56 protein-coding genes and 1 tRNA gene (2 of these 57 only partly in view) are annotated in these 55937 nt (G+C 64.1%); 20 read left to right on the forward strand and 37 right to left on the reverse strand.

Annotation, left to right across the window (positions count from 1 at the left end):
* On the reverse strand, positions 1-680 hold the 5' end (the start) of the coding sequence (locus tag RAD16_RS28955) for an LVIVD repeat-containing protein (RefSeq protein WP_458161238.1). 766 nt of this gene lie to the left of the window's left edge; 680 of the gene's 1446 nt are visible here — the first part of the coding sequence; its start codon is at positions 678-680; the stop codon falls past the left edge of the window.
* Positions 681-797: 117 nt separating this feature from the next.
* Between RAD16_RS28955 and RAD16_RS28960 the strand changes: the two genes are divergently transcribed.
* Genes RAD16_RS28960 through RAD16_RS28970 form a run of 3 tightly spaced genes read left to right on the forward strand, consistent with a single transcriptional unit; the run spans position 798 to position 2084 of the window.
* Positions 798-1112 (forward strand): ArsR/SmtB family transcription factor, encoded by a 315-nt coding sequence (locus RAD16_RS28960; RefSeq protein ID WP_458161324.1) that lies wholly within the window; start codon positions 798-800, stop codon positions 1110-1112.
* Positions 1105-1575, forward strand: coding sequence for an SRPBCC family protein (locus tag RAD16_RS28965; protein WP_458161239.1), 471 nt, complete (start codon positions 1105-1107; stop codon positions 1573-1575). The genes RAD16_RS28960 and RAD16_RS28965 overlap by 8 nt, the downstream gene beginning before the upstream one ends.
* On the forward strand, positions 1572-2084 hold the full coding sequence (locus RAD16_RS28970; RefSeq protein WP_458161240.1) for an SRPBCC family protein: 513 nt from the start codon (positions 1572-1574) through the stop codon (positions 2082-2084). Before RAD16_RS28965 ends, RAD16_RS28970 begins: the two co-directional genes overlap by 4 nt.
* Before the next feature lie 121 nt (positions 2085-2205).
* On the opposite strand, the gene RAD16_RS28975 is transcribed toward RAD16_RS28970, so the two are convergent.
* Positions 2206-2982, reverse strand: a complete 777-nt coding sequence (locus tag RAD16_RS28975) for a DUF2189 domain-containing protein (RefSeq protein WP_458161241.1) — start codon at positions 2980-2982, stop codon at positions 2206-2208.
* Between the two features lie 243 nt (positions 2983-3225).
* Here RAD16_RS28975 and RAD16_RS28980 point away from each other — a divergent pair, with 243 nt between their 5' ends.
* Positions 3226-5454, forward strand: a complete 2229-nt coding sequence (locus RAD16_RS28980) for an ATP-binding protein (RefSeq protein ID WP_458161242.1) — start codon at positions 3226-3228, stop codon at positions 5452-5454.
* 2 nt (positions 5455-5456) lie between these two features.
* Here the strand turns inward: RAD16_RS28980 and RAD16_RS28985 are convergent, their stop codons facing one another.
* The 7 genes from RAD16_RS28985 to RAD16_RS29015 form a co-directional block, all read right to left on the reverse strand.
* Positions 5457-5900, reverse strand: coding sequence for a hypothetical protein (locus tag RAD16_RS28985; RefSeq protein WP_458161243.1), 444 nt, complete (start codon positions 5898-5900; stop codon positions 5457-5459).
* Between the two features lie 2 nt (positions 5901-5902).
* Positions 5903-6271 carry a hypothetical protein gene (locus tag RAD16_RS28990; RefSeq protein WP_458161244.1) on the reverse strand — a complete coding sequence of 123 codons (369 nt, stop codon included), beginning with the start codon at positions 6269-6271 and terminating at the stop codon, positions 5903-5905.
* An 81-nt stretch (positions 6272-6352) separates the two neighbouring features.
* Positions 6353-6820, reverse strand: coding sequence for a MarR family winged helix-turn-helix transcriptional regulator (locus RAD16_RS28995; RefSeq protein WP_458161245.1), 468 nt, complete (start codon positions 6818-6820; stop codon positions 6353-6355).
* Positions 6821-6829: 9 nt separating this feature from the next.
* Complete coding sequence (locus tag RAD16_RS29000; protein WP_458161246.1) at positions 6830-8440, reverse strand: acyl-CoA synthetase; 1611 nt, start codon at positions 8438-8440, stop codon at positions 6830-6832.
* A gap of 124 nt (positions 8441-8564) precedes the next feature.
* Complete coding sequence (locus RAD16_RS29005; RefSeq protein ID WP_458161247.1) at positions 8565-9704, reverse strand: epoxide hydrolase family protein; 1140 nt, start codon at positions 9702-9704, stop codon at positions 8565-8567.
* 127 nt (positions 9705-9831) lie between these two features.
* Positions 9832-10287, reverse strand: coding sequence for a GatB/YqeY domain-containing protein (locus RAD16_RS29010; protein ID WP_458161248.1), 456 nt, complete (start codon positions 10285-10287; stop codon positions 9832-9834).
* A gap of 33 nt (positions 10288-10320) precedes the next feature.
* On the reverse strand, positions 10321-11049 hold the full coding sequence (locus RAD16_RS29015; protein ID WP_458161249.1) for an alpha/beta fold hydrolase: 729 nt from the start codon (positions 11047-11049) through the stop codon (positions 10321-10323).
* 146 nt (positions 11050-11195) lie between these two features.
* Between RAD16_RS29015 and carA the strand changes: the two genes are divergently transcribed.
* On the forward strand, positions 11196-12386 hold the full coding sequence (gene carA, locus RAD16_RS29020) for a glutamine-hydrolyzing carbamoyl-phosphate synthase small subunit (protein ID WP_458161250.1): 1191 nt from the start codon (positions 11196-11198) through the stop codon (positions 12384-12386).
* Positions 12387-12428: 42 nt separating this feature from the next.
* On the opposite strand, the gene RAD16_RS29025 is transcribed toward carA, so the two are convergent.
* Positions 12429-12644 (reverse strand): hypothetical protein, encoded by a 216-nt coding sequence (locus RAD16_RS29025; protein WP_011090107.1) that lies wholly within the window; start codon positions 12642-12644, stop codon positions 12429-12431.
* 150 nt (positions 12645-12794) lie between these two features.
* On the opposite strand from RAD16_RS29025, the gene RAD16_RS29030 reads away from it, so the two are divergent.
* Entirely contained in the window at positions 12795-13316 is a 522-nt protein-coding gene (locus RAD16_RS29030) for a hypothetical protein (RefSeq protein ID WP_458161251.1), read from the forward strand.
* Between the two features lie 115 nt (positions 13317-13431).
* On the opposite strand, the gene RAD16_RS29035 is transcribed toward RAD16_RS29030, so the two are convergent.
* On the reverse strand, positions 13432-13956 hold the full coding sequence (locus tag RAD16_RS29035) for a Dps family protein (RefSeq protein WP_458161252.1): 525 nt from the start codon (positions 13954-13956) through the stop codon (positions 13432-13434).
* 104 nt (positions 13957-14060) lie between these two features.
* Between RAD16_RS29035 and RAD16_RS29040 the strand changes: the two genes are divergently transcribed.
* A complete protein-coding gene (locus tag RAD16_RS29040) occupies positions 14061-14762 on the forward strand; it encodes a class I SAM-dependent methyltransferase (RefSeq protein WP_458161253.1) in 702 nt (233 codons plus the stop codon).
* Positions 14763-15022: 260 nt separating this feature from the next.
* Here RAD16_RS29040 and RAD16_RS29045 read toward each other — a convergent pair whose 3' ends face one another.
* Positions 15023-15394, reverse strand: a complete 372-nt coding sequence (locus RAD16_RS29045; RefSeq protein ID WP_458161254.1) for an ArsR/SmtB family transcription factor — start codon at positions 15392-15394, stop codon at positions 15023-15025.
* 113 nt (positions 15395-15507) lie between these two features.
* Here RAD16_RS29045 and RAD16_RS29050 point away from each other — a divergent pair, with 113 nt between their 5' ends.
* The 3 genes from RAD16_RS29050 to greA all read left to right on the forward strand — a co-directional run bounded on the left by RAD16_RS29050 (position 15508) and on the right by greA (position 20962).
* Complete coding sequence (locus RAD16_RS29050) at positions 15508-16677, forward strand: MFS transporter (RefSeq protein ID WP_458161255.1); 1170 nt, start codon at positions 15508-15510, stop codon at positions 16675-16677.
* 141 nt (positions 16678-16818) lie between these two features.
* Positions 16819-20283, forward strand: coding sequence for a carbamoyl-phosphate synthase large subunit (gene carB / locus RAD16_RS29055; RefSeq protein ID WP_458161256.1), 3465 nt, complete (start codon positions 16819-16821; stop codon positions 20281-20283).
* 205 nt (positions 20284-20488) lie between these two features.
* The gene (greA, locus tag RAD16_RS29060) at positions 20489-20962 is read left to right on the forward strand and encodes a transcription elongation factor GreA (protein WP_018643807.1); all 474 of its coding nucleotides are present in this window, start codon (positions 20489-20491) and stop codon (positions 20960-20962) included.
* Positions 20963-21387: 425 nt separating this feature from the next.
* On the opposite strand, the gene RAD16_RS29065 is transcribed toward greA, so the two are convergent.
* A complete protein-coding gene (locus tag RAD16_RS29065; RefSeq protein ID WP_027547667.1) occupies positions 21388-21867 on the reverse strand; it encodes an Lrp/AsnC family transcriptional regulator in 480 nt (159 codons plus the stop codon).
* Between the two features lie 267 nt (positions 21868-22134).
* Here RAD16_RS29065 and trxB point away from each other — a divergent pair, with 267 nt between their 5' ends.
* The 6 genes from trxB (at position 22135) to RAD16_RS29095 (ending at position 26445) form a co-directional block, all read left to right on the forward strand.
* Entirely contained in the window at positions 22135-23100 is a 966-nt protein-coding gene (trxB, locus tag RAD16_RS29070; RefSeq protein ID WP_458161257.1) for a thioredoxin-disulfide reductase, read from the forward strand.
* 4 nt (positions 23101-23104) lie between these two features.
* Complete coding sequence (locus RAD16_RS29075) at positions 23105-24028, forward strand: LysR family transcriptional regulator (protein WP_084809887.1); 924 nt, start codon at positions 23105-23107, stop codon at positions 24026-24028.
* Positions 24029-24471: 443 nt separating this feature from the next.
* Complete coding sequence (gene dapA, locus RAD16_RS29080) at positions 24472-25380, forward strand: 4-hydroxy-tetrahydrodipicolinate synthase (RefSeq protein ID WP_458161258.1); 909 nt, start codon at positions 24472-24474, stop codon at positions 25378-25380.
* 249 nt (positions 25381-25629) lie between these two features.
* On the forward strand, positions 25630-25824 hold the full coding sequence (locus tag RAD16_RS29085; RefSeq protein ID WP_458161259.1) for a hypothetical protein: 195 nt from the start codon (positions 25630-25632) through the stop codon (positions 25822-25824).
* A 178-nt stretch (positions 25825-26002) separates the two neighbouring features.
* Positions 26003-26149, forward strand: coding sequence for a hypothetical protein (locus RAD16_RS29090; RefSeq protein WP_458161260.1), 147 nt, complete (start codon positions 26003-26005; stop codon positions 26147-26149).
* Positions 26150-26247: 98 nt separating this feature from the next.
* On the forward strand, positions 26248-26445 hold the full coding sequence (locus RAD16_RS29095) for a hypothetical protein (protein WP_458161261.1): 198 nt from the start codon (positions 26248-26250) through the stop codon (positions 26443-26445).
* A 75-nt stretch (positions 26446-26520) separates the two neighbouring features.
* Here the strand turns inward: RAD16_RS29095 and RAD16_RS29100 are convergent, their stop codons facing one another.
* Both RAD16_RS29100 and RAD16_RS29105 read right to left on the reverse strand, forming a co-directional pair.
* Positions 26521-27198, reverse strand: a complete 678-nt coding sequence (locus RAD16_RS29100) for a ParA family protein (RefSeq protein WP_028150667.1) — start codon at positions 27196-27198, stop codon at positions 26521-26523.
* 524 nt (positions 27199-27722) lie between these two features.
* Positions 27723-28085 (reverse strand): hypothetical protein, encoded by a 363-nt coding sequence (locus RAD16_RS29105; protein ID WP_458161262.1) that lies wholly within the window; start codon positions 28083-28085, stop codon positions 27723-27725.
* Between the two features lie 330 nt (positions 28086-28415).
* Here RAD16_RS29105 and RAD16_RS29110 point away from each other — a divergent pair, with 330 nt between their 5' ends.
* Entirely contained in the window at positions 28416-28622 is a 207-nt protein-coding gene (locus RAD16_RS29110) for an AEC family transporter (protein ID WP_458161263.1), read from the forward strand.
* On the forward strand, positions 28607-29359 hold the full coding sequence (locus RAD16_RS29115; protein WP_458161264.1) for an AEC family transporter: 753 nt from the start codon (positions 28607-28609) through the stop codon (positions 29357-29359). Before RAD16_RS29110 ends, RAD16_RS29115 begins: the two co-directional genes overlap by 16 nt.
* 24 nt (positions 29360-29383) lie before the next feature.
* Here the strand turns inward: RAD16_RS29115 and tenA are convergent, their stop codons facing one another.
* The 4 genes from tenA to RAD16_RS29135 form a co-directional block, all read right to left on the reverse strand.
* On the reverse strand, positions 29384-30058 hold the full coding sequence (tenA, locus tag RAD16_RS29120) for a thiaminase II (RefSeq protein ID WP_458161265.1): 675 nt from the start codon (positions 30056-30058) through the stop codon (positions 29384-29386).
* A 245-nt stretch (positions 30059-30303) separates the two neighbouring features.
* Positions 30304-32313 (reverse strand): acyltransferase family protein, encoded by a 2010-nt coding sequence (locus RAD16_RS29125; protein WP_458161266.1) that lies wholly within the window; start codon positions 32311-32313, stop codon positions 30304-30306.
* A gap of 541 nt (positions 32314-32854) precedes the next feature.
* A tRNA-His gene (locus tag RAD16_RS29130) sits at positions 32855-32931 on the reverse strand.
* A 195-nt stretch (positions 32932-33126) separates the two neighbouring features.
* The gene (locus RAD16_RS29135) at positions 33127-33561 is read right to left on the reverse strand and encodes a phasin (RefSeq protein ID WP_458161267.1); all 435 of its coding nucleotides are present in this window, start codon (positions 33559-33561) and stop codon (positions 33127-33129) included.
* 586 nt (positions 33562-34147) lie between these two features.
* Between RAD16_RS29135 and RAD16_RS29140 the strand changes: the two genes are divergently transcribed.
* On the forward strand, positions 34148-37606 hold the full coding sequence (locus tag RAD16_RS29140) for a PAS domain S-box protein (protein ID WP_458161268.1): 3459 nt from the start codon (positions 34148-34150) through the stop codon (positions 37604-37606).
* Positions 37607-37639: 33 nt separating this feature from the next.
* Here the strand turns inward: RAD16_RS29140 and RAD16_RS29145 are convergent, their stop codons facing one another.
* The 13 genes from RAD16_RS29145 to RAD16_RS29205 all read right to left on the reverse strand — a co-directional run bounded on the left by RAD16_RS29145 (position 37640) and on the right by RAD16_RS29205 (position 50017).
* The gene (locus RAD16_RS29145) at positions 37640-37882 is read right to left on the reverse strand and encodes a DUF1127 domain-containing protein (protein ID WP_458161269.1); all 243 of its coding nucleotides are present in this window, start codon (positions 37880-37882) and stop codon (positions 37640-37642) included.
* 219 nt (positions 37883-38101) lie between these two features.
* Positions 38102-39274 carry a thiolase family protein gene (locus tag RAD16_RS29150; RefSeq protein ID WP_458161270.1) on the reverse strand — a complete coding sequence of 391 codons (1173 nt, stop codon included), beginning with the start codon at positions 39272-39274 and terminating at the stop codon, positions 38102-38104.
* Positions 39275-39470: 196 nt separating this feature from the next.
* Positions 39471-41060: a phosphoglycerate dehydrogenase gene (gene serA, locus RAD16_RS29155; RefSeq protein WP_458161271.1), complete on the reverse strand. Its 1590-nt coding sequence runs from the start codon at positions 41058-41060 to the stop codon at positions 39471-39473.
* A gap of 16 nt (positions 41061-41076) precedes the next feature.
* The gene (locus RAD16_RS29160; protein ID WP_458161272.1) at positions 41077-41853 is read right to left on the reverse strand and encodes an enhanced serine sensitivity protein SseB C-terminal domain-containing protein; all 777 of its coding nucleotides are present in this window, start codon (positions 41851-41853) and stop codon (positions 41077-41079) included.
* Between the two features lie 61 nt (positions 41854-41914).
* Entirely contained in the window at positions 41915-43087 is a 1173-nt protein-coding gene (locus tag RAD16_RS29165) for a phosphoserine transaminase (protein WP_458161273.1), read from the reverse strand.
* Positions 43088-43166: 79 nt separating this feature from the next.
* On the reverse strand, positions 43167-43373 hold the full coding sequence (locus RAD16_RS29170; protein WP_458161274.1) for a hypothetical protein: 207 nt from the start codon (positions 43371-43373) through the stop codon (positions 43167-43169).
* 158 nt (positions 43374-43531) lie between these two features.
* On the reverse strand, positions 43532-43996 hold the full coding sequence (locus RAD16_RS29175) for an N-acetyltransferase family protein (protein ID WP_458161275.1): 465 nt from the start codon (positions 43994-43996) through the stop codon (positions 43532-43534).
* Positions 43997-44014: 18 nt separating this feature from the next.
* Positions 44015-44605: a glutathione S-transferase family protein gene (locus tag RAD16_RS29180; protein WP_458161276.1), complete on the reverse strand. Its 591-nt coding sequence runs from the start codon at positions 44603-44605 to the stop codon at positions 44015-44017.
* Positions 44606-44677: 72 nt separating this feature from the next.
* On the reverse strand, positions 44678-45499 hold the full coding sequence (locus RAD16_RS29185) for an outer membrane protein (RefSeq protein WP_458161325.1): 822 nt from the start codon (positions 45497-45499) through the stop codon (positions 44678-44680).
* Between the two features lie 168 nt (positions 45500-45667).
* A complete protein-coding gene (locus tag RAD16_RS29190) occupies positions 45668-46510 on the reverse strand; it encodes an outer membrane protein (RefSeq protein ID WP_458161277.1) in 843 nt (280 codons plus the stop codon).
* 258 nt (positions 46511-46768) lie between these two features.
* Positions 46769-48016, reverse strand: coding sequence for an MFS transporter (locus tag RAD16_RS29195; protein ID WP_458161278.1), 1248 nt, complete (start codon positions 48014-48016; stop codon positions 46769-46771).
* Positions 48017-48275: 259 nt separating this feature from the next.
* Positions 48276-49622, reverse strand: a complete 1347-nt coding sequence (glmM, locus tag RAD16_RS29200; RefSeq protein WP_458161279.1) for a phosphoglucosamine mutase — start codon at positions 49620-49622, stop codon at positions 48276-48278.
* 221 nt (positions 49623-49843) lie between these two features.
* Complete coding sequence (locus RAD16_RS29205; protein ID WP_458161280.1) at positions 49844-50017, reverse strand: hypothetical protein; 174 nt, start codon at positions 50015-50017, stop codon at positions 49844-49846.
* A 104-nt stretch (positions 50018-50121) separates the two neighbouring features.
* Between RAD16_RS29205 and RAD16_RS29210 the strand changes: the two genes are divergently transcribed.
* On the forward strand, positions 50122-51264 hold the full coding sequence (locus RAD16_RS29210) for an alpha-hydroxy acid oxidase (protein ID WP_458161281.1): 1143 nt from the start codon (positions 50122-50124) through the stop codon (positions 51262-51264).
* A gap of 258 nt (positions 51265-51522) precedes the next feature.
* Here RAD16_RS29210 and RAD16_RS29215 read toward each other — a convergent pair whose 3' ends face one another.
* The 5 genes from RAD16_RS29215 to RAD16_RS29235 all read right to left on the reverse strand — a co-directional run.
* Complete coding sequence (locus tag RAD16_RS29215) at positions 51523-52149, reverse strand: hypothetical protein (protein WP_458161326.1); 627 nt, start codon at positions 52147-52149, stop codon at positions 51523-51525.
* 92 nt (positions 52150-52241) lie between these two features.
* Positions 52242-52868, reverse strand: a complete 627-nt coding sequence (locus RAD16_RS29220; RefSeq protein WP_458161282.1) for a hypothetical protein — start codon at positions 52866-52868, stop codon at positions 52242-52244.
* 57 nt (positions 52869-52925) lie between these two features.
* Complete coding sequence (locus tag RAD16_RS29225) at positions 52926-53765, reverse strand: shikimate dehydrogenase (protein WP_458161283.1); 840 nt, start codon at positions 53763-53765, stop codon at positions 52926-52928.
* A 54-nt stretch (positions 53766-53819) separates the two neighbouring features.
* Positions 53820-54464, reverse strand: coding sequence for a YoaK family protein (locus RAD16_RS29230; RefSeq protein ID WP_458161284.1), 645 nt, complete (start codon positions 54462-54464; stop codon positions 53820-53822).
* Between the two features lie 259 nt (positions 54465-54723).
* On the reverse strand, positions 54724-55937 hold the 3' portion of the coding sequence (locus RAD16_RS29235; RefSeq protein ID WP_458161285.1) for an elongation factor G. Its footprint extends 835 nt past the window's final position; 1214 of the gene's 2049 nt are visible here — the last part of the coding sequence; its start codon lies off the right edge, out of view; the stop codon is at positions 54724-54726.

A 55937-nucleotide genomic window follows, 5' to 3' on the forward strand; every position in this document is an offset into this window, starting at 1 on the left:
CCGGTCGAACCGGGCTCCTGGCCCGGCAGGCCGAAGTCGCGGATCTTCTGCGGATGCGCAGGATCGGAGAGATCATAAACCTGCGTCATCCGCCGCGTGCGCCAGTCCGGCGCGCCCGAGACGAGGAAGGCAATGCCGGTATCGCATTCCCACCAGCTCTTGTGCGTGTCCTTCAAGCCGGCAATGCGGGTGATCAGCGCGGGATTGGCGGGATCGGCGACGTTCCAAATCTCATGCGCCTCGCTGCCGAAGGTGCGCAGCATGTAGACCGCGTTGGGATCGCCCTTCGGCAACAACTTGCCGTCGCAGACCCGCACCATCTGCGCGCCGCCGCCTTCATACGTGCCTTCCTGCCCCGGCAGGTGCCGCAGATATTTCGGATGCGCGGGATCGGTGACGTCGACGATCGAGGTTCCGTTCGGTTCGGCTTGCCCCGTCATCAGATTGACCGGATTGGGCACGTCGTCGGTGCCGCCGTGATGGCCGATATAGGCGATCCAGCGGTCGCCCTGGTGATGGATGGTCGGCTGATAGGCGCTGCGCGCCTGCAGATCGTCGGTGCCCACCAGCTTCATGTTGGACGCTTCCGGCGGCGCGCCGATCGTCTGCTTCTGGGCGTGAACGAGCGTGCTGCAGGCGAAAAGGACGAGGCTTGCAGCAGTCAGGACGCAACGGAACATCAATGTCCTCCCCGGAACCAATCTGCGTTGGCTGAGATGAAAGGCTAACACGGTCATTTGCCCGGGCCAAAGACACCATCTTGACATGCAACCTTTTGGTTGCCTATTATCGTCGTCATGGATGAGGTCTTCAAAGCGCTCGCCGACGCGTCACGACGCTCGCTTTTGGACAGGCTTCACGCCAGGAACGGCCAGACGCTGAACGATCTTTGCGAGGGCCTCGCGATGACGCGGCAAGCCGTCACAAAGCACCTTGTCATTCTCGAAGAGGCCAATCTGGTCACGACCATCAGGCATGGCCGCGAAAAGCTGCATTACCTCAACCCGGTGCCGATCCATCAGATCGGGGAACGCTGGATCAGGAAGTTCGAGCGCGACAAGCTCGTCGCACTCAGCGAGTTGAAACGTCAGTTGGAGAAGCGCGATGAGTAAGCCGCAATTCGTCTACGTCACCTACATCGAGACCACGCCGGAGAAACTGTGGGACGCACTGACATCGAGCACGTTCACCAGGCAATACTGGTTCGGGGCCGAGGTCCGATCGGACTGGAAGGTCGGCTCGCCCTTTGCGCTCACGCTCGACGGCGAGGTCACCGACTCCGGTGAAATCCTCGAAGCCGATCCGCCGCGGCGTTTGTCCTACAGCTTCAAGCACCAGAAATTCGAGGAACTGCGCGGCGAGCCGATCTCGCGCGTCGTCTTCACGCTCGAACCATTCGGCTCGCTCGTGCGTTTGACCGTGTTGCATGACGGCTTCGTCGAGGGCGGCAAATATCTCGGCGCCGTCTCCAATGGCTGGCCCGCGATCCTGTCCCAGCTCAAGAGCCTGCTCGAAACCGGCAAGCTGCTCGGCATCCCCCGCGCAGCCCTGAACAAGGGATTCGACGCAAAATGAACCTCGATCAATTCAAGCCGCTGACGGTCTACACCATCTACATCGCGTCCACGCCGGAGAAAGTGTGGGAAGCGCTGACCTCGGCCGAGTTCAGCAAGCAGTATTTCTTCGGCAACATCGTGGAGGTCGAGCCACGCCTTGGCGGCGCCTTCATCGTGCGCACGCCCGATGGCGCGCTGCACATCAGCGGCGAGGTACTCGCTTACGACCCGCCGCGAAAACTCTCTGTCACCTTCAACGTCAACTGGCCGGAACTGATCGAAAAGCTCGGCCCGACGCTGGTGACTTACGAGATCGAACGGGTCGGCGATGCGGTTCGTCTCACCATGAGCGAAGGTCATGACCGGCCGCTGAGCGACGACATCCTTGCCGGCGGACGGCAGGGCTGGCCCGCGATCCTCTCCAGCCTGAAGAGCGTGCTCGAGACCGGCAAGCCGCTGGTCGTGAAGATGGGCCCGCCGCAGCGGATGCTGGACGCGCTGAAGGCGATGGGGATCAAGACGCCGTAGCTTTCTGTCGTCCCGGGGCGCGCGAAGCGCGAGCCCGGGACGACAGAGTTGGTGGATGAATGGATTCTCAGATGCGCAATTGCGCATCGTAGCTCGCCCTTCGGGCGCCCCGGAATGACGCCTAGGCGGGCACCGGCACCACGAGCCGCCGGTAAAGATGCCACGTCGCGTGCCCCAACACCGGCAGCGTCACGACCAGCCCGAGAAAATACGGCAGCGCCGACACGATCAGCAGCATCACGATCACCGCCGCCCAGCCGATCATCGGCAGCGGGCTGGTCACTACCGCGCGCACGCTCGTCACCATCGCGGTGACGAAATCGACCTCGCGGTCGAGCAGCAACGGAAACGACACCACGGTCAGCGAAAACAAAATCAGCGACAGCACCGCGCCGACCGCGTTGCCGATCGCGAGGAACAGCAGGCCCTCATTGGTCGTCAGCACCACGGTCATGAATTCCTGCAGGCTCGAGAACGAGGCGTGCAGGCCGAGCAGCAGCGCGATCAGCAGCCGCACCTGGTACATCCAGATCACGAACACGAACAGCGTAACGAAGGCCATCCAGCCGATCTCGCTGCGCGAGCGGATCGCCGACCAGATCGCGCCGAAGGAAACGGGCTCGCCGCGCTCGCGGCGGCGGCTGACTTCGTACAGACCGATCGCCACGAACGGCCCGATCAGCGCGAAACCGGCGGCCAGGGGATAGACCAGATAGACCATGCCGAAGGCGGTGAGGCAGAGCATGATGACGATGCCGCCGGCCGCGTAAAGCGCGCCGAAGCAGAGCCCGTAGAGCGGCAGCGCCTGGAAATCGCGCAGACCCTCGACCAGCGCCTCGGCGATGTCAGTCGCCGCCACGGGACGCACCACCGGATCGACCTTGCCCGAGATGGACATCAGCTTCCTCCGCACATCGGCACGATCTTTCGTCGCGCTCGGACCACGATATTAGCGCCGCTGCTCGCACGCGCAACTTGATGCCGGACGACGGGTCGATTGTGCCGGCATCGCAACGCACGCATTGCGAAATCTTTAGCCTTCGGTGCGATTTTCCAGCCGATGCCTATGGACTGGGCGGACGATCGTGCCGCAAATTGTACCTTCGAACAAATACGCGCGAAGAGCGGACCCGCCCGACAGATGAGCTTGCGTACCCGGCTACTGATCCTCGTCATCGCGGCCATGCTGGTGCCGGCGGGCCTCATTGGCCTGCGCTTCATGCAGAACCGGACCAGCGAGATCAACGCGGCCCTGGCCAATCTGACGGCGTCCGCCGACGACATTGCGAGCGATCTCGGGGAGAAGATCCAGGGCACCGCCCAGCTTCACTATGGCCTCGCCCGTGCCCGCGACCTCGACACGCGCGACAAGGCGGCATGCTCGGCGTTCCTGTCGGATGTGCGCGAGGAATACCCGCAATTCACGGGTATCCTGACCATCGATCCCGACGGCAGCCTGTTTTGCGATTCGCTGCGGACCAACCGCACGCTCGATCTGAATGACCGCGGCTATTTCAAGCAGGTCAAGGGTCTGCAAGGCGTCGTCGCGGTGGAGCCGGTGTTCGGCCGCCTGACCGGACTATCGGTGCTCCAGATCGCCTATCCGGTGCGATCGGATGCGGGTGCGCTGAAATTCGTGCTGCTCGCCTCGTTCAACCTGAACAAATTCGCGGAGTTTCACGACAAGCGGCTGCTCGCCGAGAAGGACATCCTGCTTGTCGACAGCAAGGGGACGGTACTGGTCGCGCCCAAGAGCGGCTGGAGCCAGCCCGTCGGCGCGTCGATCGCGGGCTCCGATCTGCTCCGCTTCGCGGCAGCGCCCGAAGGCGAGGCGTCGCGCGAGGTCACTGATCGTGAGGGCCGCACGCAGGTCTGGGCCGTTTCCCGCTCGCCCTCGATCCGCAAGGCCGGCCTCTATATCCTGGTCGGACGGTCCAAGGATGGCCTCGTCGCGGCAGCGAACCGCCGGCTTTACGAGGACGTGGCGATCCTTGCCGTGGCCTCGCTGCTGCTGCTCGCCGGCGTCTGGATCCTTGCGACCGTCGGCGTCGGACGACAGGTCGGGCGGCTGGCCGCGATGGCCAAGAGGCTCGGGCTCGGCGATCTCAGCGCGCGCATTCCGCCGCCTCATCCGCGCGGCGAGCTCGGCGGGCTGATGACGCTGCTCAACGACACCGCCGAATCCCTCCAGCAGCAGCGCGCGGCCATCGCGGACCTCAACCAGAAGCTCAGCCAATCGCAGAAGATGGAAGCCATGGGCCAGCTCACCGGCGGCGTGGCGCATGATTTCAACAATCTCCTGACCGTCATTCTCGGCAATTCGGAGCATCTCGCCGACCGGCTGGCGGGCAACAAGGAATTGCACCGGATCGCCGGCGACATCGCGACCGCCGCGGAGCGCGGCTCCGACCTGACCCGGAGCCTGCTCGCCTTCGCGCGCAAGCAGCCGCTGCGACCGCGCGACATCGACGTCGCCGGCAAGCTGCTCGAATTGGAGCCGTTGCTGCGCAGGTCGCTGGGCGAGCACATCGAATGCACCTTCGCGCTCGATGCCGATTTGTGGATGACCAGCGTCGATCCCGGCCAGCTCGCGACGGCGCTGCTCAACCTCGTGCTCAACGCGCGCGACGCCCTGCCCGAGGGCGGCAAGCTGACGGTTGAAGCGCGCAACATTGCGCTCGGTGAATCCGACCTGGACGTCAACGGCGAACCGCGGCCCGGTGACTACGTCATGGTGGCCGTGACCGACACCGGCACCGGCATGACCGCCGAGGTCGCGAGCCGCGCCTTCGAGCCGTTTTTCACCACCAAGGAGGTCGGCAAGGGGACCGGGCTCGGCCTCAGCATGGTCTACGGCTTCGTGCGGCAGTCCGGCGGCCTGGTGCAGATGCAGTCCGCGCCGGGCCGCGGCAGCGTCGTCAAACTGTTCTTTCCCCGACTTGCAGAGCCGCCCGCCGAAGAGCCGCTACCAGCGGAGCGGACCACGGCCGCCGACGGCAGCGAGACCATTCTCGTCGTCGAGGACGACGACATGGTGCGGGCCTATGTCGAAAGCGAGCTGAAGGCGCTCGGCTACAACGTCATCACGCGGTCGAACGGCCCCGCGGCGCTGGAGTTGCTGCGCCAGCCCGGACATATCGACCTGCTGTTCACCGACGTCGTGATGCCCGGCGGCATGTTCGGGCCGGAGCTTGCGAGGCAGGCAATTGCGCTTCGGCCTGGGCTGAAGGTCCTCTTCACTTCCGGCTACAGCCAAAATCCCGTCAAGACGCCCGACGGTGTCGGCGATGCCCGTGTCCTGACAAAGCCGTTCAAGCGGAAGGATCTTGCCGCGCTGCTGCGGTCCGCGCTGTCGGCGCCGCCCGGCTGACGTCAGGACGACAGCGTAAGCCGAAGCGCCACGCCGAGATTGGCCGCGAACAGGGCCGCGTCGATGACGAAGATCCGGAGCATCGGGCCGTTCAACACCGGCCAATAGGCGACGCCGACGCGTCCACCGCGCATCAGAATGGGAACGTTGTAGACAAACTGGCTGAAATGGCAGGCGGAGAAGAACAGGAACAGCGCAAGCTGCGCCTCGACCGGCTGGAAGAACAGCGGGCGTGCAGCCAGAAGATAAAACGACAACAAGCCGATCGGCAGGTTCATCCCGCCCAGGAACGCCACGCTGGCCGCAAGCGTCGGCGCGATCGGATTGCCGCGCTCTTCCCGCGGCAGCAAAATCTTCAGCGTGTTGCGCTGGGCGATGCTGAACTGGATGAAGGCGCCCACGAACCAGAGCGAATTGAGAAGCAGAACGATATCCGAAAGGCGCATGGTCATTTTCCGTAAAAGGCTTCGCTGCGCACCACGCGGCCCGCAGCGTCGAAATCCATGAACTCGCTGGCTCTGACATCGCCGAGCTGCCACCACACCGTCAGCCGCGCGATCACCTCGTCCCAGCTCCAGCTCAGGATCTTCAGATCGGCGCTTTCGATATGGCCATAGGCCTCCCGCCAATAGGCGCGGATGTTCTCGGCGCCGGTGACGACAGGCGAACCGGTGAGCGACAACGCCAGAGGACTGCGCATCTGCGCGCTGTCGGCAAAATGCGCGACGACGGCGTCGATGTCGACCTTGCACCAGTTGGCGCACCATGCCGCGACAAAGCGTTCGGCCGCGGCACGATCCATTTTCTGTGCGCTCATGACGCGGCCCTCCCCTGGCTCGTTGCCGGGAAAGTGGCAAAGCTCGCTTCTCATGTCAACTATATTGACTTGAGAATTTCGTCAGTTGCCGTCGGCGATCGCCTCCATGACCGCCATCCAGGCCGCGGCGCCGGATGTGCCGACGCGGCTGAACGCCTCGCGCATGACCTTGCGTTCGTGATCCGATGCCTTCTGCTCGATGCGTTGCCCTGCGGCCGTCAGGCGCAGCAGTTTTGAACGATGCTGCTCGGGCGACCGTTTCGATGAGACCAGCTTGCGCTCGGTCAGCAGATTGAGCGGTCTATTCAGCGCCTGCTTGGAAATGCCGAGGGTCTCGATCAGCGCGCCGATCGCGATATCCGGCCGGCGCGCGACCACGTAAAGGATGCGATGGTGCGGGCGCGACAGGCCCTGCTGCGCAAGATATTCATCGGCCTCCAGCGTCATCCCGCGCCAGCCGTAATACATCAGCTCCAGCGCCGCATCGAGATCGTGCAGCTTGTCGAGCGAAGCGCGATGAAGCCCCGCGGCTTGAGAGGTCTTTGGCATTGTCGGAAGCTAACCCTTCGCCCGCAGCTCACGCCGCAGCACTTTTCCTGTCGCCGTCATCGGTAGCGTCTCGGCGAACTCCACGAAGCGCGGATATTCGTGCGCGGCGAGCTGCACCTTCACGAACTCCTGGATCTCGCGTGCGAGCACATCGCTGCCGGTGAAGCCCGGGCGCAGCACGATCCAGGCCTTGATCGATTCGGTGCGGATCGGATCGGGAACGCCGACCACGGCAGCCATCGCCACCGACGGATGCTTCATCAGCGTGTGCTCAATCTCGGACGGGCCGACGCGATAGCCGGCAGTGGTGATGACGTCGTCCTCACGGCTGACATACCAGAAATAGCCGTCCTCGTCCTGCACGCCGAGATCGCCGGTCAGCAGGAACTCGCCGGCATATTTCTTCGCGGTCGCGTCCGGATTGCGCCAATACTCGAGCATCGTACACGGGCAAGGCTGGCGCACGCCGATGATGCCGCGTTGTCCCCTGGGCAGTTCCTCGCCCTTGTCATTGACGATGCGGACGTCGAAGCCCGGCGTTGCCTTGCCCATCGAGCCCGGGCGGATCGGAAACAGGTTCGAATTGCTGCCGATCACGAGATTGCACTCGGTCTGGCCGAACACTTCATGCGCGTCGATGCCGAAAGTCTCGCGCACCCAGCCCAGCAGCTCGCCGCCGAGCGATTCACCGCCGGTAAAGATGCTGCGCAGCTTGACGCCTGTATGCTTCACGCCGGCCTGCCGCATCAGCTTCAGCGCGGTCGGCGGCAGGAAGACGTTGCGCACGCCGAGATCGGCCATCATCTGCATCGCCGCCTGCGGCTCGAATTTGCGCGCGCGATGGCCGACCAGCGGAATGCCGTGGTACCAGAATGCGAACAGGCCGTTGACGAGGCCGCCGATCCAGGCCCAGTCCGCCGGCGTCCACATGAGATCGCCGGGCCGCGGCAGGAAGTTGTGGCACATCTCGACATTCGGCAAATGCCCGAGCACGACGCGGTGCGCATGCAGCGCGCCCTTCGGATTGCCCGTGGTGCCCGAGGTGTAGATGATCAGCGCGGGATCGTCGCATGAGGTATCGACGGTCGCAAAGTCCTCGGAAGCCGTTTCGATCGCTGACCAGAACGGTTTTGCGCCGGCGTGGACGGCGCCGCTCGTGACATAGATGTCCTGCAGATAGGGCAGCCGCTCGCGGATCTTCGTCAGTTTCTCCCAGCCCGCCTCATCGGTGATGATGGCTCGCGCTTGCGAATTCGACAGGCGGAATTCCAGAGCATCCTCGCCGAACAGCGCGAACAGCGGAATCGAGATCAGGCCGGAGCGGAACGCCGCCATATGCACGATCGGCAATTCCAGCGATTGCGACAGGAACACAGCGACGCGGTCGCCGCGCACAAGGCCATCGGCCTTCAGCACATTGGCGAAGCGGCGCGACATCTCGGCGACCTCGTCGAACGAGGTGCGGGTGGTGGCGCCGTTCTCGTCGACATAGACCAGCGCGAGGCGGCCGGTGCCGTCGGCATGACGGTCGCAGCACGCCTCAGCCATGTTGAAGCGCGCCGGGACGTCCCAGCGGAAATTGCGATAGAGCTCGTCGTAGGTTGCGGCTTCGGTCAGCATGGTCAGGCGTTTCCACGGTCTCGGCGTCATAGCCGGACTTGTTCCGGCCATCCACGTTGTTCTTGGCGATCAGTTTAAGGCCGTGGATGCCCGGGACAAGCCCGGGCATGACGATGGAGGCAGCTTACCGCACCGTCGCAAAAAACGTCCTGACATCGCGCACGAAGAGCTCAGGCTGCTCGAATGCGGCGAAATGCCCGCCCTTCTCCATCTCGCTCCAATGCGTGATGTTGTGGAAGTTCGGCTCCATCCAGCGCCGCACCGGCGTGATGATCTCCTTGGGGAACACCGCAACCCCGGTCGGCACGCTCACCTTGGGCGTGGTCCGGCGTTTGCCAAAGCTCTCCCAATAGAGCCGCGCCGACGAGGTCGCCGTCTCCGTCGTCCAGTAGAGCATGACGTTGTCGAGCAGCTCGTCCTTGTCGAAGATGTTTTCGGGATGGCCGTTGCAATCGGTCCAGGCCCAGAACTTTTCCAGGATCCAGGCCGCCTGCCCGCTCGGCGAATCCGTCAGGCCATAGCCGAGTGTCTGCGGCCGCGTCGATTGCTGTTTCGAATAGCCGGAGTCGAGATCGACGTAATGCTTGAGGCCGGCGAGCGCACGCTTCTCCTCCGGCGTCGGCTCGCCCTCGACCTTCGGCGCCGCATTGAAGGCGAGCGTGATGTGGATGCCGGCGCAATGCTCGGCGTCCTGGCCGCCGAGCGAGGTCGTCACCGCCGAGCCCCAATCGCCGCCTTGCGCGCCGTAGCGCGCATAGCCGAGCCGGTCCATCAGCTTCGCCCAGGTCGCGGCGATACGGTCGACGCCCCAGCCTGTGGTCTTCGGCTTGGCGGAGAAGCCGAAGCCCGGCAGCGAAGGACAGATCACATGAAACGCGTCCGCGGGATTGCCGCCATGCGCGGCGGGATCGGTGAGCGGCGCGATCACCTTCTGGAATTCGACGATCGAGCCGGGCCAGCCATGAGTGATGATCAGCGGCAGCGCGGACGGCTCCTTCGAGCGCACATGGATGTAGTGGATATCGAGCCCGTCGATCTCGGTGGTGAACTGCGCGAAGCGGTTGAGTTTTTCTTCACGCGCGCGCCAGTCGTAGCCGGTGGCCCAGTAGGCGCAGATCTCCTGGATCCACTGCAGCGGCGCGCCCTGGCTCCAGTCGTCGACCAGCTCCGCCTCCGGCCAGCGCGTGCGGGCAAGGCGTGACTTGAGGTCGGCGAGGACGTCGTCGCTGATGGCGATGCGAAACGGTTTGATGGCGCCGGTCATCGGTTGCCCCCATTTTTCCTGTCATTCCGGGACGCGCGTAGCGCGAGCCCGGAATCCATTTCGCAACAGGCCTGGCAGCAGGATAGATTCCGGACTCGACGCTAACGCGTCGCTCCGGAATGACAGCTCAGCCCGACAGCGCCGCCTTCACCAAACCGCTGGCCTTACCGAAGTCCATCTGTCCCGCGTACTTCGCGCGCAACACCGCGATCACCTTGCCCATGTCTTTCATGCCGGCGGCACCGGTCTCAGTGACGGCATCTGCGATCGCCTTCTTCACCTCGTCCTCGGACATCTGCTTCGGCAAGTAGGCCGAGATCACCGCGATCTCCTCGCGCTCTTGGGCTGCGAGCTCGGCGCGGCCGCCTTTGTCATAGAGCTCGACCGACTCCTGGCGCTGCTTGATCATCTTCTGCAGCACGGCGAGTAGGTCGGCATCCGTCAGCGGCGGCTTGCCCTGGCCGCGCGCCTCGATGTCGGCGTTCTTGAAGGTCGAGTTGACCATGCGCAGCGTGGACAGCTTGCGCTCGTCCTTGGCCTTCATGGCCTCCTTGACCGCATTGTTGATGTCGTCGCGCAGCATGATGGTGATCCCTTCGAATATCCGACGCCTGATCTAGGCCGTTCGCGCCCCCGACACAACCGGAGTTCCCAGCCATTCGGCCAGCGCCCGTGTCGTTGCCTCGGGCTGCTCCGGCTGCGGCAGGTGCCCGCAATTGGCCAGCACGACCAGCTTCGCGCCGACAATGCCCTCCGCCATCTCCCTGGAGAAGGTGTTGGGGATGGTGTTGTCCTGATCGCCTGTCAGCACCAGCGTCGGGCATGTGATGGTTGCCAGCGTCGGCCGTGAATCCACCCGCGCGATGATCGCGGTCTGCTGCCGGAGATAGCCTTCGACACCGACGTCCTCGCCCTGCTCATGCACGAGCCGGCGAATGGCGACATCATCGCGGCGCGAGGGATGCACCAGTTCGGGAAACATCTCCTCGCGCGCGGCGCGCAGCTCGCCGCGCTTCGCCCGCTCCATCAGGCCGCGGCGGCGCTCAGTTGCTTCAGGGGTGTCGGGCCGCGCCTGGGTGTTGATCAGCGCAAGCTTCAAAACCCGCTCCGGCGACTGGCGCATGATCTCGAACGCGATGTAGCCGCCCATCGAATGGCCGGCGAGCGCGAAGCGCGGCGGCGCCTCGCCGAGCACGCGCGCGGCGATGGCCACCATGCTGTCGTCGCGGATATGGTTGGCAACCATCACCGGGCCGAACCGCCACAGCACCGGGATCACCGGGGCATAGATCCGGGCCGAGGAGGCCAGCCCCGGAACCAGCAGAATCGGGGTGGTCTGGTCCATTATTGCCTCGCAAGCCCAGGAATTTGCCGGAAATTGTGCGGCCAAGCTTAAGTGCCGGAGGCGGGCTGTCAAATATGCAAAAACGCATGTGAATCCGCCCTTTCCCGCTTTGACGGCCGCGCGTGGGGGCCTTATGAAGCGGGCTCATGACACAACATGACAACGATACCGCCTGGCCGGACCATAAACCGACCGCGCTCCTGGTGCTTGCCGATGGCACGGTGCTCGAAGGTTTTGGTCTCGGCGCTGAAGGCCACGCCGTCGGCGAAGTCTGCTTCAATACCGCGATGACCGGCTATGAGGAGATCCTCACCGATCCCTCCTATGCCGGCCAGCTCATCACCTTCACCTTCCCGCATATCGGCAACGTCGGCACCAACGACGAAGACATCGAGACGGTGAACATGGCCGCGACGCCCGGCGCGCGCGGCGTGATCCTGCGCACCGCGATCACCGATCCCTCGAACTACCGCGCCACCAAGCATCTCGACGCCTGGCTCAAGGCGCGCGGCATTATCGGCCTCTCCGGCATCGACACCCGCGCACTGACTGCGCTGATCCGCAGCAAGGGCATGCCCAACGCCGTGATCGCGCATTCCAAGACCGGCGAGTTCGACCTGCATGGCCTCAAGGAAGAAGCGCGCGAATGGCCCGGCCTCGAGGGCATGGACCTCGTGCCGATGGTCACGTCCGGCCAGCGCTTCACCTGGGACGAGACGCCCTGGCTGTGGGACAAGGGCTTTGGCCGCCAGGACAAGACCGAGTTCAACGTCGTTGCGATCGACTACGGCATCAAGCGCAACATTTTGCGCCTGCTCGCCGGCGTCGGCTGCAAGGTGACGGTGGTGCCGGCGACGACCTCGTCCGAAGACATTCTCGCGATGAAGCCGGACGGCGTGTTCCTGTCGAACGGTCCGGGCGATCCGGCCGCGACCGGCAAATATGCCGTGCCTGTCATCCAGGACGTCATCAAGTCGGGCACGCCGACCTTCGGCATCTGCCTCGGTCACCAGATGCTGGGCCTCGCCGTCGGCGCGAAGACCAAGAAGATGCATCAGGGCCATCACGGCGCCAATCATCCCGTGAAGGATGAGACCACCGGCAAGGTCGAGATCACCTCGATGAACCACGGCTTTGCCGTGGACGAGACGACGCTGCCGAAGGGCGCGACGCAGACTCACATCTCGCTGTTCGACGGATCCAATTGCGGCATCCAGCTCGACGGCAGGCCGGTGTTCTCGGTGCAGTATCACCCCGAGGCCTCACCGGGTCCGCGCGACTCGCACTATCTGTTCCAGCGCTTCGCCGACCTGATGCGGCAGAAGAAGAGCGCGTAAGACTGAAGGGCTGCCCGGCGGCGAACCTGCCGGGCTGCGTCGTCACGGACGCATGAACATGAAGTCCGTGTCGGGGTCGCAATTCTCGGCGATGAAGCGCAACTCCGCCTGAATGTCGGCGACGGACCTCGTCTCCAGATATTTCGAGATCACCAGACTAAGCAAGGCGCGGCAGACGGCTTCGTGCCCGAGGCCTGCCGTCTCCGCCTCGTCGACGGCCGCTGAAAAATGACGCTGCGCAACGTCAGATGCGTACATGGCGTTCCATCCCTTTACCTCTAAGAATTGCGTGCCCCCGAATGGCTGTCTGCGCCTTGATCTCCGTCAAGCGAGCGTATGGACTGGCGTCAGGAACAAGGGCGCCTGCCCCGTCTTGAGTCCTGGTCAGTTGCTACACGGAGCCCCGTCATGTCGGTCGTCCGCGACAACGCCGAGCCGCTCGCCATCGTGTTCGAGGACGATGGGCTCGTGCCGAACAACATTCTCCCGTTCCTGGTCTACCAGGGAGCGCTGAAGCTCGATCCTAGTCATCCGGAAGAGACCATCGAAAAACTGTTCGAGGCGAATAGCTGGGGCGGCACCTGGCGCAACGGCGTCTACGATTATCTGCACTACCACGCGACGGTGCATGAGGTACTCGGCGTCGCGCGCGGGAGTGCGCGGGTCCGCTTCGGCGGCGATCATGGACAGGAGCTGGAGATCAAGGCCGGCGACGTCGCGATCCTGCCGGCCGGCACCGGACATCAGTGCATCAAGGCGAGCGGCGATTTCTGCGTGATCGGTGCCTATCCGCCGGGAAGCAAGATGGAGATCACAAGGGCAACGCCGGAGAACCACGCCAAGGCGCTGAAGACGATTCCGAACGTCGCGCGGCCGCCGGCCGATCCGGTAACGGGCGAGGACGGGGCCTTGATGCGGCTGTGGCGGTAGCCGCGGGCACGGTGCCGTAGGGTGGATTAGCGCAGCGTAATCCACCTCTTCCGTTTCCGCGGAGACAGACGTGGTGGTTACGCCTTCGGCTAACCCACCCTACGGCAGCGCGGCATTACGCCTCGTTGCCGCCTTCCTGCCGCGTCGCCTCGAACAGGAACCAGGTCCGGCGCTCGGTTTCGTCGATGAAGACTTCGAGGATGCTGGCGCTGGCGACGTCGCCGGCCTCGTCGCAAACCTCGTGCGCCTTCCGCATCGCGCTCGCGACGTGCTTGTTGTCCTGCATCAGCTCGCGCAGCATCTCGCGCGGCGGAACGTAGTCCTCGTCATTGTCCTTGATGGTCTGCAGCTTTGCGACCTGGCCGATTGACTTCAGCGTGGTGCCGCCGATCTTGCGGACGCGCTCGGCGAGCTGGTCGGTGGTGGCGAAGATCTGGTCGGACTGCTCGTCCAGCAGCAGATGGTAATCGCGGAAATGCCGGCCGCTGATGTGCCAGTGGAAATTCTTGGTCTTGAGGTACAGCGCGAACGCGTCGGCCAGAAGCACGTTGAGCGCCTCGGAAACCTTGCTGACCGCCTGGGGCTGCAGATCGGTGGGGGTGTCGAGGTCGGGAGAGACCTTGCTGGGGGCTTTGCTCACGATAAACCTTCCTGTTAGGACGCGGACATTGACGGCGCGCCGTCGCACCCCTAACGCAAGGCGGGCAGCGCGGTTCCTAGATAGGAACCGCCGGGCGGGATATCATGGAAGATTGGATCGATTATTACGACTCCACGCATACGATCTATGTCAGCAAGCTGCATCGCGATTTGCACTTCCAGATCATCGCGCGGGACATCATTGGCTACATCCCCTCGCCCGAGGCGAGCGTGCTCGACTATGCCTGCGGCGAGGCGCTGTCGGCGAGCCAAGTGGCCGCGGCCTGCGGCAAGCTGATCCTCGCCGAGCCGGCGCCCGGCGTGCGCGGCCGGCTGATCTCGCGGTTTGCCCCGAACACAAAAATCCGCGTCCGCTCGCTCGAGGACGTCCGCAAGATGCAGGACCAGTCGATCGACCTCGTGGTGATGAACTCGGTCGCGCAGTACATGACGCCTGATGAGCTCGACGGCGCGCTGCTCAATGTCCGGCGACTGCTGACGCCATCGGGCAAGCTGGTGCTCGGTGATATCCTGCAGCCCAATGTCGGCATGGGCCGCGACGTGATGGCGCTGCTCAGCTTCGGCCTGCGCCACGGCTTCCTGAAGGATGCGCTGATCGGGCTGATCAGCACCGCGCTGTCAGATTACCGTCACTTGCGCTCGCGGATCGGGCTGCAGCGCTACAGCGAGGACGAGATCACGGCGAAGCTGAAGGCGGCCGGCTTCGCGGTCCAGCGCGCCCAAACCAATATCGGCCACAATCGCTGGCGTATGACCTTCATCGCGCGGCCACCGCTGGTGCGTTAAGCATAACAACTACCTGAGGTGGCTTGTCGCATCTCGATCGGACATGATCCGCGCGGCCCGGTGGCGGAAGCGTCTACGCGAGAGCAGTGCATCGCTCTTCATCCTGGTTCAAATCCAGGCCGGGTCTCCACGCTTCGCCCCTGCGGGGCTACGCGTGGCGCCGCCACGCTAGGCCAGCGGAGGCGAAGCGTGTCCGGCGTAGCTGGAGCGAAGCGAAAGCGAAGACGGACGGGATCTCGCAATAGCTCGTCTCAGCCGCCTCAATCCACAGCAACTGTTTCACATTCGGACAAAAGCTGAAGCCGCTCCGCATCCTTCGCCGCGGAGCTGATCACCGCATCGAGCAAGCCCGGAAAACGCGCGTCCAGATCCTCGCGGCGCAGCCGCATGAAGCGGTTGGTGCCGGCCACGCGCGTCAGCATCAGGCCGCATTCGCGCAATTTTGCGAAGTGATAGGCGAGGTTGGATTTGCCGGCGAGCGCGGTGAAGTCGCCGCAGCAGAGCTCGCTGCTGACACGTTCCTGCTGCGCGAGCTGATAGACGATGGCCAACCGGATCGGATCGCTCAGGCAATCCAGCACCATCGGCAGCTCGATCTGCTCGCGGGTGGGGTGGAGAGGTGTGCGGCTCATGATCCGGGAATCATAGCGATACGGCCGCAATGTTCAATAGTTCTTGAACCAATTGACTCCTCTGCCTTCGCATTCAATAGTTCAATAAACGTTGAACATAGGGATATTGTCCAATGAGCGTGTTCTGGCTGGCCCTGGCGGCCTTTTCGATCGGCACCGAAGGCTTTGTGATTGCTGGGCTTTTGCCGTCGATCGCCAGCGACCTGTCAATTTCGGTCTCGGCCGCCGGCCAATTGGTCACCGCCTATGCCCTCACCTATGCCGTGGGCTCGCCGGTTCTGGCCGTGGCGCTGAACAATATCGATCGGCGCACCGTGCTGGCCCTGGCTCTGACCACCTTCATCGCCGGCAACCTCGCGGCGATGGTGGCCTCCAACTACGCCCTGCTGCTGGCCTCGCGCATGCTGATGGCCTTGGGCTCCGGCCTGTGCATGCCGACGGCGCTCGCGGTGTCGGTTGCCGTCGCCTCGCCCGAGCGGCGCGGCCGCGCGGTGGCGCTGGTCACCTCGGGCCTCACGGTTGCGACTGTCATTGGCGTGCCCCTCGGCAACCTCGTCGGCAGCCTGCTTGGATGGCGTGCGACCTTCGCGATGGTCGCGCTGATCGGCGCGGTGGCGCTGGCCGGCCTCCTGCTCGGGCTGCCCCGCGGTCTGCCCCGCAACACGGCGTCGCTCAGCGACCGTCTGGCGGTGGCGCGACACAGCAACGTGCTGATCGCGCTGGTGATCACGGTTTTATGGGCGCTCGGCGGCTTCACCGTATTCACCTATTTCGCGGTCCCGCTGCGTGGCCTCGGCTTCGATGCTTCGCATATCAGCCTGGCGCTGCTGGTGTTCGGCGGCGCCGCCGCGATCGGGAACATGCTCGGCGGCGTGCTGGCCGACCGGCTCGGTTCGCTCGCCACCGCAGCGCTCGGGCTCGCCGGCATGGCCAGCGCGCTGATCCTGCACTCGCTGGTCCTGAAGCTGATGCCCGGCCAGGCCCATTATGCGGTGCTGGGCGCGATCTTCCTCTGGGGCATCTCGGGCTGGGCGTTCTATCCGGCCCAGATCGCCAGCATCATCCGGATCGAGCCGCAGGCCTCAATGATCGCGCTCTCGCTCAACGCCTCCGCGATGTATCTCGGCTTCGCCATCGGCGGTGCCTTAGGGGGTGCGGTGCTGGCCACCCTCTCGCCCAACGACCTCGGCTGGATCGGGGGAACGAGCGTTGCGGCCTCGCTTCTGGTGCACCTCGCGCGGGGCTGGCAGGCGCGGCCAAAACCGGTCAAAATTGCCGGTTGATGGGCGTTTTTCGGGGTTTCGCCGCCCCGAAAACTGGTCTAAGACCCACCCGCGCGCGAGGGAGACCCCCGCGCTCTCGCTCAAGGGACGCGCGGCAAGCGCGCCCTTTTTTTGTGCCCAGATTCCAGCCCGCGAGCGGTGATGCCTAAACGAACCGACATCTCGACCATCCTGATCATCGGCGCCGGTCCCATCGTGATCGGCCAGGCCTGTGAGTTCGATTATTCGGGCACGCAGGCGGTGAAGACGCTGAAGGAAGAGGGCTATCGCATCGTCCTCGTCAATTCCAATCCGGCCACCATCATGACCGATCCGGAATTGGCCGATGCGACCTATATCGAGCCGATCACGCCGGAGATCGTCGCCAAGATCATCGAGAAGGAACGCCACGTCATTCCCGGCGGCTTCGCGCTGCTGCCGACCATGGGCGGCCAGACCGCGCTGAACTGCGCGCTGTCGCTGCGCCGGCAAGGCACGCTGGACAAGTTCAACGTCGAGATGATCGGCGCCACGGCCGATGCCATCGACAAGGCCGAGGATCGCCAGCTGTTCCGCGAGGCCATGACCAAGATCGGGCTCGAGACGCCGAAATCGCGGCTCGCCAATGCCTCCGAGCTGAAGAAATCCTTCCGAGACAAACACCAGGCCGAACGCGAGAAGCTGTCGGGCGCAGCCCTCGAAGAGCACGACCGGCAATGGACGCTCGGCGAGAGCGACCGCCGCAAGCGCTACCAGGAATACGCCTTCGGCCAGGCCATGATGGCGCTGTCCGAGATCGGCCTGCCCGCGATCATCCGTCCGTCCTTCACCATGGGCGGCACCGGCGGCGGCATCGCCTACAACAAGGAAGAGTTCCTCGACATCATCGAGCGCGGCCTCGATGCGTCCCCCACCAACGAAGTCCTGATCGAGGAATCCGTCCTCGGCTGGAAAGAGTACGAGATGGAGGTGGTGCGCGACAAGAAGGACAATTGCATCATCATCTGCTCGATCGAGAATTTCGATCCGATGGGCGTGCACACCGGCGACTCCATCACGGTCGCGCCGGCGTTGACGCTGACGGACAAGGAATACCAGATCATGCGCGACGCCTCACTGGCGGTGCTGCGCGAGATCGGCGTCGAGACCGGCGGCTCCAACGTGCAGTTCGGCGTCAATCCCGAGGACGGCCGCATGGTCGTGATCGAGATGAATCCGCGCGTGTCGCGTTCGTCCGCGCTGGCCTCGAAGGCGACGGGCTTCCCGATCGCCAAGGTCGCGGCAAAGCTCGCGATCGGCTACACGCTCGATGAGATCGCCAACGACATCACCGGCGGCGCGACGCCCGCCTCGTTCGAGCCGACGATCGACTACGTGGTGACCAAGATCCCGCGTTTCGCCTTCGAGAAATTCCCCGGCGCCTCCTCCACGCTGACGACCTCGATGAAGTCGGTCGGCGAGGTCATGGCGATCGGCCGCACCTTCCAGGAGAGCCTGCAGAAGGCGCTACGCGGGCTCGAGACCGGCCTCACCGGCCTCGACGAGATCGAGATCGACGGCCTCGGCCAGGGCGACGACAAGAACGCGATCCGCGCTGCGCTCGGCAGGCCGACGCCGAACCGGCTGCTGCAGGTCGCGCAGGCGATGCGGCTCGGCTGGACCAACGAGGAGATCTTCAACTCCTGCAAGATCGACCCGTGGTTCCTCGGCGAGATGCGCGGCATCGTCGACATGGAAGAGAAGGTCAAGAAGAACGGCCTTCCTTCCAACGCCTTCGGCATGCGCACGCTGAAAGCCATGGGCTTCTCGGACGCGCGGCTTGCCGTGCTCGCGCATACCGCGGAGGCGGACGTGACCGCCAAGCGTCACGCGCTCGGCGTCCGTCCCGTGTTCAAGCGCATCGACACTTGCGCGGCCGAGTTCGCCTCGCCCACGGCCTATATGTACTCGACCTATGAGTCCCCGTTCGCCGGCAGCACCGCAGACGAGAGCGCGCCGTCGGACCGGAAGAAGGTCATCATCCTCGGCGGCGGTCCGAACCGCATCGGTCAGGGCATCGAGTTCGACTATTGCTGCTGTCACGCCTGCTTCGCGCTCTCGGATGCCGGCTACGAGACCATTATGGTCAACTGCAATCCGGAGACCGTGTCGACCGACTACGACACGGCGGATCGCCTCTACTTCGAACCGCTCACCGCGGAAGACGTGCTGGAGATCATCGCGACCGAGCGCACCAATGGCACGCTGCATGGCGTGATCGTGCAGTTCGGCGGCCAGACACCGCTGAAGCTGGCGCGTGCGCTGGAAGCCGCCGAAGTGCCGATCCTGGGCACCTCGCCCGACGCGATCGACCTTGCCGAAGACCGCGACCGCTTCAAGCGCGTGCTCGACAAGCTCCGCCTCAAGCAGCCGAAGAACGGCATCGCCTATTCGGTCGAGCAGGCGCGGCTCGTCGCCGCCGATCTCGGCCTGCCGCTGGTGGTGCGTCCGTCCTACGTGCTCGGCGGCCGCGCGATGCAGATCATCCGCGAGGAGAACCAGCTCAACGACTATCTGCTCGGCACGCTGCCGGAGCTGGTGCCCGCCGACGTCAAGGCGCGCTATCCCAACGACAAGACCGGTCAGATCAACACGGTGCTCGGCAAGAACCCCCTGCTGTTCGACCGTTACCTGTCAGATGCCACCGAAGTCGACGTCGACTGCCTCTCCGACGGCAAGGACACCTTCATCGTCGGCATCATGGAGCACATCGAGGAAGCCGGCATTCACTCCGGTGACTCCGCCTGCTCGCTGCCGCCCTATTCGCTCGATGCCAAGATGATCGACGAGCTGGAGCGGCAGACGCGTGAGCTCGCGCTCGGCCTCGACGTCGTCGGCCTGATGAACGTGCAATACGCCATCAAGGACGGCGAGATCTACGTGCTCGAAGTTAATCCGCGCGCCTCGCGCACGGTGCCGTTCGTCGCCAAGGTGGTCGGCACGCCGGTCGCCAAGATCGCCGCGCGCATCATGGCCGGGGAAAAGCTCGCCGACTTCAATCTGAAGAAGGCAAAGCTCAAGCATGTCGGTGTGAAGGAATCGGTGTTCCCGTTCGCGCGCTTCCCCGGCGTCGACACGGTGCTCGGCCCCGAGATGCGCTCGACCGGCGAGGTCATGGGCATCGACCGCAACTTCGAGGTCGCGTTCGCCAAGAGCCAGCTCGGCGGCGGCACGCGGGTGCCGGGCAAGGGCACGGTGTTCGTCTCGGTGCGCGAGAGCGACAAGACGCGCATTGCCGATGCGGTTCGCGAACTGCATTCGCTCGGCTTCAAGGTGCTGGCGACCTCGGGCACGGCGCGCTTCCTGACCGATCAGGGCATCCCGACCGAGAAGGTGAACAAGGTGCTGGAGGGACGGCCGCACATCGTCGACGCCATCACCAATGGCGACGTCCAGCTGGTCTTCAACACCACCGAAGGCCCGCAGGCGCTCGCCGACAGCCGTTCGCTGCGGCGCGCGGCCCTCTTGCATAAAGTGCCGTATTACACCACTCTTTCCGGGGCCGTGGCGGCCGCGCAGGGCATCCGCGCCTATCTTGGCGGGGACCTTGAGGTTCGTACCCTGCAGAGCTACTTTTCGGAAACCTGATTGCTAGCGGAGCGCAGCCTCCGCTAAGTGGTTGGCAATGAAGCCACAATGGCCGGAGGAACTGTCCGGCCATGTGGTTGTTCTGTTCCGGCGCCAGACCCACATAACGTTCCGGTGGCGGCGTCTTCAGCCCCGGATACACCGACGAATCAAGGTTGCCGCGCCCTCCGTCCGGGGGGCGCGTGACCGAAAGACGAGAGAAGAGATGGAAAAGGTTCCGATGACCCAGGCCGGCTTTGTCGCGCTCGGGGAAGAATTGAAGAAGCGCCAGTCGGAGGACCGTCCGCGGATCATCGAGCATATCGCCGAGGCGCGCTCGCACGGAGACCTGTCGGAGAACGCGGAATATCACGCCGCAAAGGAAGAGCAGTCCCACAACGAGGGCCGCATCGCCGAGCTCGAGGACAAGCTCGCGCGCGCCGACATCATCGACATCTCGAAGCTTTCCGGCGACACCATCAAGTTCGGCGCCACCGTGACGCTGGTCGACGAGGACACCGAGAAGAAGACGGTGTGGCAGATCGTCGGCGAGGTCGAGGCCGACGCCAAGAAGGGCCGCATTTCCATCACCTCGCCGCTCGCCCGCGCGCTGATCGGCAAGAAGAAAGGCTCGACCGTCGAGGTCAACGCTCCCGGCGGCGCCAAGGCGTATGAGATCACCAAGGTGGAGTGGCGGTAAGGATTTGCCGTCGTCTCACTGACGTTTCGAAAAGGCCGCGCACTGCGCGGCCTTTTTGTTTCAGGCGTGTCGCTTGAAGTGTGAGAAGTCTCTGCTCTAACCACCCGTCATTGCGAGGAGCAAAGCGACGAAGCAATCCAGAATCCCTCTGCCGGGGACAAGTCTGGATTGCTTCGTCGCAAGAGCTCCTCGCAATGACGGAGTGGGAGCTAGCGCGCCCGACTCCATCACCGTCACCTGAGGCGCTCGCCTCTTCGGCGAGCCTCGAAGGGCGACGGCCCGGCTGTTGCCACGCACTGCTGCATCTCGGCCGCCCATCCTTCGAGGCTCCCCATGGGACGCGTTGCGTCCATGCCTCGCACCTCCTGCGACAACGGCTTTGCCGTTGCGCGGGGATGACGGAGCTGATAGGGCGATTGGGAGACCTACCTCCGCCCCTTCACGTCCAGCGGCACGGCCGCCTCGTACTTCGAATTATGCAGCACCAGCGAGGTCCGCACATTGCGGACATGGGGCGCGGCGGTCAGGTGCGTCACGAAATCCTGGAAGGTCGCCATGTCCGGCGCGACGCATTTGAGAATGAAATCGACCTCGCCCGACAGCATCCAGCATTCCCGCACCAGGGGCTCGGCGCGGACGAACTCCTCGAAGGCGCGCAAATCGGCCTCGGCCTGGCTGGAGAGGTGCACGGCGGCGAAAACCGTAACGTCGAAACCGAGCTTTCGCGCATCCAGCAGCCCGCGGTAACCGTGGATGTAGCCCTCCTCCTCCAGCGCCCGGACCCGGCGCAGGCAGGGGGGCGGTGAGATTCCAACACGCTTGGCCAGCTCGACATTGGTGATTCGACCGTCGGCCTGAATCTCGGTCAAAATCTTCAGGTCGATCTCGTCTAGGTTCCGCGACACGTGATTGGAACTCCTGGCCTTTGCGGCGGTATTGGGTGGGTCTGTCGCAATCCTCATAGCCCAGTCCGGCCGGTTAGCGCAATTTTATTGCGCGTGCAGCGCAATCGACTTTTGTTCCTTGTTGGAAAAATCCGCCGATAGGGAATGCAATTCTTGCATAGCTCACCAGAACGCTTAGATTAGCTCTGATATTTCAGCGCCTCCGCGAGGCCTCCCGGCACGTTCCGCGCCCGCGCTGCAAATCCCCCGTGAAAGGCGTCCATCGAAATGTCCGCTCCTGTTCATGCAAAGGTCGTCATCATTGGCTCCGGCCCCGCCGGCTACACCGCGGCGATCTACGCCGCGCGCGCGATGCTCGAGCCGATCCTGATCCAGGGCATCCAGCCGGGCGGTCAGCTCACCATCACCACCGACGTCGAGAACTATCCGGGTTTCGCCGACGTGATCCAGGGTCCCTGGCTGATGGAGCAGATGGAGAAGCAGGCGGTCCATGTCGGCACCAAGATCGTCTCCGACCTGGTGATCAAGCTCGACACCTCGCAGCGGCCGTTCCGCCTCACCTGCGACAGCGGCGACGTCTACCTCGCCGACGTCGTCATCCTCGCGACCGGCGCGCAGGCGCGCTGGCTCGGTCTGCCGTCGGAAGTGAAGTTCCAGGGCGGCGGCGTGTCGGCCTGCGCCACCTGCGACGGCTTCTTCTACCGCGGCAAGGAAGTCGTGGTGGTCGGCGGCGGCAATACCGCGGTCGAGGAAGCCCTGTACCTCACCAACCACGCCTCGCAGGTCACCATCGTGCACCGCCGCGATCACTTCCGCGCCGAGCGCATCCTGCAGGAGCGCCTGTTCAAGCACCCCAAGATCAAGGTGGTCTGGAACTCCGCCATCGACGAGATCTGCGGCACCGAGAACCCGAACAAGGTCACGCATGTGCGCCTCAAGAACGTCAAGACCGGCGCGCTGACGGATTTGAAGACCGACGGCGTCTTCATCGCCATCGGCCATGCGCCTGCGACCGAGCTCGTGAAGGACCAGGTCAAGCTCAAACCCTCAGGCTACATCGAGGTCGCCCCGAATTCGACCGCGACTTCCGTGCCCGGCCTGTTCGCCGCCGGCGACGTCGCCGACGAAACCTATCGCCAGGCCGTAACGGCCGCCGGCCTCGGCTGCATGGCAGCGCTCGAGTCCGAACGCTTCCTGGCCTTGCGCGCCAGCGAGCGCGCCGCAGCGGAATAAGATCATGCCTCGAACACGCGACGGATTTACGGATATGGACTGGGACAAGCTGAAGGTGTTTCACGCGGCGGCGGAAGCGGGCAGCTTCACGCATGCGGGCGAGCAGCTCGGCCTGTCGCAATCGGCGGTCTCACGCCAGGTCTCGGCGCTGGAGCAGGAGCTGTCGGTCTCGCTCTTCCACCGCCACGCCCGCGGCCTGATCCTCACCGAGCAGGGCGACCTTCTGTTCCGCACCGCGCATGACGTGTTCATGCAACTCCAGGCGGCACGCGCGAAACTCACCGACAGCCGGGAGCGGCCGAGCGGCGATCTCAAGATCACCACCACGCCGGGCGTCGGCATCAACTGGCTGATCCCGCGCCTCGGCGAATTCACCGCGCTGTATCCGGAGATTCGCATCTCGTTGATCGTCACCGACGAGGAGCTCGATCTCTCCATGCGCGAGGCGGACGTTGCGATCCGCACCCGCAAGCCGACGCAGCCGGATCTCATTCAGCGCAAGCTGTTCGCGATGGGCTTCCACGCCTATTGCTCGCCGGAATACATCAAGCGCTTCGGCACGCCGCGCACGCTGGAGGAGCTCGACTCCCACCGCATCATCACGCTGTCCGACGGTAACTTCGCGCCGCATTTGCAGAACCGCAACTGGCTGATCGAAGCCGGCCGCAACGGCTCCGGTCCGCGCGAAGCCTATTTCAAGGTCAACAACATCCTCGGCCTCGTGCGCGCCTGCCAGCAGGGCCTCGGCATCGCGGCACTGCCCGACTATCTCGTCGAGGAGCAGAGCAAGCTCGTTCAACTGTTCGGCGAATCGGATTCGATCCAGCTCGATACGTATTTCGTCTATCCGGAAGAGTTGAAGACGGTCGCGCGCGTGCAGGTGTTCCGCGACTTCGTGGTGAGCAAGGCGCAGCGCTGGCCGTCCTGATTTCCGCATGTCTGACATGCGACCTGAACGGTTGCTGCATGGCGCTTGGCAAGCCCATAATGTTTCCACGCTGAGCCTTCGCGTTGCGCATTTGTCCCCCTCCTCCAGTGGCGCGGGAGTTCAGTAATCCCTCTTGGAAGGTGATTGTGTCGGCCTCACGTGGCCAATACCTCAAGCCGGGCCCTTTGGGTCCGGCTTTTTTTCTGCCGAATGGGCATTCGCCCTCCGCGTGTATTGACAGTTTTGGGCATACCCCGCATCATTTACAAATGATCACGAAGTCGTGCGCAATCGTCTCGAAAAAAGGCCCCCATCCCGGGGCCTCGGATTTTTGCGCACACTAGCTAGCTTCGTCATCGCAGCAAATCCCGAAAACCCCGCCGCCTGGACGGGGTTTTTTCATGTGCCCTCCGTCTCAGGTTTTCACGAGAAGGAGATGGAACATGACCGGACTTGAAGAACATTTGCACGGACTGTGGCTGCCGCTGGTGACGCCGTTTCGCGACGGCCGCCTCGACGAGACGTCGCTGCGACGGCTGACACGGCACTACTGCACCCAGGCCATCGACGGCTTCGTCCTGGGTGCGACCTCAGGCGAAGGCATGACGCTGCGCGATGCCGAGCTGGAGCGGCTCGTTGCGGTGGTGCGGGACGAGATGGCGGCGGGCCACCGCAGTGTTCCGGTCTGCCTCGGCCTGTCGGGCGCGGACACCTCGCGGCTGATGGACCGGCTCGACGAGACCGCGGACTGGCCGATCGACTTCTATCTGATCGCGAGCCCCTATTACGTGCGGCCGTCGCAGCGCGGCTTGCTGGCGCATTTCGAGACACTCGCCGATCACGCCGCCTGGCCGCTCGCGCTCTACAACATCCCCTATCGCACCTCGGTCAACATCACCAACCAGACGATGCTGCGGCTCGCCGAGCATCAAAACATCGTCGGCCTCAAGGATTGCGGCGCCAGCCGCGAGCAGTCGATCGCGCTGCTGCGCGACCGGCCGAAGACTTTTCGCGTGCTGACCGGCGAGGATGCGAACTACCTCGAGGCCCTCACCGACGGCGCCGACGGCGGCATCGTGCTGTCCGCCCATGTCGAGACCGCGACGTTTGCGGCCGTGTACGCCGAAGTGAAGCGCGGCAACCATGATGCCGCGCGAGTGCGCTGGAACGAGGTCGCCGAGCTGACGCGGCTGTTGTTCACCGAGCCTAGCCCGGCACCCGCGAAGTATTGGCTGTGGCGCAGCGGCCTGATCGACAGCCCCGAAGTGCGCTTGCCGATGGTGGAGGTGAGCAGCGAGCTTGCGGCGACGATCGATCGCGAGATCGAGCGACGGATGAAAATCGCGGCGTAGTTTTCCCTCTTCGCGCGCACGCTGCCCCTTCTCCCCTTGCGGGAGAAGGTGGCGCGAAGCGCCGGATGAGGGGTCTCTATCCGCGCACATCGCAGCCACTGAATTCGCGGAGAAAGACCCCTCACCCGTCTCGCTGCTGACGCAGCGAGCCACCCTCTCCCGCAAGGGGAGAGGGAAGGAAGAGTCGTGCCCAGACCCAACACCTAACCCACCACGCACAACATCAGCTCAATCCGGAAAGATCGCCCCATGGGACTCCGTTTATGGACCCGCGCCCTCAATGCCTTCTCGCAATTCCTGTCATCCGCGGAGGCTTACAAATGGCCCGACAAATATCCGGCATCCGCGTGGCTGCGTCGCGACATCGGTCTTGGTGAAGAGGTGGTGATGCGGGAGCGGGATCGGATCGACGAGATCCGGCGTAGGTACAGCGGGTGGGTCTAGCGGCTGCGTTTCGCCTCTTACGGCGAAGGAATGACGGCGGCGGGTGTGGCGGCGCGGCGTGCGGCCTTGGTTAACCGCGGCCCAACTCCCTTCGCAGCTGCCGCATGGCGCATCCACGGCTCGTTTACGCAATCCGCCCTATCGTTTCGCCTCGACGTCCATCAAAGGGGGAATGACCATGGGACAACGCGTTCGCCCGACCGCGGCGGAAATCTTCGCGCCCGCCGATCTCTTGCAGGGAATTCTGGTGGTTTCGTCGTTCGGGTTCTGGGCGGTGATGCTCGGCCTGGTGCCGGTGCTGCTGTTTCGGGTCTGGCTGACCTGACAGCGCTTCCCGCGCACATGGTTAAACCGCCGTCACAAATGCGTTCGAAATGCGTGTGGGATCGCGAACCGGAATCTTAAAACATCTGGCCTAGCGTGATGCCCATAAGCGAAGAAATCGCGGGGGCGTTTGTGAATAGTCAGAATGAAATGGCGTCGCATTTCGACGCCGGACAGCGGAGCCTGTCCAACGACGAGAGCTTCACCACCGAAGACATTCTCTGGGCCGCCGGCATCTGGTCGGTGATCCTGACGCTGTCGCCGGTGATCGTGTTCTACATGCTGATGGTGGCGTAGCCACCATAGCCATCTCCAGAAACGCAAAACGCGCGGACTTCCGCGCGTTTGTCGTCCGGGGAATGATTGATGAAATTATGCCGCCTGCTTGTGCATTGCGCCGGATGCCGACGCCGTGCCGCGAATGGCTTTCACTGAACGCTCGATCGCCGCCCACAGCCTTGCAATTTCCTGAGCCGCACGGCTCTCGGCCTGATACTCACGCGCGCCTTCGCCGTGGCTGAGTGCCATCAACAAATCCGAACGATTGGTGATCTGACCGCCCCAGACCGGAGCGCGGAATTTCGCCAACGCCTCGCGGGCGATGGTGACGATCGGGCTTTCGGATTCGTCACGGCGCGCCGGCGCACCGTTGAGGACGACCGCATAGGGCTTGCGCGCCGCGCGGCACATCTGAATCGTTTCCTGCACCGCGTTGACGTCGAACACGCCGGGACGTGCCGGGATGACCACCATGGTCGCGTTCTTGATCGCGTCGTCGACGACGGCCGAGAGGTTCGGCGGCGTGTCGATCAACACCCATTCATAACCGTCGCGCTTGGCCGCGGAGACGATGCCGCTGACCGAGTTCACGGCCGCCTTGATCGGCGGTTCGTTGGTACCACGCAGCTTGTGCCACAGCGTGAGCGAGCCCTGCGGATCCGCGTCCACGAGCATCACCTGCTTGCTCGCCTTGATCTGCGCGGCGAGATGTGCGGCCAGGGTACTTTTGCCCGAGCCGCCTTTACGCGATGCGAAAACAATAACGTTCATACCCTTGGCCTCCAGATTGACCCCAGGCCGCGAAAATGAATCACCTCGCTGATTCGTGAAAGAAAAATTTACCGGGAGTTGCTTCGCAGCCACGAAATAACAAGGCGTGTTGGCTTTTGAGTCACACTGCTTCGTGCGACGACGGAAACGAACCGCAATGAAGCGCCTCTCGTGCGCGCAATCGTGCCTTTTTTGAGCAGCGCGATGGGAAAAAGCGGAATGCAACCTTCCCGCGTAAATCCTCCTCCGACTCTTTTCGGTCCGCGCATGGTCGTAACCGCCGCAAGCCCGCGCACGCGATGGCGAACAAAAGGAGTCCGGTAGCTGTCGCAAGGCTGATGCCGTGGCGTTTTGACTCAAGAGTGAACGGACACACACGCTCACGCCTCGCGCGATCGGAGGACATCACAGTTGCGCACGCATCCGTGCGTACAGAAGTCCGCACAGCGGACAGACGAAACGCAAATGCCCGGGGGGGAGCCCGGGCATTTCAGGTTTCAGAGAAGGAACGCGCTGTGACGCGCTCAGCCTTCGTCGGTTTTCTTCTTCTTGCTGGTCTTCGCCGTTGGCTTGGTGCTCTTCCTGGTGTTCGATGCGGCCTTGGGCGCGATGTTGGTCGGCCTGCCGGCGCGGGCCTGACCGGGCTCGGAGCCCTGGCGGAAGAACACCTTGCACTGCGGCGAGAGCTGCGCCTTCTTCTGGATCATGCAGGCGGTGATGGCATCGACGTTCGGCACGAACTCGCCGCACAGCCGCATCGCGTCCGGCGAGCAGGCCTGCTGCTCCTCCTGCGTATAGGCGAAGCTGACGCCCGGCTGGATCACGACGGCGAGGGCAATCCCGGCGACGGCAGCAACAACGGATCTTTGAGAATGAAACGCGGGCATCGATCCTCCCAAATTCGAGTCGGCCGGAGTGTGGGTGAACGGCGGTTCGTTGGCAACGAGGGCGGATGCGAAAGCTCGGAGCTGTGCGGTCTCGGCAACAGGCGGGTGATGATCGTCCCGAGGACCGTGCCAGGGGCTCGCTCGGCCCCTCCAATCAAAACCGCGAAAACAACCCCATGCACAGTAGCCATGTCCATGGCAACGCTACGGATTTCCCGGTGGCGCCTGCGGATTTTACGAAATCGCTTTGACTCGTCGGGCAAAACAGGGGCATACTGCCATCGTCGAAAAATGCGTGGGGTGGTCCGCTCCCCGTGAGCTGAGGGGCGCATGGCCACCATCTTGATCGTCGCGCCGGTGTTCGCCCTGATTGCGGCGGGCTATGCCGCGGTGCTGTTCCGCTTCGTCTCGGAGACCGCGCACAAGGGCATCTCCGAATTCGCCTTCAGCATCGCGATCCCCGCGCTGCTGTTCCGCACCATCGTCGTCTCGGAATTCCCCGACGTCAGCCCGTGGCGGATGTGGGGCAGCTACTAGGCGCGCTCGCGATCACCTGGATCGCGGCGCTGGCGATCTCGGCGCTGCTGCGCGCGCGGCGCGAGGACCACGAGGACGGCGTCGTGTTCGCGATCGGCTCGGTCTACGGCAACATCGTGATGCTCGGCATTCCCATGACGCTGTCGGCGCTGGGCAACGAGGCCGCAGGCCCGATGGCGCTGATCCTGTCGGTGAACACGCCGCTGCTCTGGCTCTGCGGCATCTTGCAGATGGAGCTGGTCAGCCAGAAGCGGACAGGCTCGCCGCTATCGGTGATCTGGCCGGTGCTCGCGGACCTCTCGCGCAACCCGCTGATGCTGGGGATCGGCTTCGGCGTGGTCTGGCGCTTCACCGGCCTCGGCCTCAACCCCGTCGTCGACCGCACCATCGAGCTGCTGGCGCAAGCGGGCTCGCCAACGGCGCTGATCGCGCTCGGCATCAATTTGTTTCGCTTCGAGGTGAAAGGCGAGAAGCTCAGCATCCTCGCGATGTGCGCGCTCAAGCTGATGGCGATGCCCGCCGCCGCGTATCTGCTGGCAAAGCTGCTCGGCCTGCCGCCGGTCGCCGCCGGCGTCATCGTGCTGTTCGCGGCGATGCCGACCGGCGCGAATGCGTACATCTTCGCGGTCCAGTATCAGCGGCTGGTGAACCCGGTGTCGGGCGCGGTGGCGCTGGGCACGCTGCTGGCGGCGGCGACGCTGCCGGTGGTGGTGCTGATCGTGGCGGGAGGGAGGTAGGACGCCTGACGATTTCCGCAACCGCTATTCAACACGCTGGCCCGCGCGCCAGGCCATCTCCCAGAAGTCCGCCTCGAGCCGGGAGGCTTCCTTGAAGATCGCAATCAGTTCGGCCTCGCGGGCCGGCGTGGCGTAGAGATCGGCGAGATGCTCCAAGTGCGCCCGCGCTTTGGCAGCGACCTCCTGGTACGGCACGCCGGCGTACTCGGCGATCCAAACGCGATAGGCGTTCGTCGCAGCGTCCGCGTTGGGCCGCGAGGCGAGCCGCGTTGCGATCTCCGCGTACCCGATCACGCAGGGGGCAAGCGCCACCTTGAGTGCCAGCAGATCGCCGCGCATTCCTGCATCGAGCACGTAACGTGTATAGGCCAGCATCTCGACCGCCGGTGGGGCTTGTTCGAGATCGGTCGGGGACAGACCCCAACCGGCGCAGAGCTTCACATGCAGGTTCATCTCGACATCGAGGATGGCCGACAGGCCGGCCGCTGCTTCACGCATGTCGGCAAGCGTGGGCGACTTGTAGACCGACAGCGCGTAGGCGCGAGCAAACTCGATGAGGAACAGGTAATCCTGAACGAGATAGTGACGAAACGCCGCTTCGGGGAGCGAGCCGTCCGCCAATCCGTTCGTGAAGGGATGCTCCGTGTAGGCCCGCCACTCAACGGATGCTTCTGTCTTGAGACGCTCGAAGAAACTCACGATCTTTTCCGCCCAGCTTGCTTGTCCATGAATGTCTTTGGCTCGCTACCGATATCGCATTGCGAACCGGGGAGCTATGGTGACGGGGGATAAATTGGCTTTGAGCAGTGTTGCGGATAGGGCGCTCCCACGCGTCGAAAGTTTGGTGCACTGCCACCATAATTCGTGTGCAATCCCTAACAGAGGCGCGGCCCGACAGATCGAGGGCGGAGTTTTGTGCGATGTCACCGCAATTGCGATTTGCGTCACTTCAACAAGAAATCAAGGAAGTGTACCTGCTGCTGTACGAAGACAGGACGCAAATGCGTGCGGTCTGAGAATTTTGGCTCGCCTGCTCCGAAGAACGGCGAACAGCTTTCGCCGTCACCGCAGATATCGGGAAGGGGATCGAGTAGCGTCGCCCCAGTACGCTCGCCGATGGCGCGCAGCTTGGCGTCGACTGCAGCAAGAGCAGCTCGCAGTTCTGCGATTGGTACGGCCTTCTCAACGTCCGGGGCAATTTGAAATCCGGCAAGGTTCCGCGCTACCATCTCGCTCGGATCGAAGCGACGGTGACCAGTCATCCCTAGCACAATGTAGACCTTCGCTCCCTCGCCCTGTAGCAAGCGCACATACTCTTCAAGATTGGCATAGAAGGCGTCCGTGCCCTCCTTTGTGTTTAAGGGCAAACGCCTGCCCTCTCGTTCGATCTGCATCCCTTCGGCGCTGTAGCCTTGCCAAGCAGCGCCCAGCACCACTGATTGCACCTTCTGCCGCCGCACCAGGCCGATCAATTTATCTGGCAAGTTGCTGCATGCCGCGAATTTGTCCTGCTGGATCACCTCCGGCACTGGAGGGCAGCGCGGGCCTGTTACAAAGTAGGCGTTGGCTGCAAGTTGCCCTTCGTCGGCCAATTGCTGCACTCGAGGCCCGTAGTGAAACAGGACGCTATCGCCGCTTAACGCCACCTTGCGCGCGCCATGGCCCAGATGGGCTACGAAAGTCCAGTCGTGATCTGACACCTCCATGTCGCTGGTTGGCTTGAAGTCGGCATCAAGTCTTGCATCGCCGATCTTCCGCACGTCGACGCCGGGAAGCGGCGGGAAACGTTCTGGGAAACCAACCTTGGTCCAGACGACCAGTCCGCAGGCTCCGAGCGCCGCCATGGAAGCAGCGACGATCTGGGTACGACGGTGGCGGTGTGCGCCAAAGCGGACTGGAAACTCGATAAAGCGGTAGGTGGCCCAGGCCAGCAGGAAGCTAGCAGCCACAAGCCCCAGGGCCATCAGGGGCGTCGGCGGCTTATTCAGACGAATGACATAAGCGTAAGAGATGAGTGGCCAATGCCAGATGTACAGCGGATAGCTTATCAGTCCGACGAAGACGGCAGCACGGTTGGAGAAGAAAATACGGTTCGCGGTCGCCTCGCGCCCCGCCAAGATCAACGCAACCGCACCCGCCACAGGTAGCAAAGCGAGCCAGCCTGGAAAGCGTAAGTCTGGCGTGAAGAACGCTACCGATGTTAGCAGGGCGGCCAAGCCAGCAAAGGAAAGCCAGGACCGAACCTGGGACGTGAGGACAATCGGACGCCACCAAGCCAGACCCGCCCCGGCTAGCAGCTCCCAGAAACGTGAGACGGGTAGGTAGAAATCGTCGGAGATATTGGTGATGGACAGAGCGACGTTGACTGCGAAGGAAACCAGGAACAACACCGCGAGCAGTCGGCCCACGTTTGCCTTCATCTGGACGGCCGCCCATAGCAAGGCCGGCCAGAAGATATAGAACTGCTCCTCGATACCCAAAGACCATAGATGCAAGAGCGGCTTAAGGGTGGCGGCGGTGCCGAAATATCCGCTCTCGCTCCATAGCGCTATGTTGGAGAGGAAGCCTGCGCCGAAGAACACATGCTTGCCCAGCTGTGCCAGCTCGGACGGCGTCAGGGAAACGAAGCCATAAGCCAACACGGCGAACAAGCAAACGGCAAGCGCCGGAAAGATACGCCGGATGCGCCTTCCATAGAAGGAAGTGAACGAAAAGCTGTGCTCACCCACTTCGGTGAAAAGTATTGACGAGATCAGGAAGCCTGAAATGACGAAGAAGACGTCGACGCCCACGTAGCCGCCGCGGACTACGCTCGGAAAGGCGTGATAGAGGACTACTGAAAGTACGGCAAAGGCTCGCAGCCCATCGATGTCCGGCCGATAATGGATTGTTGTGGGATACACCACCCAATCACCGTCTTGGTTATAGGGCGACGAAGCATGCCGTCTCGACAAGCGTTGGATCGATGCACACTGTCGTCCCTCGCAAATCACGTTCTCCCGCATTGGGTGAGAGCAGAACTCATCTCGCTTGTAAATTGAGCATACACGGAAACACTGCGAAAACTTTGGGTCCCCTTTTCGGCAAGGGGTCCTAATTTGACGGTCGAACCCCGACCGATTTCAAAGCTTCTCGGGTTGAAGCCGCCGCCGCCAAGCTCACGGTTGCGTTGTGTGCTCTATAGCGTTCGGCTGTATTGAGCCTCTGCGCGCCTTTGGGTAACGTACGTCAATTGCTCACCGAGGCGCGCTGCTGCTTCATGCCTTGGGGCATCTGCCGGGAGCTTCAGATGGGCTTCCCGCTTCACGCCATAGAGGCGCTGGTACTCCTCGCGGACGTCCTCTGGAATGCCCTTACGTGCAAGCACCGACCGTCAGCAGACCGACCTAACCCAACCATCCGCAACGCCATTTGTGCAGCCTTTTGTATTTTAGGCGGCGCAGATCCTGTTGGTCTGTCAATAAGATGCTGAGAAAGCGGAGCTATCCGCAACAGTGGTACAGTTGGGTGGGCTCGAACCACCGACCTCCTGTTCCACAGACAGGCGCTCTAACCAACTGAGCTACAACTGCATCCTTGCGAGCCGCCTTTGGGCTGCCTGAAAAGGCCTGACGCCGAGGGGGCTGGACGGGGCGGAAACTAGGTGCAACGGCTGCGTTTGGCAAGGCCGCTGCCGGGCTAAAATCCGGCCAAAATCACCTTATTCCAGAACAAAACCCGGGCCCCTAAGGCCCGGGTTTCTTAACTTGTTCGATCCGCCGGTTTGATCAGGCAGCGGGCTTGTAGAACTTGGCGGCGGAGGCCTTGATCGGCTCGGCGGTCTCGTTGGCGATGCGCTGGCTGAGCTCGACCAGCTCCTTGGCCTGGGCCTGGAAGGTCTCGAGCTGGGTGCGGGCATGGCCGGTCCAGAGCGAGAACGCATCCGACGGCGACTTGGCGCCGAGCAGCTCCTGGGCGAAGTCCAGCGAGGCCGAAGAGTTGGCCTTCATGAACTCGACCAGCTTGGCGGTGTATTCGCTCGCGCCCTTGTTGGCGCAGGTGAACACAGCCTCGACGGTGCCGTTATGGGTTTCGGCGGCGTCCTTGAACTTGGCGTAGCTCTCGCGGGCCTGCGAAACGCCCTTCTCGGCGAACGCACGCATCTGCTCGGGGACCTCGAACGGAATGATCGAGGCAGAAAACGGATCAGTCGCACCTGTCATGGTTGTCCCTCAACGCTAATGAAAAATGGATGAGCCTTCTGACGCGCCCGCCGGGCCAGCCGTGTCTTTGACCGAAAGACGGTGACGGGAACGAAGACTGGATACGCGAAACAAAACGATTGGCTCGCCCAGCACCAGCGTTATCCCTGCGCATCATGTCAACATTGTGCATCGCAATGCGATCCATGCAGTGCGATGCAAATTTAATCCCGGAGAGGATGAGGTTCCCGGGCAGGGGAACTCTGGGTTGAGGTAGCGGGGTGGTGTATTGATGGGTGTCTTGGCGCTGCTCTCTCCGCTCCTCCCCCTTGGGGGGAGGGAACGCACCTATGTCGGGGTTGCTCAGCGAGTTTCAGCCAAGTCGGACCGACACCGCGAACCCCCGCCCCCCACGAATCCTGCGGATGCGACCGGGCTGCGGCTTGCGGGTGTGGGCGGATTAAGGTTATCGCGGCTTTGGGCCGCCGGTCAGGCCGGGGGCCGTGGACCTGCCCGCGCCTGCGCGCGATACTAACCCTTTCTTAAGGCTGCCATTCCCGGCAACCACCCGCCAAAGACGACGACAGCGAGACGCGAAGCCGGCAGGATGACCAGTTCGGATTTCCAGTTGCGAGGCGTGGGCGATCCCCGGCTGGCCGTGCACGCGACCTCACAGCTCGCCACCTGGCTCTGGTCGATCGACGGCACGCGCGTGCTCTGGGCCAACCCGGTCGGCGTCAGGTTCTTCGGCGCCGCCAATGCCACGGCGCTGGCCGGGAAGATTTTTGGTCCGGCCGACGCCCATCGCCGCCAGGTCGCCCGGCTCGCCCGACAACTCCCGGCGAACGGCGCCATCAGGCTGGAACGTCTGCGCGGCTTCGGCGCCCGGCTCGGCACGCTGATGACCTGCGCCTGCGCGCGGCTCGACTTTGCCGATGGCGGCCATGCCGTGCTGGTCACCGCGATGGATCCCACGGGGCGCACCATGCCGCTGGTCGAGCGGCTGCATCGCCTCGTCGACGGCGCAAAAGTGCCGATGGCGGCGTTCGCGCCCGACGGCCTATTCGCCGGCGCCAGCGAGGCGGCCCGTCCCCTGCTCGGCTTCCACGATCTTAGCGAAGCCGGCCTCGAACAGGCGCGCAGCGATGCGCTTGCCCACGGCCGTGTCGAGACGCCGATCGGCATCGGGAAGCTGGTGCTGCAGCGGGTCGGCGCCGGCGACGATGTCGGCCTGGTCGCGCTGATCGAGCCGGCCGTGCAGCAGGCGGCTGCGACGGCGGATGTCGCGCTTGAGGCAGTTGAAGACGTCGCGCGCGAGGAGATCGTTCAACCTCCTGCGTCGGACGCTGTGCCGCCCGCACCTCCGGCTCCAGTGCCCGATTATGCGCAGCCTGCGCTGTCGAACGAGGCGCCATCCGAAATCGCGCTGTTCGACGCCTTCGCTGATCCGGTCGAGACGGTTGCGCCGGCTGAGACGATTGCGCACGAACCTCCGGCGAGCGAGCCGGCGGCAGAGATCGTAACGATTCAGGACGCGGCCGCAGAGCCCATCCAGGACCCGATCCCCGAGACAGCCGAACCCGCGCCAAAGACTTCGGTTGATAACCCACTGGCAGCCATCGTGCCGCCTCAGCCTAAGCCGATCACGGCAGCCATGGCCGAACCGCTGCCGGGTCCCGCAGAGCCGCCCGCACCGCGTCAGCATCCGCTGCGCTTCCTCTGGCAGATGGATGCGGAGGGCCGCTTCGTGCTCCGCTCGGACGAGTTCATCCGCCTGATGGGCGCGCACACCGCCGCGGGCTTCGGCCGCCCCTGGCGCGAGATCGCCGATGCGTTTTCGCTCGATCCTGATGGCCGCGTCGCGCAGGCGCTGGAGAGCCACGACACCTGGGCCGGCATCACCGTGAACTGGCCCGCCGATGGCGGCGAGCATCTGCCGGTCGAGCTGGCGGGCCTGCCGATCTATGACCGCGAGCGCAATTTTTCGGGTTTTCGCGGCTTTGGCGTCTGCCGCGATCTCGACGGCCTCAACCGGCTCGATGCGCTCCGCCGCTATGAGCAGTTCGTCGAACCGCCGGCGGCGCAGAGCCTGTCCGCCGAGATCGTCGAACCGGAGTCCACCTCCGCGCCGGAGCCGCCTCCGCCGGTCGAGCCGCCTGAGCCTGAGCCCACACCAGAGCCTGTCGCTGAACTGCCCGAGCCCGTCACCGACGCGAATTCACACCCAACCGAACCGGAAACGCCAGTGGAAACGCCTCCCAATGTCGTACCGTTCCGCCCAGCCGGCGATGTCAGATCACCCGGTGATCAGAGATCGCCGACGCTGACGCCCGTCGAGAACAGCGCGTTCAACGAGCTCGCCCGGCAACTGTCCGAGCGGCTCGAACGCGAGCGCGAGACCATCGCGGCCGCTGCATCCGAGCCGCCGGCCGCGGAGATCGAACCGCAGCCGCCCGAGCCTGAAGCTGAGGCACCGCAGGCTGCCGCCGAATGGCTGACCGAGCCCGCCCCGCTCGCGCATGGCCACAGCGCGCGTGACCGCGCGCTGCTCGACCTGGTGCCGACGGGTATGCTGATCTATCGGCTCGACCGCCTGCTCTACGCCAACCCCGCCTTCCTCGCGCGCATGGGCTACGCGAACTTGCGCGCGCTGGAGGATGCCGGCGGGCTCGATGCGCTCTATGTCGAGCCGGGCGTGTCGTCGGCCAGCAGCACGTCGCAGGGCGGCACGCCGGTGACGATCAGCGCGGCGTTTGCAAACGGCGAAGCGCCGCTGCCGACGACCGAAGCCCATCTGCACACGATCGACTGGGACGGTGATAGCGCGCATGCGCTGATCTGCGATCTGCCCGCCGCTGTCGTGGCTACGCCAGCGATCGCCGCGCCGCCTGTGATCGCCGACCCCATCGTCGCGGAATCCTTCCCCTTCGCGCCCGAGCTGGAATCCCAGGCCGGCGATGCCGATGCGGAGGATCTCGCCGCGATCCTCGACACCACCGCCGAGGGCATCGTGATGTTCGATGCCGAAGGCAACATCCACGCCTGCAACCGCAGCGCCGAGGCGCTGTTCGGCTATGACGGCCAGACGCTGCTCGAGCAGAATCTGCTGACGCTGTTCGCGCCGGAGAGTCAGCACGTCGTCATCGACTATCTCGAGAACCTCAAGAACCAGGACATTTCGAGCCTGCTCGACCACGGCCGCGAGGTGCTGGGCCGCGAGAAGAAGGGCGGCGTGCTTCCGCTCGCCATGATCATGGGCCGCACCCGGCCCGACGGCCCGAACTTCTTCGCCGTGTTCCGCGATCTCTCGCAGAGCAAGAAGGGCGAGAGCGAGCTGACGCAGGCGCGCCGCCTCGTCGATGGCGCGGCCAATGCCAAGGCCGACATGCTGGCGCGGATCAGCCACGAAATCCGCACGCCGCTCAACGCCATCATCGGCTTCGCCGAGGTGATGATCTCCGAACGCTTCGGCACGCTCGGCAACGAGCGCTACGGCGAATACATGAAGGACATCCGCGCCTCCGGCGAGCGCGTCATCGCCATCATCGACGATCTCCTGGAGCTGTCACGGATCGAGACTGGCAAGCTCGACCTCACCTTCGCCAATCTCAACCTCAACGACCTGGTCGAGGCCTGCGTCGTGGTGATGCAGCCGCAGGCCAATCGCGAGCGCATCATCATCCGCACCTCGCTCGCGCATGCGCTGCCGCAGGTGAGCGTGGACGCGCGCGCGATGCGGCAGATCACGATGAATTTGATCTCGAACTCGATCCGGCTCGCCAGCGCCGGCGGCCAGGTCATCGTCTCGACCGCGATGACCGACCGCGGCGAGATCGCGCTGCGCATCCGCGACACCGGCCATGGCCTCAGCGAACGCGAGGTCGCCGCCGCGATGGAGCCGTTCCGCACTCCGCCGCCCGGCGATGCCTCGGACAATTCCGCGCTGAGCCTGTCGCTGACGAAGGCGCTGGTCGAAGCCAACCGCGCCAAGTTCAACATCAAGAGCGCCGGCAATTCCGGCACGCTGATCGAAGTGGTGTTCGCGCCGGCGCTCGCGGGGGCGTAAGGCGGTCTGGATAACTGCCCCGACCCGCGGCCACTATTCGGCGGATCGGATGCCCCGGGGGTCGCGCCACTGGTTCGAGGCGACGTAGTCGATCTCGCCGCGCGTGGTGCCGATATCCATGAGCTCCCTGTCGCTCAGATCGCACAGGTCGGCCCGCAGCCGCTCGCGGCTGCGCCATTGCTGAAATGCATGCCAATATCGCTTGAAGAAGCTGGAAACGCGCCGCGCCCTTGTCGCGGTCCGTCCTGATCCTGCTGCACCATAGGTTATGCTCATCACAGCATCTCCCCCGGGTGTTGCTTTTCATCGGATGTGTGTGTCAGGCCATGCGAGATAATGCTCGGCATTCGGCTGACTTGTGCATGGTACTCTGCCGCGGTGTTCCCCAATGTGAACAGGTTCACATGAACGGTACGGTTTTCGCCGACACGTGCGAAATGAAAAAGGCACGGCGCGCCGCAAGCGCCGTGCCTTTCGCTAGTCCAGGCGTTCAGATCAGCTGTAGATCTCGAACAGGCCGGCGCCGCCCTGGCCGCCGCCGATGCACATGGTCACCACGCCCCACTTGGCCTTGCGGCGCGCGCCTTCCTGCAGCAGGTGGCCGGTGAGACGGGCACCGGTCATGCCGAAGGGATGGCCGATCGCGATCGAGCCGCCGTTGACGTTGTACTTGGCGGGATCGATGCCGAGCTTGTCGCGCGAATAGAGGCACTGGCTGGCGAAGGCCTCGTTGAGCTCCCAGAGATCGATGTCGTCGATCTTCAGGCCGTGGCGCTTGAGCAGCTTCGGCACGGCGAAGATCGGGCCGATGCCCATCTCGTCGGGCTCGCAGCCCGCCGCTGCCCAGGCAACGAAACGACCGAGCGGCTTGAGGCCGCGCTTCTCGGCGTCCTTGGCTTCCATCAGCACCACGGCGGCGGCACCGTCGGAGAGCTGGCTGGCGTTGCCGGCGGTGACGAACTTGCCGGGACCCTTCACCGGCTCGAGTTTTGCCAATCCTTCCAGCGTGGTTTCAGGGCGATTGCACTCGTCGCGATCGACCACGTAGTCGACGATCGACTCGGCCTTGGTCGCCTTGTCGACCACTTTCATCTTCGTCTTCATCGGGACGATCTCGTCCTTGAACTTGTTGGCCTGCTGGGCCGCGGCCATGCGGCGCTGCGACTCCAGCGAATATTCGTCCTGGTATTCGCGGCTGAGCTTGTAGCGCTCGGCGACGATGTCGGCGGTGTCGATCATCGCCATGAAGATGTCGGGCGCAGTCTTGAGCAGCTCCGGATCGATCGTCTCCTTCGGCGTGCCGCCGCCGGGCATCGAGATGCTTTCGACGCCGCCGGCGACGATGCAGTCGGCGCCGTCGGAGCGGATCGAGTTGGCGGCCATCGCGATGGTCTGGAGGCCCGAGGAGCAGAAGCGGTTCACCGAAACGCCGCCGGTCGACTTGGGCAGGCCGGCGAGCAGCGCAGCCTGACGGCCGATATTCGGCGCGCCGTGGGCGCAATTGCCGAGATAGCAGTCCTCGACATAGTCCTTGTCGACGCCGGCGCGATCGACGGCGTGGTGGATGGCATGCGCAGCCAGCGACATCGGCGGCGTGATGTTGAACCCGCCGCGGCCGGATTTGGCAAGGCCCGTGCGCGCGTAGGAAACGATGACGGCTTCACGCATTGTTTTCTCCCTTTCGAACATTGGTACGGAGGCGTCCTGAACACCATTGGTACACAAAGTTTGGGGATCGCGGGAGAGATAATGCGCCGCGCCGCATCAACAAAAACGCCGCCCTCGCGAGAAGGGCGGCGTTGTTCCGCAGGTCGGAATATATGATGGCCGTCATTCCGCGAGGCGCGCGCGCCCTGCGGACGCCTCAGAACTTGAGCGCCTTGACCTGCTTGACCTGCGGCAGCGCCTGCACCTTGGCGAGCACGTCCGCCGGCACCGCGCCGTCGACCTCGACCAGCGCGATGGCATCGCCGCCCTGCTCGACACGGCCGAGATGGAAGGTCGCGATGTTGATCTTGGCGTCACCCAAAAGGCCGGCGAAGCTGCCGATGAAGCCCGGCTTGTCCTCGTTGGTGACATAGATCATCGACTTGCCGAACTCGGCATCGACGCGGATGCCCTTGATGTCGACCAGCCGCGGCTTGCCGTCGTGATAGACGGTGCCGGAGACCGAGCGCTCCTGCCGTTCGGTTGCGACCGTCACCGTGATCAGGCTCTCATAGTCGCTCTGGGCGGCGCGGACGATCTCGTCCACCACCATGCCGCGTTCCTTGGCGACGACGGGGGCGGAGACCACGTTGACCTCGCCCAGCATCGGCCGCAGCAGGCCCGACAATACGGCTGACGTGATCGCCTTGATCTTCATCTCGGCGACGTGGCCCTCATAGGTGATTACGACCTTGAGGATGCCGCTCTCCGTGAGCTGGCCGGCAAACGAGCCGAGCTTCTCGGCGAGCGAGATGAAGGGCTTCAGCTTCGGCGCTTCTTCGGCGGTGATCGAGGGGAAGTTGACGGCGTTCGAGATCGCGCCGGTGAGCAGGTAATCCGACATCTGCTCGGCGACCTGGAGCGCGACGTTCTCCTGCGCTTCCGTGGTGGAGGCGCCGAGATGCGGCGTGCAGATCACGTTGGGATGGCCGAACAGCACGTTGGAGGTCGCGGGCTCCTCGACGAAGACGTCGAAGGCGGCACCCGCAATGTGCTTGGAGTTGAGCGCATCGACCACCGCCTGCTCGTCGACGAGGCCGCCGCGGGCGCAGTTGATCAAGCGCACGCCCTTCTTCATCTTGGCGATCGCGGCCTTGTCGATGATGTTCTTCGTCTTCTCGGTGAGCGGGGTGTGCAGGGTGATGAAGTCGGCACGCTTGAGCAGATCATCGAGATCGACCTTCTCGACGCCGATGTCCTTGGCGCGCTCCGGCGACAGGAACGGATCGAACGCAACGACCTTCATGCGCAGGCCGAGCGCGCGATCGGCGACGATCGAGCCGATGTTGCCGCAGCCGACCACGCCGAGCACCTTGCCGGTGATCTCGACGCCCATGAAGCGGTTCTTCTCCCACTTGCCGGCCTGCGTCGAGGTGTCGGCCTGCGGGATCTCGCGGGCGAGCGCCAGCATCAGGGTGATGGCGTGCTCAGCGGTCGTGATCGAATTGCCGAACGGCGTGTTCATCACGATGATGCCCTTGGCGGTCGCCGCCGGGATCTCGACATTGTCGACGCCGATGCCGGCGCGGCCGATCACCTTGAGGTTGGTGGCCTTCTCCAGGATCTTGGCGGTCGCCTTGGTCGCGGAGCGGATCGCGAGGCCGTCGTAATTGCCGATGATCTCGGCGAGCTTGTCCTTGTCCTTGCCGAGGTTCGGCTGGAAGTCGACCTCGACGCCGCGATCCCTAAAGATCTGAACGGCGGCGGGAGAGAGTGCGTCGGAGATGAGAACTTTCGGCTTGGACATGGGATTCTGCCTGCTGTTAGCTGAAGAGCTTTTGGAAGAAGCCGCGCTTGACGGCGGGGATGGGAATTCCGGTACGCAAGGTCGATGCGAGTGAGCTGTCCTCGAGCGGCACGGCGTCGAGCGGCCGTCCCTTCAAGACATCGCCGGCGACGGCGCGATTGATCGCCGCCAGCACGTTCGACCACGATCCCTCGTGATCGACGCCGAGCATCCAGGTCTGGTCCGGATGCCCGGCCCGCGCCGCCAGCATCAGCCAGGCGCCGCGGATGGATTTTTCCGCGCTGAACTCGCGCGAGAGCGCCGAGATCAACTCGTTCGGCACATCGCTGGGATGGCCGAGCAGAAGCTGCTCGCCGGCAGGAATCGTGATCGTCTCGGCGCCTTCCTCGAAGTGTCCGGCGAGCAGCCGTTTCACCTCGGCAGGAGTGAACTCCTTGCCGTAGTCGGAGCCAGGATTGAGCACGTAGGATGCCTCCGGGTAGCGGCCAAACAGATCAAGCGTGCGGTCGGGGGCGACGATGTGATCGCCACTGAACCAGGCACGCGCCCGGGAAGGCGCAGTGAAGAAAGGAAGGAGCCGCTGCTCGCCGCGCATCGCGCTCGGCAGAGTGAGCTTGGTTCCTTCCGGAACGATTGCATTGCCGTCCGGCGCCGGTTCGAGCCGGCCCGCTTCGGGCACCAGCACCATGACGATCTCGGCATCCATCAGCGCCCGCGCGAAGGCCGGACGTTCCGACGGCTCCTGCGCCGCACGCATCAGCATGCGCTCGATGTCGTTCTCGGGTTCGAACATGACGGGCCTGTGGAGATCAGGCCGTGCGGATTAGTCCGCACGGCGTCAGCTCACGGCGTTGTCAGGCGGCTTTCGCCAGCGTGGCCTTGGTCTCGGCGAAGGCCCAGTCGATCCACTGCGTCAGCAGCTCGACATCCTTCGCTTCAACGGTCGCGCCGCACCAAATGCGCAGGCCGGCCGGCGCATCGCGGTAGTAGGCGAAGTCGTAGCCGGCGCCTTCCTTCTCGACCAGCGCGACCAGCTTCTTGGAGAAGTCGGCCTGTGCGTCGTCCGAGAGCGAGGTGATCGCGGGATCGGTGAACTTCAGGCACACCGAGGTGTTGGAGCGGATCGCCGCGTCCTTGGCCAGAAAGTCGATCCAGGGCGTCTTCGCCTTCCAGTCGGCGAGCACCTTGGTGTTGGCGTCGGCACGCGCAATCAGCGCCTTCAGGCCGCCGATCGACTTGGCCCAGTTCAGCGCATCGAGATAGTCCTCGACGCAGAGCATCGACGGCGTGTTGATGGTCTCGCCGACGAAGATGCCTTCGTTGATCTTGCCGCCCTTGGTCATGCGGAAGATCTTCGGCAGCGGCCACGCCGGCTTGTAGGTCTCGAGCCGCTCCACCGCGCGGGGCGACAGGATCAGCATGCCGTGCGCGGCTTCGCCGCCGAGCGCCTTCTGCCAGGAGAAGGTGACGACATCGAGCTTGGCCCAGTCGAGCGGCTGCGCAAACGCGGCCGAGGTGGCGTCGCAAATGGTCAGGCCTTCGCGGGTCGCGCTGATCCAGTTGGCATCAGGCACGCGCACGCCGGAAGTGGTGCCGTTCCAGGTGAAGACGACGTCGCTCTTGGGATCGACCTTCGAGAGGTCGGGAATCTCACCGTAAGCCGCGTTCAGCTTGGTGACGTCCTTGAGCTTCAATTCCTTGACGATGTCGCTGACCCAGCCCTCGCCGAAGGATTCCCAGGCGAGCGTGGTGACGGGCCGCGCACCGAGCAGCGACCACAGCGCCATCTCGACCGCGCCGGTATCGGACGCCGGCACGATGCCGATGCGATAATCGGCGGGCACTTCAAGCACTTCGCGCGTCAGATCGATCGCGAGCTTGAGCTTTGTCTTGCCGACCTTCGCGCGATGCGAACGGCCGAGCGCTGCGTCCTTGAGATTTTGGGCGTTCCAGCCGGGGCGCTTGGCGCAGGGGCCGGAGGAGAAATGCGGCACGGTCGGCCGCGAAGCGGGCTTCGCTACAGTCATGATCTACCCTTCCAGATAGTAAGCCTCCCGTTGGGGGGAGGTGTCCCGCCGCGGCTGATACGGGAAACGGGAAGAGTCGTCAAGGAAGTTCCGGGGCCTCACGCGCGAGTGATGGCGTCTCCGGTGCGATATCAGGGGATTCGACAACGGCGAGTGCGTTCAGCAAGTCCGTGGCATCGCTGATCAATTGCGCTGCACGACGGCGGCTGCCGACTTTCAAAATGCATTTGTCATTGGCCTGCACAACGTAGTCGTTGCCGACCTTGATCATGGAATAGCTTGTCATCGAAATCCCCGAACCGACCGAGCCCGGTTTCAGACGCTGGCGTAGCACCGTTCGTTCCTGGTTCCACGTGAACGACGGACGGGTAGTTTATCAGCTCTTAAGATGAACGAACGCGCGATCCGATTTCCTTGATCGCGCAACGCTCGCGGTGCGCTGCTTCAAAAGCGGACAGTCATGCCGACGTGGCTCGATGCAAATCCGAGCCGCTTGTAGAAGCGCTGCGCATCCGTTCTGCTCGCATGCGTCAGTAATTCGACCAGGATGCAACCGCGCGCTTTCGCTTCCGTCACCGCCCATCGCACCAATTGCTCACCGATGCCGCGGCTGCGGCAATCGGAAGCAACGCGCACATCCTCGAGCAGACCGCGGATGCCGCCTTGCGAGCTGATGCCCGGCAACACCGCGAGTTGCAGGCAGCCGACTACCCTGCCCTCGCTCTCGGCAACCACGAGCGTGAGGTTCGGATCGCGTTCGACGCGCGCAAAGGCTTCGTAATAGACGGCAGGCAATGGATCTTCCAAGCGCTCGCGGGCGCGCCCGAGATGATCGTCGGCGAGCATCGCGATCATCGCGGGGACGTCCTCGCGACGCGCGGGACGGATCGAGACGGACTTATCGTTCATACTGGGAAACTCCAGAAGTCAGCGCGCCGGCGGCAGGCCAAGATAAGCCTCGGCCTCGCCGATCCAGCGGCGGATGGCCGCATAGCGGCCGAGATCGAAGCCGCCTTCGTGCGCCACGCGCGTATAGGCGAGCAGCGAGACGTCGGCGAGCGAAATCGCTTCGCCGGCGAAGAAACGGCTGGCCGCCAGATGCTGCTCCATGCGGTCGAGCGCCGCATAGCCGCGCTTGACCTTCTCCGGATCGAGCTCGGATGCGTCCTTGCCGAGATAGACGAGCTGGAAGCGGCACACCGCGATGTAGGGCTCGTGGCTGTACTGCTCCCAGAACAGCCATTCGTCCATCTTGGCCGCGGCAAAGGCGTCGCGCGGGATCAGCGCGCTGTCGCGGGCGAGATAGCGGATGATGGCGTTGGACTGCGCCAGCGTGCGGCCGTCATCGAAGGCGACGGTCGGCACCTGACCGGCGCTGTTCATCGCCAGAAATTGCGGCGTACGCGTCTCGCCCTTGCGGGTATCGACCTCGATCCACCGGTAGGGCGCCGCGAGCTTGTCGCAGACCCACTTCACCTTCTGACAATTGCCGGAATTGCTATCGCCGAAAATCTGCATTGCTGCCGCCCCGCTGGGCGACAGAGCATCAGGACGCAGCGGCGCTGTCAACCGCGACGCGGCGAACCGGCGTCAGAATTTGTAGCCGAGGCCGGCGCGAACGGTGTTGATGCTGGTGTCGACCTGGGAGGTGAAGCGAATGTATTCCCACTCGGCCCGCATGAAGAGGCCGCCAACCAGGTTGACGTCCACGCCAAGACCGGCCGTGTAGCCGTAGATCAGGTGATTATGCTGGACATCGTTCGCCGACAGCGGCTGCAACGGTATCCACGTCGTTCCGTTGGTGCTGATCGTATCGGTGACCAGGACCGAATGCGAGATGTCGGCCTTGCCAAGCGCGAGCCCGCCGAACATGTAAGGCAGGAAACAACCCCAGGCATAAGCCGCGCGTCCCCGGAACGTCGCCAGATCCGAGATCGCTATCTTGGCTGATGACGTTACCGCAACATCGTGAAAGGCACCGTCGGACAACGTGGTGCCGCTGACGAGCTCCTTGAATGCGCTGGATGAGCCGCCATAGGAGCCGTGCAGGTAGCTCACTTCAAGACCATAGACGACGTCTTCCCACTGCGCATTGTAGCCGAAGAAGGCACCGTAGCCGGCGGAGCGGCTCGATTGCTTGCCAAGCCCGAGATTCCATTGCGAGACCTGCATCTGCTGGATGACGTTATGGTCGAGCAAGGCAGCGAGCATGTTGCTGTTTGTGCCGCTGAAGTTTTCGTCCGAGGATCCGTAGCCGCCCTGACCCCCGACATAGAAGCCCTGCCAGTTGACATTGGAATTGCTCAGGCCGTCGGTGAAGCTGCCGCGCAGGATCGGCAGGTCAGGCATATCGGCCGCGTGCGCGGCAGACGCCGTCCCCAACATCACCGCCGCCAACAAAAGCCCACGCATTCGCAACGCTCCATCGAACTCGAACTGTGTCGTGATCATGGCTCGTTAACCTTAACCAATGGTTGCGCCGGAGCCTTTCGTCGCCGCCGAGCAATGAAAAATACGCAAAGCAAAACGGCGCGGGATGATCCCGCGCCGTTAAGACAGATGAAGCGATGGCGCTGACGATCAGCCCTTGGTGACGAGCGGCGGCGGCACGTAGGCGGGCGGGCTGTTGAGATCCCAGCGCACGCCGAGCTTCAGGTCGTGCGAGGTGAGCTCCTTGAGCTTGATCGAGCTCGGGCCGGACGCGCTGTTGTCGAACAGGCGGTAGTTTCCGGGCGCGGCATCGCCGAGGTTCATGTAGCTGTAGGCCAATTCGACCGTGAAGCCGGGGTTGACCTTGTAGGCGAGACCGGCGTGAGCGGCCCAGGCGAAGTTCCACTTTCCGCTGTCGGCGAAGTAGGCAACGCTGGCGCTCGGGGTCGGAGTCAGCGCGGCGAGATAGGCAATACCGTCGTCGCGGAAGCCGCTGATCTTGTTGTAGGAGCCGCCGATACCGGCGCCGATGAACGGGGTGACGCACCACCAGGTGCCGAGATCGACATAGGCGTTGGCCATGACGACCCACTCGGACTTGCTGCCGGTGAAGTTGTCGGAACCCACGAAGCCGGGCCCAATGACGTTGTCTGCACCGTGCAGGTTGGCCTTGCCTCGGTACTGGCCGATCACGTCGGCGCGGAACCAGTTGTTGAAGCGATAGCCGACACCGAGGTCGAACAGCGGGGACGAGTCGAAGCCGAGTCCCTCGGTCGTCTTCGTAAAGCCAGGCGCCACGGTGCCCTCGATGCTCTTGGCGCGCTGGTTGGTCATGCCGATGTCGCCACGGAGATACCAGCCGCCGAAGTCGGCGGGCGGAGCCGGCGGCGCGTACATCGGAGGGGGCGCTGCGATCGGCATGTCGGCGGCAAACGCCATCGACGAGATCAGTGATGCCGCACCCGCGGCAACGAGAGACTTAACGCTACGCATTGGCTTCGTCCTTATGGCCGGTGAGGCAAAATACGAGCGCCTCACGTTCTGGAAACTCACGGGCGGACGATGCCAGCAAATGCTTAAGCGCCACTTAACCCTAATTTTTAAGGTTGATTTTTTCTCACCGCACACGCGGTTGCAGCGGAAGCGTTGCAAAAAAGCGGCAGCCAGGGCTTCCCGCTCCGATGAAATCGGAACGGAAGAGCCGCAATTCCTAACGATTGATGAAGCCGCAGTGCAGCCAAAGAGGTTTTGTTAACGCGCGTGCTGCGGCAGCTTCGGCAGGAACACCGCGAGCAGCCCGATCGCCGGCAGATAGGCGCAGACCCGATAGACGAACTCGATCGAGGTGTGGTCGGCGAGCTTCCCGAGCACGGCCGCGCCGAGCCCCCCGATGCCGAAGGCGACACCGAAGAACACGCCGGAGATCATGCCGAAGCGGTGCGGCACCAGCTCCTGCGCGAACACGATGATCGACGACGTCGTCGAGGAGATGACGAGGCCGATGATCACTGACAGCACCGCGCTCGCATAGAGGCCGGCATAGGGCAGCGCGAGCGTGAACGGCAGCGCGCCGAGGATCGAGATCCAGATCACGATCTTGCGGCCGAAGCGGTCACCGAGCGGTCCGCCGAAGAACGCGCCGACCGCATTCGCGGCGAGGAAGATGAAGAGATAGATCTGCGCGGTCTGCGTCGACACGCCGAAGCGGTCGATCAAATAGAAGATGTAATAGCTCGACAGGCTCGAGACGTAGAGCTGCTTCGAGAACAGCAGCGCCACGAGAACGAGGAGTGCAACGCCGACGCGGCGCGAACTCGGCGCATCCGGATGAGCCTGCACCGCTACCGTCTTCTTCGCCTTGATCTGCGGCGCGTACCAGCGGCCGATACGCCAGAGGATGACGATCGCGAGGAACGCGATCGAGGAGAACCAGGCGATGCTGCCCTGCCCGAACGGCACGACGATCAGCGCTGCGAGCACCGGTCCCATCGAGGTGCCGAAACTGCCGCCGAGCTGGAACACCGATTGCGCAAAGCCGTAGCGGCCGCCGGAGGCAAGCCGCGCGATGCGCGCCGATTCGGGGTGAAACACCGCCGAGCCGAGACCGACGAAGGCGGCGGCAACGAGGATGACCAGATATTGGTGCGCGGCGCTGAGCAGGAGCAGGCCGAAGAAGGTCGAGGCCATGCCGATCGACAGCGAATAAGGCTGCGCCTTCTTGTCGGTGTAGTGCCCGACCACCGGCTGCAATAGCGAGGCCGTGAACTGGAAGGCCAGCGTGATCATGCCGATCTGCGCGAAATCGAGCGCGTAGGTGTCCTTCAGGATCGGATACACCGAGGCGATCAGCGACTGCATGGTGTCGTTGAGGAAGTGCGAGAAGCTGATGCCGGCGAGCACGACATAGGCCGGCCCCGCTGCCTTGGCGACGGGCGCCACGTCGGCGACGACGACGGGCTCGGTCAGCGTTTCCTCTGAGACGACGACTGGCTTGTTCACGGCAGCATCCCGGCGCGGCAGATCGCCGCGACCTGCTCATTACGATGCAGGCAGCGGCCGGGCCACCGCCAATCGGCCATGGCTGGGATGCGCGGGTCCAGACTCACTGCGAGCGCCGGAATCGTACGAGACCGAGGTCGGGGATAGCCGAGCTGGTAGCCCGGATGGAGCGCAGCGTAATCCGGGAGCCCAATCATCCGCACTGTCCCGGATTTCGCTGCGCTCCATCCGGGCTACGATCCTTCGCTCAGCGATGCCCTCAGGCCGCCGCAGCGTGGCCCAGCGCGGAGACGATGGTGTCGACGACGTCCTCGACCAGGTTGCGGTCCTCGCCCTCGCCCATGACGCGAATCACGGGCTCGGTGCCGGAGGAGCGGATCAAGAGGCGGCCGTGGCCGTTGAGACGCTTCTCGCCGTCGGAGATCGCCGACTTGACCTCGGAATCATCGAGCGGCTTGCCGCCCTTGTGGCGGACGTTCTTGAGGATCTGCGGCAGCGGATCGAAGCGGTGGCACACTTCCGACACCGGACGGCGCGACTTCTGCACCACCGCCAGCACCTGCAGCGCGGCCACGAAGCCGTCGCCGGTGGTGGCGTAGTCGGACAGGATGATGTGGCCGGACTGCTCGCCGCCGAGATTGTAGCCGCCGCCCAGCATCTGCTCGAGCACGTAGCGGTCGCCGACAGGCGTGCGCACGAGATCGAGCCCCTGCCCTTTCAGGAAGCGCTCGAGGCCGAGATTGGACATCACGGTCGCGACGATGCCCGGACGCGAGAGGCGGCCGTCTTCCTTCCAGCTCTGCGCGATCACCGCGAGCAGCTGATCGCCGTCGACGACATGACCGCGCTCGTCGACCAGGATGACGCGATCGGCGTCGCCGTCCAGCGCGATGCCGATGTCGGCGCGCATCTCGCGCACCTTCCGCGACAGCGCTTCCGGCGAGGTCGAGCCGCAATCCTTGTTGATGTTGAAGCCGTCGGGCTCGACGCCGATCGGCACGACGTCGGCGCCCAGCTCCCACAGCGCTTCCGGCACCACCTTGTAGGCGGCGCCATGGGCGCAATCGATCACGACGCGCAGGCCGTCGAGCGAAAGGTCGCGCGGCAGCGTACGCTTGGCGAATTCGATGTAGCGGTCATGCACGCCGTCGATACGGCGGGCGCGGCCGAGGCTCGCGCTCTGGGCAAGACGCTTCTCGATGGGCTCGTCGAGCAACTGCTCGATCTGCTTCTCGACGTCGTCGGACAGCTTGAAGCCCTGCGGGCCGAACAGCTTGATGCCGTTGTCCTCGAACAGATTGTGCGAGGCCGAGATCATAACGCCGAGATCGGCGCGCATCGATTTGGTGAGCATCGCGACCGCCGGCGTCGGCATCGGGCCGACCAGCAGCACGTCCATGCCGACCGAGGTGAAGCCCGCGACCAACGCGTATTCGATCATGTAGCCGGACAGGCGGGTGTCCTTGCCGATCACGACCCGATGGCGGTGCTCACCGCGCTGAAACGCAAGGCCAGCGGCCTGGCCGACCTTGAGCGCGAGCTCCGGCGTGATCAGTCCGTTGGCGCGGCCCCGAATCCCGTCCGTCCCGAAATATTTGCGGCTCATAATCGTCCCCCAAGCAACAACCAGGAATCCCCACGACAACCTCCGGGTGCCCGAACGGGCCCCGCATCCCTGATTTGCTGAGGGTCTTATAATGCCAACGCGGCTAACTTGGCTTCAAGAAATATGATAAATCATTACGGAACCGGGGGCGCCCCCGCTCCGGTAACCTATTGTTAACGCTATATTTCCCGCCGGATCGCCTGGAACACGGGTAATTTGGGCTAATCCGAACGCTTCACATGGCCATCGCCGCGGCTCGGGGCGGGCTGGGTGACGTTGACGGGATCGGAGCCCGGAAAGGTCTCTTCCAGGCCCTCCTCCAGCGCGTCATCGAGATCCTGCTTCTCCTTGATCTCCTCCGGCGTCGGCTGGCTGTGCGGCCTCGCGCTGTTCATGGCGCTGTCCTTTCAAACGATTTGGCTGTGCATCCAACCATGCTAGATGACCCCTCAATCTTCCGATGCAAGACGCTTGATGCAAGACGGGCCGGGGAACATCCATGAAGCATATCACCTGTATCGACGACCTTCGCGCACTGCACAAGCGCCGCGTGCCGAAGGCGTTCTTCGATTATTGCGACCGCGGTTCCTATGCCGAGGAAACGCTGCGCGCCAACCGCGAGGACATGCAGAACATCAAGTTCCGCCAGCGCATCCTGGTCGACGTCTCCAAGCGCGACACCTCGACCACGATCCTCGGCGAGCCCTCGACCATGCCGCTGATGCTGGCGCCGGTGGGCCTGCTCGGCATGCAGCATGGCGACGGCGAGATCCACGCCTGCCGCGCGGCGCAGGCCGCCGGCATCCCGTTCACGCAATCGACGATGTCGATCTGCTCGATCGAGGACATCGCCGCCAATGTCGAGAAGCCGTTCTGGTTCCAGCTCTACGTGATGAAGGACCGCGGCTTCATCAAGGCGCTGATCGAACGCGCAATCGCCGCGAAATGCTCGGCGCTGGTGCTGACCGTCGATCTCCAAGTGATCGGACAGCGCCACCAGGACATCAAGAACGGCATGACGGTGCCGCCGGAATGGTCGCTGTCGAAGCTGATCGATTTTGCCACCAAGCCGGCCTGGGTCTCGGGCGTGCTGCAGGGCAAGCGTCGCACCTTCGGCAATCTCGCCGGTCACCTGAAGGTCAGCGACGACATCACCTCGCTGTCGACCTGGATCAATTCGCAGTTCGACACCTCGTTGAACTGGAACGACATCGACTGGATCCGCTCGATCTGGCCGGGCAAGCTGATCCTGAAGGGCATTCTCGACGTCGAGGACGCCGAGCTCGCCGCGAAAACCGGTGCGCAGGCGCTCGTGGTCTCCAACCATGGCGGCCGTCAGCTCGACGGCGCACCGTCCTCGATCGAGGTGTTGCCCGAGATCGTCGACGCCGTCGGCGACAAGATGGAGATCATGTTCGACGGCGGCATCCGCTCCGGCCAGGACGTGATGCGCGCGCTCTCGCTCGGCGCAAAGTCCTGCATGATCGGCCGCGCCTATGCCTATGGCCTGGGCGCCGGCGGCCAGGCCGGCGTCGCCAAGGCAATCGACATCATCCACAAAGAGCTGCTGACCACGATGGGCCTGTGCGGCGTCAACCGGATCGACGAGATCGACGATCACATCATTGCGGCTGCGCCGTAGGTTCTTAACCTCTCCCCGCCCTTCTGCGGGGAGAGGTCGGATTGCCCCCGGCGATGCAAAGCATCGTCCGGCGCAATCCGGGTGAGGGGCAAGGCACACTGGTGCCAGGATGAAGGCGCCTCCGACTCCGCCGATGATCGTGGAGCTTGCCGTCCAATACACCATTGAAAGTCGGATCCGCGGAGACAGCCCCTCACCCCACCCTCTCCCCGTAAGAACGGGGCGAGGGAGTGAGAGAGCTACACGTCCTTCACAGCCTCACATCGGCGGCGTAATTCCGTCCCGGCCGACATTCACCCGGTTCGCCTCCAGCGAGCCGTCATCCTTCTTCGCCGCGCCGAAGATGATCAGCTTGGCGCCCGGCTTCACTTCCGACTTGTCGCTGGCGATGAATGTGACGATCGGCGTCTCCGGCGGCACCACGACTTTCTTCTCGCCGTCCTTGTACTTCACCGTGATGTTCTGGCCGTCGGTGCCCTTCACCGTCTGCGCCACGGTGGCGTTGGTCATGGTCGAGTTGGCGCGGGCGTCCCAGGGGCGGAAGCCTTCGGCGGCGCCGCGCTGGTTTTCGGGGAAGATGTGGACGGCAATGGCCTTCTGCGTGCCGTCAGGCTCGGGCATGGCGGTGACGCCGATATAGGAACCTTCCTTGATCTCCGACAGCTGTGTCTTCACGACGGCAAAGACCGCGACATTGTCGGTCATCCGCACCTTCACATCGCTGCCTTCGCGGGTCTTGATGCCGAGCGTGTTGCCGTCGACGCTCTCGATGGTGCCGCGGATGCGGACCGTCGGCGCCTGCTGCGCCGATACGGATGACGTCACGATGCAGGTCATGAAAGCTGCCACGACGGCGCGTGGCATCCAGGTATTCAGCTTCGACATGTTCAGCTTCGACATGGCCTTGTCCCTCCAGGGCGTTGCGGTGGTCAGACACGGCAACCCCGCCTGACCACCGCTATTCCCTGGTCGGCCGATCACATCGGCGGGGTCAAGCCGTCCCGGCCGACGCTGACGCGGTTGGTCTCGAACGAGCCATCCGGCAGCTGCTTCATAAAGGCGACGACCTTGGCGCCGGCCTTGAGCTCGGACTTGTCGCCGGGCACGAAGGTCACGACAGGGGTGCTGTCGGGAACGAACACCTTCTTCTCGCCGTCCTTGTATTTGACCAGCAGCGTATGGCCGTCATTGCCGACGACGCTCTCGGACACGGTGGCGTTGGTCATGCTGGAGTTCGGCTTGAGGTCATAGGGCCGCGAGCCCTCGCCGGTGCCGCGCATGCTTTCCGGGAAGACATGGACCTCGACGGCGTTGTTGCCGCCATCCGGACCCGGCACCGTGGTGGCGCCCACGAAGGAGCCGACCTTGATATCGGCGAGTGAAATTTTGGTAACGCCTGAGACGTTCACGTCAGGGGCAATGCGCAGCTTGACGTCCTCGCCGCTGCGCGACTTGACCTGCATGGTGTCGCCATTGACGCTCTCGATCGTGCCGCGCACGCGCGTCGGCACCGGCGCCCTTTGTGCGAACGCCGCAAGGGTCGACGCGGCCACCAGCGCGACGGCGATGAGCGGGCGTGTGAAAGTTGCTCGTTGAATAGTCATAGACGGTCTCCGATTGTCCCCACGAAGGGAGAACGCCGGAGATCGCACACTATTCTCTCAAGTCTTTGTGAGATCGGCCTCGACCAGGGCGCGCAGCTCAGCCGTGACCTGAGGCCTCTGGCCGAACCACAGCTCGAAGCCGCGCACCGCCTGGTGCAAGAGCATGCCGAGCCCGTCGGCGGTCTTCAGACCGCGCGCCTTTGCAGCTGCGAGCAGCGGCGTCACCAGCGGGACATAGACGAGATCGGCGACGACGGCCGCGTCCGGCAGGCGCACCACGTCGACATCGGGCGCGGGCTGGCCGTGCATGCCGAGCGAGGTCGTGTTCACGAGAAGTTTTGCGCGCGGCAGCACGTCGCCGATCGCGTCCCACGTAACAGGATGCACGTTCGATCCGAACTGTCTTGCAACAGTCTCGGCCCGCGCGATGGTGCGATTGGCGAGATGGACGCGCTTGACCCCGCGTTCGAGCAGGCCGAACACGACCGCGCGCGAGGAGCCGCCGGCCCCCAGCACCAGCGCTTCGTCCGCCTTGTCCCAGCCGGACGCACTGGCATCGAGATTGCCGATAAAGCCCTCGACATCGGTGTTGGTCGAGCGCAGCTCGCCGTTCGCGAACCACAGCGTGTTGGCGGCGCCGACCGCCTTGGCGCGCGCGTCGGGCGTGGACAGCGCCAGCACGGCTTCCTTGTGCGGAATGGTGACGTTGGCGCCGGCGAAGCCGCGCAGCGACAGCCGCAGCACGAAGTCGCGCAGATCATCGGGCGGCACCGCCTCGATGACATAGCCGCCCTCGATCCCGAGCGTGCGCAGCCAGTAATGATGGATCAGCGGCGAGCGCGAATGCGCGGCCGGCCATCCGATCAAGCAGGCGGCGGGCGTCCTGGGCGCGGTCATCTTGTCCTCTGGCGTCACGTTGGAGGCGATCCATTTCGCGTCCCGCAGGCTCTGTCAAGCGCGCGAGCGCCGCATCGCCAGGGCCACCATCGCAGCCAGTGCCAGCGCCGCGCCGGCGGCGAACCAGATCGAGGCAAGATTGATCCTGACATAGACCAGCGCGCCGGCCGTCGAGCCCGCAACCAGTGCCGCCCACAGGAACAGGTTCGGCGCCCAGCTCCAGCGTGGCCCGCCGGTGAGGCTCACCGCGAGCAGCTGGCCGACCTTGACCAGCGCGCCCGTGACGTAGGTGAGGCCGAGCCCGGCGCCGCCGTCGATCTGGAACACGGCATTCTCCAGGCCCATCGCAAGCACGATGCCCGCGATCGCAAGGTTCGGCAGGCCGTAGGCATGGCACAATCCGGCGCCGGCCAAAAGCAGGGCTTCGATGAGCAGCAGCCAGGGCTGCCGCTCGGCACCGCCGCCGAGAACGACGAGGCTGCCGACGGCCGCGCCTGCCACGAACAACGCGATCAGGCCGAGCGCGCCGGCCGCCTGCCACCACTGGGTTTCAGCAAGGCTGACGCCGAGGCGGGTGGAATTGCCGCTCATGAAGGAGACGAACAGGCCGCCGAGATGCAGGAAGCCGATGCCGTCGACATAGCCCGCAAGCATGCTGAGCGCGCAGGCCAGCGCGATATTGCGACCCGAATTGAGCATTGCGATCCACCACCGCCGTGACGCGGCAGTGTCGATCAAATCTTTCGGCTTGAGAAGTGCAGGGCATTGCGAGGAGCGCAGCGACGAAGCAATCCAGAGTCTTTCCGCTGAAAGATTCTGGATTGCTTCGCAGCGCTCGCAATGACGCGTGGAGAGAGCGCGGCTTGATTAAGTACCGCACTCAAAGAGACGGCCCTCACTCCTCCCTCTTCCCGTGAAGAACGGGGAGAGGGCGAGAGAGTGATGCGCTCCTAACAGATCACGCCGCATGCTGATGCGCGGCGATGATCTGGTCGGCTGCGCGTCCCGTGACTTCGGCCATGTGGTCGAAGGTGCGGGTGAAGCTGCCGGCACCGGCCGTGGCCGAGCGCAGCTCGACGATCAGCTCGCCGATCTCCGCTTCCGGCATCATGGCACGAACGCAGTCCCAGCCACTCCAACCGTCGCGCGTGTCGAAGCCGAGGATCTGGCCGCGCCGCGCCGACAGGATCGCGTTGATCTTGGCGGTGGCATCGGTCGGACAGACGATCTCGACCACGTGGATCGGCTCCAGCAACACCGGCTGGCATTGCGGCAGGCCTTCGTTCAATCCGATCCGCGCCGCCGTGCGGAAGGCGAGATCGGAGGAGTCGACGCTGTGATAGGAGCCGTCGGTCAGCGTCACCTGCACGTCGGTGACGGGGAAGCCGAGCGGGCCGCGCGTCAATCCGTCGACGACGCCTTCTTCCACCGCCGGAATGTAGTTGCGCGGCACCGCGCCGCCGACCACCTTCTCGGTGAACTTGAAGCCGTCGCCGCGCGGCAGCGGCTTGATGTCGAGCACGACATCGCCGAACTGGCCGTGGCCGCCGGACTGCTTCTTGTGGCGACCGCGCTGGGTGATCGGCTTGCGGATGGTCTCCTGATAGCCGATCGCAGGCGGATGCGAGGAGATCTTGACGCCGAAGCGGTCGCACAGGCGTTCGACCTCGACGCGCAGATGCATCTCGCCCTGCCCCCACAGCACAGTGTCGTGGGTCTGGGGGTTCTGCACGACGACGAGCGAGGGATCCTCCTCGTGCAGCCGCGCCAGCGCCTGTCCGAGCTTCACATCGTCCTTGCGGTCGGTGGACGCGATCGAGATCGCAAGCACCGGCGGCGTCGGCTCTGCCGCGGTGAGCGCCGCCGGCGGCGTCTTGCCGTTCGAGACCGTGTCACCGGTCTTGATCGGGTCGAGCTTGGCCAGCGCCACCGTGTCGCCGGCGTCCGCCGCGCTACGCTTGGTGTCGTAGGCACCGTTGACGGCGAGGATACCGGAGATGCGGCTGGTGCCGCTGGAGGAGGATTGCAGCGTCGCGCCGTCGTCGAGATGGCCGGTGAGCAACCGCGTCAGCGACAGCTTTCCGCCGTGCTGCGAATGCAGCGTCTTGAAGACATAGCCAAGCGCGTCCTTGCTCTCGGGAACGCCGAGACGTTTTGCGGTCTCCGCGACGC

The sequence above is a fragment of the Bradyrhizobium sp. 18BD genome (assembly GCF_054185225.1).

What these genes read in the sequence shown, in the direction of transcription:
- RAD16_RS28995 (WP_458161245.1), bottom strand. Translation starts at nt 6,820, where the DNA reads ATGCCAAAGACCTCTCAAGCCGCGGGGCTTCATCGCGCTTCGCTCGAC.
- RAD16_RS29050 (WP_458161255.1), top strand. Translation starts at nt 15,508, where the DNA reads ATGAGCGTGTTCTGGCTGGCCCTGGCGGCCTTTTCGATCGGCACCGAA.
- RAD16_RS29110 (WP_458161263.1), top strand. Translation starts at nt 28,416, where the DNA reads ATGGCCACCATCTTGATCGTCGCGCCGGTGTTCGCCCTGATTGCGGCG.
- RAD16_RS28965 (WP_458161239.1), top strand. Translation starts at nt 1,105, where the DNA reads ATGAGTAAGCCGCAATTCGTCTACGTCACCTACATCGAGACCACGCCG.
- RAD16_RS29030 (WP_458161251.1), top strand. Translation starts at nt 12,795, where the DNA reads ATGTCGGTCGTCCGCGACAACGCCGAGCCGCTCGCCATCGTGTTCGAG.
- RAD16_RS29180 (WP_458161276.1), bottom strand. Translation starts at nt 44,605, where the DNA reads ATGCAGATTTTCGGCGATAGCAATTCCGGCAATTGTCAGAAGGTGAAG.
- RAD16_RS29175 (WP_458161275.1), bottom strand. Translation starts at nt 43,996, where the DNA reads ATGAACGATAAGTCCGTCTCGATCCGTCCCGCGCGTCGCGAGGACGTC.
- RAD16_RS29105 (WP_458161262.1), bottom strand. Translation starts at nt 28,085, where the DNA reads ATGCCCGCGTTTCATTCTCAAAGATCCGTTGTTGCTGCCGTCGCCGGG.
- RAD16_RS29225 (WP_458161283.1), bottom strand. Translation starts at nt 53,765, where the DNA reads ATGACCGCGCCCAGGACGCCCGCCGCCTGCTTGATCGGATGGCCGGCC.
- RAD16_RS29100 (WP_028150667.1), bottom strand. Translation starts at nt 27,198, where the DNA reads ATGAACGTTATTGTTTTCGCATCGCGTAAAGGCGGCTCGGGCAAAAGT.
- glmM (WP_458161279.1), bottom strand. Translation starts at nt 49,622, where the DNA reads ATGAGCCGCAAATATTTCGGGACGGACGGGATTCGGGGCCGCGCCAAC.
- RAD16_RS28970 (WP_458161240.1), top strand. Translation starts at nt 1,572, where the DNA reads ATGAACCTCGATCAATTCAAGCCGCTGACGGTCTACACCATCTACATC.
- RAD16_RS29135 (WP_458161267.1), bottom strand. Translation starts at nt 33,561, where the DNA reads ATGACAGGTGCGACTGATCCGTTTTCTGCCTCGATCATTCCGTTCGAG.
- RAD16_RS29010 (WP_458161248.1), bottom strand. Translation starts at nt 10,287, where the DNA reads ATGCTGCGCGACGACATCAACAATGCGGTCAAGGAGGCCATGAAGGCC.
- RAD16_RS29165 (WP_458161273.1), bottom strand. Translation starts at nt 43,087, where the DNA reads ATGACTGTAGCGAAGCCCGCTTCGCGGCCGACCGTGCCGCATTTCTCC.
- RAD16_RS29075 (WP_084809887.1), top strand. Translation starts at nt 23,105, where the DNA reads ATGCCTCGAACACGCGACGGATTTACGGATATGGACTGGGACAAGCTG.
- RAD16_RS29090 (WP_458161260.1), top strand. Translation starts at nt 26,003, where the DNA reads ATGGGACAACGCGTTCGCCCGACCGCGGCGGAAATCTTCGCGCCCGCC.
- RAD16_RS29230 (WP_458161284.1), bottom strand. Translation starts at nt 54,464, where the DNA reads ATGCTCAATTCGGGTCGCAATATCGCGCTGGCCTGCGCGCTCAGCATG.
- RAD16_RS29150 (WP_458161270.1), bottom strand. Translation starts at nt 39,274, where the DNA reads ATGCGTGAAGCCGTCATCGTTTCCTACGCGCGCACGGGCCTTGCCAAA.
- greA (WP_018643807.1), top strand. Translation starts at nt 20,489, where the DNA reads ATGGAAAAGGTTCCGATGACCCAGGCCGGCTTTGTCGCGCTCGGGGAA.
- trxB (WP_458161257.1), top strand. Translation starts at nt 22,135, where the DNA reads ATGTCCGCTCCTGTTCATGCAAAGGTCGTCATCATTGGCTCCGGCCCC.
- RAD16_RS29140 (WP_458161268.1), top strand. Translation starts at nt 34,148, where the DNA reads ATGACCAGTTCGGATTTCCAGTTGCGAGGCGTGGGCGATCCCCGGCTG.
- RAD16_RS29210 (WP_458161281.1), top strand. Translation starts at nt 50,122, where the DNA reads ATGAAGCATATCACCTGTATCGACGACCTTCGCGCACTGCACAAGCGC.
- carB (WP_458161256.1), top strand. Translation starts at nt 16,819, where the DNA reads ATGCCTAAACGAACCGACATCTCGACCATCCTGATCATCGGCGCCGGT.
- RAD16_RS29045 (WP_458161254.1), bottom strand. Translation starts at nt 15,394, where the DNA reads ATGAGCCGCACACCTCTCCACCCCACCCGCGAGCAGATCGAGCTGCCG.
- RAD16_RS29205 (WP_458161280.1), bottom strand. Translation starts at nt 50,017, where the DNA reads ATGAACAGCGCGAGGCCGCACAGCCAGCCGACGCCGGAGGAGATCAAG.
- RAD16_RS29145 (WP_458161269.1), bottom strand. Translation starts at nt 37,882, where the DNA reads ATGAGCATAACCTATGGTGCAGCAGGATCAGGACGGACCGCGACAAGG.
- RAD16_RS29095 (WP_458161261.1), top strand. Translation starts at nt 26,248, where the DNA reads ATGCCCATAAGCGAAGAAATCGCGGGGGCGTTTGTGAATAGTCAGAAT.
- RAD16_RS28960 (WP_458161324.1), top strand. Translation starts at nt 798, where the DNA reads ATGGATGAGGTCTTCAAAGCGCTCGCCGACGCGTCACGACGCTCGCTT.
- RAD16_RS29160 (WP_458161272.1), bottom strand. Translation starts at nt 41,853, where the DNA reads ATGTTCGAACCCGAGAACGACATCGAGCGCATGCTGATGCGTGCGGCG.
- dapA (WP_458161258.1), top strand. Translation starts at nt 24,472, where the DNA reads ATGACCGGACTTGAAGAACATTTGCACGGACTGTGGCTGCCGCTGGTG.
- RAD16_RS29220 (WP_458161282.1), bottom strand. Translation starts at nt 52,868, where the DNA reads ATGACTATTCAACGAGCAACTTTCACACGCCCGCTCATCGCCGTCGCG.
- serA (WP_458161271.1), bottom strand. Translation starts at nt 41,060, where the DNA reads ATGTCCAAGCCGAAAGTTCTCATCTCCGACGCACTCTCTCCCGCCGCC.
- RAD16_RS28980 (WP_458161242.1), top strand. Translation starts at nt 3,226, where the DNA reads ATGAGCTTGCGTACCCGGCTACTGATCCTCGTCATCGCGGCCATGCTG.
- RAD16_RS29170 (WP_458161274.1), bottom strand. Translation starts at nt 43,373, where the DNA reads ATGACAAGCTATTCCATGATCAAGGTCGGCAACGACTACGTTGTGCAG.
- RAD16_RS29040 (WP_458161253.1), top strand. Translation starts at nt 14,061, where the DNA reads ATGGAAGATTGGATCGATTATTACGACTCCACGCATACGATCTATGTC.
- RAD16_RS28975 (WP_458161241.1), bottom strand. Translation starts at nt 2,982, where the DNA reads ATGTCCATCTCGGGCAAGGTCGATCCGGTGGTGCGTCCCGTGGCGGCG.
- RAD16_RS29185 (WP_458161325.1), bottom strand. Translation starts at nt 45,499, where the DNA reads ATGCGTGGGCTTTTGTTGGCGGCGGTGATGTTGGGGACGGCGTCTGCC.
- RAD16_RS29000 (WP_458161246.1), bottom strand. Translation starts at nt 8,440, where the DNA reads ATGCTGACCGAAGCCGCAACCTACGACGAGCTCTATCGCAATTTCCGC.
- RAD16_RS28990 (WP_458161244.1), bottom strand. Translation starts at nt 6,271, where the DNA reads ATGAGCGCACAGAAAATGGATCGTGCCGCGGCCGAACGCTTTGTCGCG.
- RAD16_RS29025 (WP_011090107.1), bottom strand. Translation starts at nt 12,644, where the DNA reads ATGTACGCATCTGACGTTGCGCAGCGTCATTTTTCAGCGGCCGTCGAC.
- RAD16_RS29190 (WP_458161277.1), bottom strand. Translation starts at nt 46,510, where the DNA reads ATGCGTAGCGTTAAGTCTCTCGTTGCCGCGGGTGCGGCATCACTGATC.
- carA (WP_458161250.1), top strand. Translation starts at nt 11,196, where the DNA reads ATGACACAACATGACAACGATACCGCCTGGCCGGACCATAAACCGACC.
- RAD16_RS29215 (WP_458161326.1), bottom strand. Translation starts at nt 52,149, where the DNA reads ATGTCGAAGCTGAATACCTGGATGCCACGCGCCGTCGTGGCAGCTTTC.
- RAD16_RS29085 (WP_458161259.1), top strand. Translation starts at nt 25,630, where the DNA reads ATGGGACTCCGTTTATGGACCCGCGCCCTCAATGCCTTCTCGCAATTC.
- RAD16_RS29005 (WP_458161247.1), bottom strand. Translation starts at nt 9,704, where the DNA reads ATGACCGGCGCCATCAAACCGTTTCGCATCGCCATCAGCGACGACGTC.
- RAD16_RS29015 (WP_458161249.1), bottom strand. Translation starts at nt 11,049, where the DNA reads ATGGACCAGACCACCCCGATTCTGCTGGTTCCGGGGCTGGCCTCCTCG.
- RAD16_RS28985 (WP_458161243.1), bottom strand. Translation starts at nt 5,900, where the DNA reads ATGCGCCTTTCGGATATCGTTCTGCTTCTCAATTCGCTCTGGTTCGTG.